This is a genomic window from Paenibacillus elgii NBRC 100335 (assembly GCF_004000865.1).
In the GTDB taxonomy this organism is placed as follows: Bacteria; Bacillota; Bacilli; order Paenibacillales; family NBRC-103111; genus Paenibacillus_G; species Paenibacillus_G elgii.
The window spans coordinates 1-55,535 of record NZ_BIMB01000049.1; the positions used below are offsets into that span (position 1 = coordinate 1).

44 protein-coding genes and 3 tRNA genes are annotated in these 55,535 nt (G+C 55.8%); 40 read left to right on the plus strand and 7 right to left on the minus strand.

Going from position 1 to position 55,535, the window contains the following annotated elements:
- The coding region (locus PEL01S_RS26865) for an FG-GAP repeat domain-containing protein (RefSeq protein WP_218032558.1) at window positions 1-452 on the plus strand (452 nt) is incomplete at its 5' end.
- Window positions 453-640: 188 nt separating this feature from the next.
- On the opposite strand, the gene PEL01S_RS26870 is transcribed toward PEL01S_RS26865, so the two are convergent.
- A complete protein-coding gene (locus PEL01S_RS26870; protein ID WP_127462442.1) occupies window positions 641-1,693 on the minus strand; it encodes a 2,3-butanediol dehydrogenase in 1,053 nt (350 codons plus the stop codon).
- Between the two features lie 266 nt (window positions 1,694-1,959).
- Between PEL01S_RS26870 and PEL01S_RS26875 the strand changes: the two genes are divergently transcribed.
- Window positions 1,960-3,003, plus strand: a complete 1,044-nt coding sequence (locus PEL01S_RS26875; RefSeq protein ID WP_063186876.1) for a LacI family DNA-binding transcriptional regulator — start codon at window positions 1,960-1,962, stop codon at window positions 3,001-3,003.
- A gap of 82 nt (window positions 3,004-3,085) precedes the next feature.
- Complete coding sequence (locus tag PEL01S_RS26880; RefSeq protein ID WP_127462443.1) at window positions 3,086-3,784, plus strand: PIG-L deacetylase family protein; 699 nt, start codon at window positions 3,086-3,088, stop codon at window positions 3,782-3,784.
- Between the two features lie 26 nt (window positions 3,785-3,810).
- Here the strand turns inward: PEL01S_RS26880 and PEL01S_RS35385 are convergent, their stop codons facing one another.
- Entirely contained in the window at window positions 3,811-4,089 is a 279-nt protein-coding gene (locus PEL01S_RS35385) for a DNA-3-methyladenine glycosylase family protein (RefSeq protein ID WP_239551567.1), read from the minus strand.
- A gap of 1 nt (window position 4,090) precedes the next feature.
- The gene (locus PEL01S_RS35390) at window positions 4,091-4,465 is read right to left on the minus strand and encodes a DNA glycosylase family protein (RefSeq protein ID WP_239551566.1); all 375 of its coding nucleotides are present in this window, start codon (window positions 4,463-4,465) and stop codon (window positions 4,091-4,093) included.
- Window positions 4,466-4,668: 203 nt separating this feature from the next.
- Between PEL01S_RS35390 and PEL01S_RS26890 the strand changes: the two genes are divergently transcribed.
- From PEL01S_RS26890 to PEL01S_RS26940, 11 genes are all read left to right on the plus strand, one after another.
- Complete coding sequence (locus PEL01S_RS26890; protein WP_127462444.1) at window positions 4,669-5,706, plus strand: ABC transporter substrate-binding protein; 1,038 nt, start codon at window positions 4,669-4,671, stop codon at window positions 5,704-5,706.
- Window positions 5,703-7,763, plus strand: coding sequence for an iron ABC transporter permease (locus PEL01S_RS26895; protein ID WP_127462445.1), 2,061 nt, complete (start codon window positions 5,703-5,705; stop codon window positions 7,761-7,763). Before PEL01S_RS26890 ends, PEL01S_RS26895 begins: the two co-directional genes overlap by 4 nt.
- 826 nt (window positions 7,764-8,589) lie before the next feature.
- Window positions 8,590-8,666, plus strand: a tRNA-Glu gene (locus PEL01S_RS26900).
- 93 nt (window positions 8,667-8,759) lie between these two features.
- Window positions 8,760-8,830 (plus strand) — tRNA-Gln (locus tag PEL01S_RS26905).
- A gap of 9 nt (window positions 8,831-8,839) precedes the next feature.
- A tRNA-Asp gene (locus tag PEL01S_RS26910) sits at window positions 8,840-8,913 on the plus strand.
- A 53-nt stretch (window positions 8,914-8,966) separates the two neighbouring features.
- Window positions 8,967-9,542, plus strand: coding sequence for a ribonuclease H-like YkuK family protein (locus PEL01S_RS26915; protein WP_127462446.1), 576 nt, complete (start codon window positions 8,967-8,969; stop codon window positions 9,540-9,542).
- 26 nt (window positions 9,543-9,568) lie between these two features.
- Window positions 9,569-10,141 carry an RNA 2'-phosphotransferase gene (locus tag PEL01S_RS26920; RefSeq protein ID WP_127462447.1) on the plus strand — a complete coding sequence of 191 codons (573 nt, stop codon included), beginning with the start codon at window positions 9,569-9,571 and terminating at the stop codon, window positions 10,139-10,141.
- Window positions 10,138-10,932 carry a TatD family hydrolase gene (locus PEL01S_RS26925; RefSeq protein WP_127462448.1) on the plus strand — a complete coding sequence of 265 codons (795 nt, stop codon included), beginning with the start codon at window positions 10,138-10,140 and terminating at the stop codon, window positions 10,930-10,932. Before PEL01S_RS26920 ends, PEL01S_RS26925 begins: the two co-directional genes overlap by 4 nt.
- Window positions 10,933-11,406: 474 nt before the next feature.
- Window positions 11,407-12,039, plus strand: coding sequence for a 3-hexulose-6-phosphate synthase (gene hxlA, locus PEL01S_RS26930; RefSeq protein ID WP_108532137.1), 633 nt, complete (start codon window positions 11,407-11,409; stop codon window positions 12,037-12,039).
- A 5-nt stretch (window positions 12,040-12,044) separates the two neighbouring features.
- Window positions 12,045-12,602: a 6-phospho-3-hexuloisomerase gene (hxlB, locus tag PEL01S_RS26935; protein WP_174807014.1), complete on the plus strand. Its 558-nt coding sequence runs from the start codon at window positions 12,045-12,047 to the stop codon at window positions 12,600-12,602.
- A gap of 232 nt (window positions 12,603-12,834) precedes the next feature.
- Window positions 12,835-13,218: a winged helix-turn-helix transcriptional regulator gene (locus tag PEL01S_RS26940; RefSeq protein ID WP_010492813.1), complete on the plus strand. Its 384-nt coding sequence runs from the start codon at window positions 12,835-12,837 to the stop codon at window positions 13,216-13,218.
- A 98-nt stretch (window positions 13,219-13,316) separates the two neighbouring features.
- Here PEL01S_RS26940 and PEL01S_RS35395 read toward each other — a convergent pair whose 3' ends face one another.
- Both PEL01S_RS35395 and PEL01S_RS26950 read right to left on the minus strand, forming a co-directional pair.
- Window positions 13,317-13,829, minus strand: coding sequence for an SEC-C metal-binding domain-containing protein (locus PEL01S_RS35395; protein ID WP_233455009.1), 513 nt, complete (start codon window positions 13,827-13,829; stop codon window positions 13,317-13,319).
- Between the two features lie 156 nt (window positions 13,830-13,985).
- Entirely contained in the window at window positions 13,986-15,650 is a 1,665-nt protein-coding gene (locus PEL01S_RS26950; protein ID WP_127462449.1) for a PhoX family protein, read from the minus strand.
- Between the two features lie 129 nt (window positions 15,651-15,779).
- Here PEL01S_RS26950 and PEL01S_RS26955 point away from each other — a divergent pair, with 129 nt between their 5' ends.
- From PEL01S_RS26955 to PEL01S_RS27060, 22 genes are all read left to right on the plus strand, one after another.
- A complete protein-coding gene (locus tag PEL01S_RS26955; protein ID WP_127462450.1) occupies window positions 15,780-16,316 on the plus strand; it encodes a GNAT family N-acetyltransferase in 537 nt (178 codons plus the stop codon).
- Between the two features lie 15 nt (window positions 16,317-16,331).
- Window positions 16,332-16,631 (plus strand): DUF6916 family protein, encoded by a 300-nt coding sequence (locus PEL01S_RS26960; protein WP_063186896.1) that lies wholly within the window; start codon window positions 16,332-16,334, stop codon window positions 16,629-16,631.
- Window positions 16,632-16,670: 39 nt separating this feature from the next.
- Window positions 16,671-17,186 (plus strand): phage tail protein, encoded by a 516-nt coding sequence (locus tag PEL01S_RS26965; protein WP_063186898.1) that lies wholly within the window; start codon window positions 16,671-16,673, stop codon window positions 17,184-17,186.
- A 30-nt stretch (window positions 17,187-17,216) separates the two neighbouring features.
- The gene (locus PEL01S_RS26970; RefSeq protein WP_127462451.1) at window positions 17,217-17,714 is read left to right on the plus strand and encodes a phage tail protein; all 498 of its coding nucleotides are present in this window, start codon (window positions 17,217-17,219) and stop codon (window positions 17,712-17,714) included.
- Between the two features lie 17 nt (window positions 17,715-17,731).
- On the plus strand, window positions 17,732-18,253 hold the full coding sequence (locus PEL01S_RS26975) for a phage tail protein (RefSeq protein ID WP_127462452.1): 522 nt from the start codon (window positions 17,732-17,734) through the stop codon (window positions 18,251-18,253).
- A gap of 71 nt (window positions 18,254-18,324) precedes the next feature.
- A complete protein-coding gene (locus tag PEL01S_RS26980; RefSeq protein WP_163768600.1) occupies window positions 18,325-24,465 on the plus strand; it encodes a putative Ig domain-containing protein in 6,141 nt (2,046 codons plus the stop codon).
- 169 nt (window positions 24,466-24,634) lie between these two features.
- Window positions 24,635-26,074 carry an SWIM zinc finger family protein gene (locus tag PEL01S_RS26985; protein ID WP_127462463.1) on the plus strand — a complete coding sequence of 480 codons (1,440 nt, stop codon included), beginning with the start codon at window positions 24,635-24,637 and terminating at the stop codon, window positions 26,072-26,074.
- Window positions 26,075-26,090: 16 nt separating this feature from the next.
- The gene (locus PEL01S_RS26990; protein WP_127462454.1) at window positions 26,091-27,890 is read left to right on the plus strand and encodes a HEAT repeat domain-containing protein; all 1,800 of its coding nucleotides are present in this window, start codon (window positions 26,091-26,093) and stop codon (window positions 27,888-27,890) included.
- Window positions 27,866-28,957: an ATP-binding protein gene (locus PEL01S_RS26995; RefSeq protein WP_063186908.1), complete on the plus strand. Its 1,092-nt coding sequence runs from the start codon at window positions 27,866-27,868 to the stop codon at window positions 28,955-28,957. Before PEL01S_RS26990 ends, PEL01S_RS26995 begins: the two co-directional genes overlap by 25 nt.
- Window positions 28,936-31,332, plus strand: coding sequence for a DUF5682 family protein (locus PEL01S_RS27000; RefSeq protein WP_127462464.1), 2,397 nt, complete (start codon window positions 28,936-28,938; stop codon window positions 31,330-31,332). Before PEL01S_RS26995 ends, PEL01S_RS27000 begins: the two co-directional genes overlap by 22 nt.
- A 3-nt stretch (window positions 31,333-31,335) precedes the next feature.
- A complete protein-coding gene (locus PEL01S_RS27005; protein ID WP_127462455.1) occupies window positions 31,336-32,541 on the plus strand; it encodes a VWA domain-containing protein in 1,206 nt (401 codons plus the stop codon).
- 806 nt (window positions 32,542-33,347) lie between these two features.
- Window positions 33,348-34,697 (plus strand): sugar ABC transporter substrate-binding protein, encoded by a 1,350-nt coding sequence (locus tag PEL01S_RS27010; protein WP_127462456.1) that lies wholly within the window; start codon window positions 33,348-33,350, stop codon window positions 34,695-34,697.
- Window positions 34,698-34,919: 222 nt separating this feature from the next.
- The gene (locus PEL01S_RS27015; RefSeq protein WP_204343788.1) at window positions 34,920-35,801 is read left to right on the plus strand and encodes a carbohydrate ABC transporter permease; all 882 of its coding nucleotides are present in this window, start codon (window positions 34,920-34,922) and stop codon (window positions 35,799-35,801) included.
- Between the two features lie 19 nt (window positions 35,802-35,820).
- Window positions 35,821-36,708, plus strand: coding sequence for a carbohydrate ABC transporter permease (locus PEL01S_RS27020; RefSeq protein WP_231884974.1), 888 nt, complete (start codon window positions 35,821-35,823; stop codon window positions 36,706-36,708).
- 95 nt (window positions 36,709-36,803) lie between these two features.
- Window positions 36,804-38,615, plus strand: a complete 1,812-nt coding sequence (locus PEL01S_RS27025) for a cache domain-containing sensor histidine kinase (RefSeq protein ID WP_174807015.1) — start codon at window positions 36,804-36,806, stop codon at window positions 38,613-38,615.
- The gene (locus tag PEL01S_RS27030) at window positions 38,612-39,796 is read left to right on the plus strand and encodes a response regulator (protein WP_127462458.1); all 1,185 of its coding nucleotides are present in this window, start codon (window positions 38,612-38,614) and stop codon (window positions 39,794-39,796) included. Before PEL01S_RS27025 ends, PEL01S_RS27030 begins: the two co-directional genes overlap by 4 nt.
- Window positions 39,797-39,902: 106 nt before the next feature.
- Entirely contained in the window at window positions 39,903-41,876 is a 1,974-nt protein-coding gene (locus PEL01S_RS27035; protein ID WP_127462459.1) for a dihydroorotate dehydrogenase, read from the plus strand.
- Between the two features lie 116 nt (window positions 41,877-41,992).
- Entirely contained in the window at window positions 41,993-43,900 is a 1,908-nt protein-coding gene (kimA, locus tag PEL01S_RS27040; RefSeq protein ID WP_127462460.1) for a potassium transporter KimA, read from the plus strand.
- Window positions 43,901-44,354: 454 nt separating this feature from the next.
- The gene (locus tag PEL01S_RS27045) at window positions 44,355-45,797 is read left to right on the plus strand and encodes an RtcB family protein (RefSeq protein ID WP_127462461.1); all 1,443 of its coding nucleotides are present in this window, start codon (window positions 44,355-44,357) and stop codon (window positions 45,795-45,797) included.
- Window positions 45,798-45,841: 44 nt separating this feature from the next.
- A complete protein-coding gene (locus PEL01S_RS27050; RefSeq protein WP_127462462.1) occupies window positions 45,842-47,161 on the plus strand; it encodes an AAA family ATPase in 1,320 nt (439 codons plus the stop codon).
- 78 nt (window positions 47,162-47,239) lie between these two features.
- On the plus strand, window positions 47,240-47,887 hold the full coding sequence (locus PEL01S_RS27055; RefSeq protein WP_063186927.1) for a pyridoxamine 5'-phosphate oxidase family protein: 648 nt from the start codon (window positions 47,240-47,242) through the stop codon (window positions 47,885-47,887).
- A gap of 30 nt (window positions 47,888-47,917) precedes the next feature.
- Complete coding sequence (locus tag PEL01S_RS27060) at window positions 47,918-48,505, plus strand: pentapeptide repeat-containing protein (RefSeq protein WP_063186929.1); 588 nt, start codon at window positions 47,918-47,920, stop codon at window positions 48,503-48,505.
- A gap of 868 nt (window positions 48,506-49,373) precedes the next feature.
- Here the strand turns inward: PEL01S_RS27060 and PEL01S_RS27070 are convergent.
- Window positions 49,374-49,601, minus strand: a complete 228-nt coding sequence (locus PEL01S_RS27070; protein WP_063186931.1) for a helix-turn-helix domain-containing protein — start codon at window positions 49,599-49,601, stop codon at window positions 49,374-49,376.
- Between the two features lie 896 nt (window positions 49,602-50,497).
- On the opposite strand from PEL01S_RS27070, the gene PEL01S_RS27080 reads away from it, so the two are divergent.
- Both PEL01S_RS27080 and PEL01S_RS27085 read left to right on the plus strand, forming a co-directional pair.
- A complete protein-coding gene (locus PEL01S_RS27080; protein ID WP_063186933.1) occupies window positions 50,498-50,920 on the plus strand; it encodes a hypothetical protein in 423 nt (140 codons plus the stop codon).
- Window positions 50,921-50,952: 32 nt separating this feature from the next.
- The gene (locus tag PEL01S_RS27085; protein ID WP_063186934.1) at window positions 50,953-51,540 is read left to right on the plus strand and encodes a DUF1349 domain-containing protein; all 588 of its coding nucleotides are present in this window, start codon (window positions 50,953-50,955) and stop codon (window positions 51,538-51,540) included.
- 347 nt (window positions 51,541-51,887) lie between these two features.
- Here PEL01S_RS27085 and PEL01S_RS27090 read toward each other — a convergent pair whose 3' ends face one another.
- Window positions 51,888-52,526 carry a TetR/AcrR family transcriptional regulator gene (locus PEL01S_RS27090; RefSeq protein WP_063186936.1) on the minus strand — a complete coding sequence of 213 codons (639 nt, stop codon included), beginning with the start codon at window positions 52,524-52,526 and terminating at the stop codon, window positions 51,888-51,890.
- A 251-nt stretch (window positions 52,527-52,777) separates the two neighbouring features.
- On the opposite strand from PEL01S_RS27090, the gene PEL01S_RS27095 reads away from it, so the two are divergent.
- Together PEL01S_RS27095 and PEL01S_RS27100 are read left to right on the plus strand one after the other, a co-directional pair.
- Window positions 52,778-54,898 (plus strand): MMPL family transporter, encoded by a 2,121-nt coding sequence (locus PEL01S_RS27095; RefSeq protein WP_239551564.1) that lies wholly within the window; start codon window positions 52,778-52,780, stop codon window positions 54,896-54,898.
- 64 nt (window positions 54,899-54,962) lie between these two features.
- Complete coding sequence (locus tag PEL01S_RS27100; RefSeq protein ID WP_231884976.1) at window positions 54,963-55,451, plus strand: class I SAM-dependent methyltransferase; 489 nt, start codon at window positions 54,963-54,965, stop codon at window positions 55,449-55,451.
- Window positions 55,452-55,535 lie beyond the last annotated feature (84 nt).

The window sequence follows — 55,535 nt, forward strand, 5'->3', positions numbered from 1 at the left end:
AGGGACATGGAGTCGGTTCGCAGATGCAAATGGTAGGAGACGTGAATGGTGACGGCAAGGCAGATGCGATTGTTTACTTCAACGGGGAATGGTGGGTGTCCCTGTCTAACGGTAATGGATTTAATGCTTATCAAAAATGGGTTGAAGGCCACGGAGTTGGTTCACAGACACAAATGGTAGGGGACGTGAACGGGGATGGCAAAGCAGATGCGATTATTTACTACAACGGAGAATGGTGGGTGTCTCTGTCTAACGGTAATGGATTTGGTGCCTATAAAAAATGGGTTGAGGGGCATGGGGTTGGCTCGCAGATGCAAATGGTAGGAGACGTGAATGGTGACGGCAAGGCAGATGCAATCATTTACTATAACGGAGAATGGTGGATAGCGTTGTCTAATGGCAACGGATTTAATGCTTACACTAAGTGGAAGGGGGATGATATTAGACTTTAAGTGGACATTGAGAATAACTAGCTACACGTCATTTTAATACTGCGATATAATTCAGTTCCACCGTCCATCTGCTTCTGCCGCTGGTAGGTAACGGCCAAACGTCAATACGCCATATGGCTCCGCCACCTATAAAGAAAAGCAATCCCGGACATCCATGCCGAGACTGCTTTTCGCTATAAATCCGTTGTTTACGGCTTGGGAGTTACGAGAATTTTAACCTGATTTTTTTCTTTCAACAAAGCTTCAAAGCCATGCTCCACCGCTTCGTCCAGCTTGATTCGCTTCGTAACCAGCTTCTCGGCAGGGAAAAAGCCTTTTTCCATCAACCGGATGACCGCCGGGAATACATTGCGGTAGCCGATGATGCCTGTCATGTTCCGCTCCTTCATGACGAGGTGGTTCGGCCGGATCGGCGCTTCTCTTTCGAAGATGCTGACAATCATGATCTGTCCGGCGACTTTGGTCGACTCGATAGCTTGGGTGAGAACAGGAGGTACCCCGGTGACCTCGAAGGCAATGTCGGCGCCGCCGCCTGTCCGTTTGTGAATCTCTTGAACCACATCGTATTCTTTCGGATCGATGACGATCGCACCCAGCTCTTCCGCTTTGCGCTTGCGTTCCGGCGAAAGCTCGACGGCGTAAATTTCCGAGGCCCCGGAAGCCTTCAGTGCCTCGATGACCAGCAGGCCGATCGGGCCGGTACCGAACACGACGGCTTTGTCCCCGACCTTCAGCTGGCTGGAACGAACGGCGTACAGCGCGACGGCGGACGGTTCGACCAAAGCGCCTTGCTCGTAAGAGACGCTGTCGGGAATTTTATGGACCATGTGTTCATCCACGGCTACATATTCAGAGAAGCCGCCGCCACCGCCGGCGAGGCCGAGAAAGCCCATTTTTTCGCAGAGGTTATATTTGCCCTGCTTGCACGACGGGCATGTCCCGCACGCGAAGATGGGCTCGACGACGACCCGGTCGCCCACCTTCACCGAGGCGACACCTTCCCCGATCTCGACGACTTGTCCGGAAAATTCATGCCCCATCACGATAGGGGCTTTTTCTTTTGTCAGCGGGTGGGCCGTGCTTTCCGGAATAAAAATCGGGCCGGCCACATATTCGTGCAGGTCGCTTCCGCAAATGCCGCACCATTCCACGCGGATTTTCACTTTTCCTTGGAGCGCTTGTGGTTCCGTAATCGTTTCCAAGCGCAGATCCTTCACACCATGCCATCGTAACGCCTTCATGCTTGCATTACATCTCCTTACTGGGTCGAGTAATAAAATCAATTTAGCGATAAAATAGGAAACGTTTCCGTCAATAAATAATGTCACAAGTTTGATACATTTGTCAAATTGATTTACGAATGAAGATGGTTTAAGCAGAGGAGACGGCTTACCGTGCTTGCCAATGGCTCGTCACAAACGGCGGCATCGTATGCTATAATAAAAAGAGACAAGCGACATCGGTTCGTATCATAGAAAACGATTCCAATCAAGAAAGGACATCGCTCTTGACCAGAAAGCAAAAAGTAACGATTGAAGATGTGGCGAAGAAAGCGGGGGTGGGGATCGCCACCGTATCGCGCGCCATTAACGATAGCGGCGGAATCAGTCCCAAAACGAAGGCGCAGATCCTGCAGGTAATTGAGGAAATGGGCTTCACTCCGAATACTTCGGCACAAAGCTTGAAGGTGCGGCAAACGTACCAGATTGCCTTGGCCGTGCCGGATATCCGCAATGCGATCATTCCCGAAATCGCCTGGTCCGTGGAACAGACGGCGAAGCAGCATGGTTACCGCGTCGTGCAGATCAACACCACCGGCAACGCCCGGACCGAGCTTGAAACGGTGCGCGAGGTAAAGAAGCTGCACGTGGATGGGCTGATTATTATGCCGCTTGCATATCCCAAAACATTGGTGGAACTGATCAATAAAGCAAGCGTACCCGTCTCGATTATCAACTATGGCAAAAAGCTCGACGATCATGTGAAAGCGGACGTTGTCGGCTTGGCCAGCCAGGAAGGCCGTCTCGTGATGGAGCATCTAATCAAAATCGGCCGGACGCGAATCGCATACGCGGGTGCCCCGAAGAACAAAATTGAGGAACGGTATTTTGCCTACGAGCAGTCGCTGCCGCAGGTAGATCCTTCCCTCGTTTTTTTCGGCGAGGATTTCTCGTTTGAAACAGGCTTGCGCGCGGCCGATTACTTTTACAGCCTAAAACATATGCCGGATGCCATCTATGCGGTCAACGACATGGTGGCTATCGGCATTGTGAATCGCTTCAAGGAGCTGGGCATCCGCGTTCCGGAAGATGTGGCGGTCGTGGGCATCGACAACAACTTATGGTCGACGGTGACAAGCCCGCAAATCAGCTCGGTCTCGATCATGGGGGATGAAGTGGCCCGCCTGGCTACCGAGCTTTTGCTGAAGCGGATTCGCGACCACGGTACCGGGGAATATGAACGGGTGCAGTTCGAGCCTCGGCTCATTGTGCGGGAATCGAGCGTGGCCGTCATTCGCCAGCCCCCTTCCATGACGAAAAGGGTCAGATGACCGATACGGAAAAAAGGGATGTCGCTTCGTTTTGATCTCCCGAAAGTAGGCTATAATGGGTCTAAAAAGGAGGCGTCTGACGATGGGAGAACCGGTCGGATTTTTATACGCGCACCCGGACGATGAGACCTTTTTGAGCGCGTGCCTGATCCGGCAGCTGGCGGATGAAGGGCATGCGCCCGTGCTGCTGCTGGCGACCAAGGGCGAAGCGGGGCAAAAGAACGGCTACGCGGCGCAAGCCACGAAAGAGGAACTTGCCGCGATCCGGGTCAAAGAAATGGAGAAGGCCGCCGCGGTGCTGGGCATTACGGAAGTGGAGCATCTCGGCTTCCCTGACGGAAAGCTGGACACGGTCGACGAGACGCTCTTTCTGGAGGCGGTCATCCGTTTCATCAACAAACACCGTTTGAAAATCGTGGTAACGTTTCCGGAGGACGGCGGCAATTTTCATCCCGACCATATGGCGATTTCGTGGTTTGCGACAGCGGCCGTACTTAGCGGGCGGTGCCCTTCGGTCCAGAAGCTGTACTACATTCGGTCGAAGACGCTGACCGAGCAAGGCTATGAACCGACGCTCGTCATCGATACGGAACAAGCATGGAGCGTCAAAGCAGAAGCGCTGCGCGCCCATACGTCTCAGCTTCTCGCGATCGAGAGGTATTTCGGGAATTTGGACGTTTTCCCGGAGAACCGGCGCTACGAGTCGTTTGTCTTGAACTGGGAACGGGGGCAGCGCTGGCCTTCCAAAACCGAGACAAACCTATTCGACGGTTTGCTCTAACCGACGGTTCGACGGTGAAAAGCAGCTCAGCCCGAGACGAGTTCCTCGACCGTTTTGCCCGAATCGACATATCCGCGGTTGACGGCTTCCCACAAGTAGAGGGAGGCGACGCTGCAATACGGCGACCATTTCTGCGCATGCTGCGCCAAAGGGTTGCCGTCTTTTTTATGTTCCGCCGAATACAGCCATCGGGCTCCTCGCACCAGTCCCACATCGCCCAGAGACAGCACGTTCATTCGCCCCAAAGAAAAGATCAGAAACATTTCCGCCGTCCATTGCCCGATCCCTTTTACCTTGGTGAGCATCTCAATGACCTCGAGGTCTTCCAGTTGGGGCAGCAGGGCCAGGTCGATTTCCTGATGAAGCAGCTTGGCGCTCAAGTCTTTGATGTAGTTGATTTTCGCGGACGACGGCGCTTCGGAGCGCTTCGGGATCGACCCGGTCGATCTCCTCGGGAGTGATGGAGGAGACGAGCGATCTTACCCGGTTGTTGATGGTGGCGGCTGCTTTCACGGAAAGCTGCTGCCCGACAATCGATAGCACCAGCGACTCAAAATGGCTGCTGCGCACGTTGAACGTCAATTCGCCGATGAGGGCGATCAGAGCGGCCAGCTTGGCATCGTTGCGGCAAAGGTAACTTATCCGCTCATCGTCCGAATTCAGCGTCATACTGTGGTTCACGAAGGTTCCCCCTTTTCCATGGCACCTGCTTTGTTGGCATCATTATCCCATAAAGTATTTCCCGGGAAAATCCTTAGCCATAGTTTTCATCTCCAAATTCATTCTGAACAACAGGGGATTGACAGATGCAGGAAACCATTCTAAACTGTCAATTGATAATGATAATTATTATCAATTAATGTACAACCTTAGGGGGCTGCATCATGTCACGATCTATGCATCATTTTCTATTGGTCTTTTGCTGCGTCATGCTATTCATCGCCGGCTGCGGAACGGCGAATACCAATACAGCTTCCGCTCCGAAAGCTGCTTCCGGCACCGACGCCAAGAAGCCGGAGCAAGCTTCGACGCAAGAGCAGGGCAAATCGCAAGATCCGGCGGCTCGGACCATCAACCATCTGCTCGGCACCACAGAGATCAAAGGCACGCCGCAACGCATCGTCGCCATCGAATGGTCCGTTGTCGAGGATGTGCTGGCGCTGGGCGTCCAGCCGGTCGGCATTGCCGACATCGAAGGCTACAAAAAATGGGTGAAGGTGAAGCACGAGCTGTCCCCGGACGTGAAGGATGTCGGCAGCCGGGTCGAGCCGAGCCTGGAGCAAATCTCCGCGCTGAAGCCGGATTTGATCATCGCGACCAACCGCGTCGAAGCCTTCTACGACAAATTAAAAGCGATCGCTCCGACCATCGTGTTCTATCCGAACACGGAAAAGGAGCCGGATGCATACGCGATGATGGAGAAAAATTTCCGTATCGCCGCAGACGCGCTGAACAAGAAAGACGAAGGGGAAAAAGTGCTGAAGGACGTCGACACGGCGATTGCCGGATTGGCCGACAAAGTGAAGAAAGCGGGCAAAGCGGACTCCGAATTTATCCTGGTGCAAGCTTTCTCGTTGAAAAAAGTGCCGACGATGCGCATCATGTCGGATAACGCGATGTCGGCCAAGGTGCTGATCAAGCTGGGGATGAAAAACGCGTTCAAGCCGAAGGGCTACGTCCCAACCTTCGAAGAAGGGGGCGTCGAGCCGCTGCTTGCCATGAAGAAAGCGAATTTCTTCTACATCGTGCAGGATGACGATAATATTTTCACCAATCAGCTGAAGGAAAATCCGGTATGGAAAAACCTTGATTTCGTCAAGGAAAACCGGATGTACGCGATGGGCGGCGATACGTGGCTGTTCGGCGGACCGCTGTCGGCACAACTGATCGCTGAAAAAGCGGCGGCGGCGATGACCCAATGAGTACGGAAAGAAGCGGCGTAAACGCTGCTTTCTTTATGCGCGGGTGGGCCCCGCCCGTTCTCGTGTTCGGCGGGGGAGCGGCGCTGCTGCTCCTGCTCATGGTCATCCATGTGATGCAGGGCGCTGCCGATTTGACTCCCCGCATGGTGCTTGAAGCGGTCTTTGTTCCGCAGGATACGGCCGAGCATCAGATCGTGCGCACGCTGCGGCTGCCGCGAGTCGTCGCCGGCATGCTGGCCGGTGGGGCGCTTGCGGTTGCGGGCGTGCTGCTGCAGACGATCACCCGCAACCCGCTGGCTTCGGCCGGTACGCTGGGCATCAATGCTGGTGCCTATTTCGCGGTCGTGGCGGCCACCGTGTTCGCCCCGTCGCTGATGGGCGTCTCGCCGATGCTGGTTGCGTTCGGCGGTGCCGTTTTTGCTGCGCTGCTGGCCTATTCGCTGGCCGGGGGACTGCGCGCGACGCCGCTGCGCATGACGCTGGCCGGGATGATCGTATCGATGGCCGTGTCCGCGATGACCGGCGCGCTGCAGCTGCTGTTCGAAGAGGAAACGAGCGGCCTGTTTCTGTGGGGCAGCGGCACGCTCGTGCAGAACGACTGGAGCGGCGTCAGCGCCGCTTGGCCATGGATTGCGGTAGCCGCTGCACTGGCCCTGTTTCTCTCCCGTTCGCTCGACCTGCTGTTGCTCAGCGAGGAGACGGCGCAGTCGCTCGGTCAGCATGTGGGGCGAATCCGGCTGGTCGGTCTTGTTCTGGCGTTGCTGCTTGCCGCCGTGATCGTCAGTATCGTCGGTCCGATCGGCTTTGTCGGGCTGCTTGCCCCGCATCTGGTCCGCTTGATCGGGGTGCGCAGCCACAAGCTGCTTCTGCCGGCCTCCTTCTTATGGGGGGCCGTCATTCTGGTGGCTGCCGACGTCGGCAGCCGGCTGGCCAACAACAGCTCGTATGGCGAGCTTCCGGTAGGCGCCGTGACGGCGCTCATCGGGGGGCCGTGTCTCGCCTACTTGTCCTACCGGGCGGCGCAAAAGCATCGTGAGGTGCCGAAGCCATCCGCCTCGTCGCTCGGCACGACGGCCCGCTTCCTTTCTTACCGGGCACTCCTCGGTATATTCGGGGCGCTGCTCGTGGCGGTCACGATCCTGGGCATGATCTTCGGCGATGTAAAAGTCCCGCTGCAGGACGTGCTGGCGGCGGTTCAAGGCGAAGGCCCCGAGCTGGCTCGCTCGATCGTGCTCGACCAGCGGCTGCCCCGGATGCTCGTCGCGGCCTGCGCCGGCGCGGCGCTTGCGGTCAGCGGCCTGCTGCTACAGGGGGTCGTGCGCAATCCGATGGCCGATCCGTCCATCGTCGGCGTCTCGGCCGGGGCCGGAGTCGGCGCGCTGCTTCTGCTGCTCGTCTGGCCGGAGCTGCCGATCGCGCTGCTGCCTTTTGCCTCCTTCGCCGGAGCGATCGCCGCGGCGCTGATCGTCTATCTCATCGCCCGCAAAACAGGCCTGCAGCCGGCCGTGCTGGCGCTCGTCGGGATCGCGGTATCCGCGTGCGGGTCGGCCGTCATTCAGCTCATCGTGGTCCAGACCAAAATGAACGTGGCCGTGGCGTTAGCCTGGATTTCCGGCAGCACATACGCGCGCGGCTGGCCGGAGCTGGCGCAGCTCGTGGTATGGCCCGTGCTGCTGCTGCCGCTCGCATGGCTGATCGGGCGGAGGGTAGACATTTTGGCCTTCGGGCAGGAGGGCGCAGTGGGCCTTGGGGTCAACGTCGAGCAGACGCGGCTGAGAGCGGCGGCGATCGGCGTGGCGCTGGCGGCCGCGGCTGTATCGATCGTAGGCACGATCGGCTTCGTCGGGCTGATCGCCCCTCATGCGGCACGCCTTCTGATCGGGCACAATCACCGCCGGCTCATGCCGCTTGCTGCGCTGCTCGGGGCTGTCCTACTTGTATTGGCCGACATCGTCGGCCGCAACCTGCTGCCGCCCAAAGAAATTCCATCGGGCCTAATCGTCTCGCTCCTCGGAGCACCTTATTTTCTATGGCTGATGCGGTCATCGCGCAGATAAATCGGATTAAGGATGCGACGATTGTCAGGATGTGAACTATGACTGTGCAGCGACCTTGACTGTAAATAGGATTTCAGCAAACTCAGGCTGCCATTCGGCAGTCTGTTTTGCGTCTCGCAATGATCCGGCCCGTCATGTTTACTTTTGCTCGGTTCTATTTGGGAGCTCTCGGTCACCAATTTTTACTGTGCTGCATCCTTACGGCGGTAAAGCGTGAAGAAAGAAATACAATTTTACAAAAATAATGGTTGACACGCTTGCGAAACGCATGATAAGATTTCACCAACTTGATGAACACAAAAGCGAAGGGAGGTTAGGAACATGAGAACGCATATCGCATTCGAACAACTGTTACATACCGAGCAAGGTTCCGCTCATGATTCCTTTCATAACCAACGCTTTTTACGTAGCTTTCGCGTACCTGTACGATGTTTGGCGCTTTTAGACGCATCGTAATCGGAATTCGGTAGGTGAGGCTGCGAATCGTCGTAGCCTTTTTCTTTTGCCTTGGTGGCGGGAAAAAGGGACGAAGCGCAGCTTTTTTGTTTGCTTAAATTCGTGTGGAAGGAGAGAGTAGCGATGACGAATCATGATAAGATTGTCCATGTTCGCGAGATCCAAATTGAATTACAAACAAAATCCAGTAGTCTTGATTTGCTCCGAACCCCTCCTTCCCTGAAGGTCGGGCGATTCTGACATACGTTTCGGCGTATGCCAAATACGGAGATACAAGGCTGCCGGATCACGGCGGCTTTTCTTATGCCATGGAACGAATCCGAGGCGGAAGAAAAGCGCGTGAGCTAGCAGTCTTTTTCGTTATTAACGCGGCGCATTAGGCAAGTGGTTAAGCCACACGACTTTCAATCGTGCACTCGGCGGGTTCGAATCCCCCATGCGTCACCATTTTATCATGGATAGGATGTAGTCATAGAGGTTGCTGCTCTATTCGGCGACTGGCAGACCTGCGGGCCTTCCCCGCACCTATCCGTCCAACTCAGGGGAATCGCCAAGGGGTAAGGCAGCGGCCTTTGAAGCCGCGAGCGGTGGTTCGAATCCATCTTCCCCTATACTCATATGGAGCTGTGGAGAAGCGGGAGTTCTCGCCGGTTCGTCAGACCGGAGGCCGCGGGTTCAAGTCCCGCCGGCTCCAACCAAATACATAACGAAAGGATGCCGTGTACGTTGTACAGGTGACACAAAACCATGAAGCGAACAAATCTTTTTTCCATGCACGATGACCTCACATTCCACAATGTTACAGAACGCCGCCTCTCCCTCGACGATATGATCGAGCGGATGCTGCGGTTCATCTCTCAAGATCCGGCATCGCCGTATCAATTAATGATCGGTACCGACAGCCAGGTTCACCGCGGTCACACCAAATTCGTGACCGGCATTATTATCCGCCGTCCGGGCAAAGGCGCTTGGGCCTGTTACCGGCAGGTGGTGCTTCCCCGGGAGCTGACCTCCGTCAAAGAGAAGCTGACGATCGAAACGTCGCTCTCGCAGGAGATAGCCTGTTATTTCGAGGGGGACGCGGTGAACCGGATGGAGGAGCTGCTGCTGCCCTATGTGTACCAAGGCGCTTCGCTCGAAGCGTTCATCGATATTGATGCGGGCACGGAACCGATCGTCAACAAGACGTCGTTGTACGTTCAGGAGATGGTGGACCGGGTCGAAGCCATGGGAAGATACGCCGCTCGGGTGAAGCCTGACTCGTACGCCGCCTCCGCCTATGCCAACCGGCATACGAAACGACCAGCCAGTCTGGTCATGTGAACTTGATAAATAAGGAAGAGATCAACATGTTAAATGAAAAAACGGAAATTCGCTTAAGCAAATTTATGACCAAACTGTTAAGACACGATCCTAAAGCATTCGGACTCGTCCTGGACCCGATGGATGGATCGTGCGAATTAAAGGACATGATGCGCGCCATCCGGTCGCAGCCCAGATGGGCGTCGATCACGCTGCAGGATGTGGAGCAAGTCGTGCGCAATTCGGATAAGCAGCGCTTCGAAATCGCGAACGGCCGCATCCGCGCCCGATACGGGCACAGCTACGAAAAGATTCGCTACGAGCCCGGCATTCCGCCCGAGACGCTCTATCATGGCACTAACCGTCATGCCGCGCCGGCGATTTTGCGGGAAGGCATCCGCCCGATGGGCCGCCAGTACGTGCATTTGTCCGAAGGGCTGCAGTTCGCCACGCTGGCGGGCAGCCGCAGAGGGGAGCTTGTCATCCTACGCGTGGACACGGCCAAAGCCCGCAGCATGGGCGTAACGTTTTATTTCGCGGGAAATGAAGTGTGGCTGGCCGACGAAGTGCCGGCGTCTTGCTGTGCCATTGACGAGGGGAAAGGGGCGACCAAACGATGAAGAAGCCGTTGCTGATCGATATCGGAGTCAACCTGATGCACCGCTCGTTTCACCCGGACCGCGACCAAGTCGTCGCCCGGGCGGAAGCGGAGGGCGTTTCTCCGCTTATTTTGACGGGGACGCATATGCGAAACAGCGAAGAAGCCGCGCGGTATGCGGCCAAGTTCCCGGGCAAGCTGTACTCCACCGCAGGCATCCATCCGCACGACGCCCGCAGCTGCGGCCCGGACACGCTGGCACAGCTGCGGAAGCTGGCCGCGCTGCCTTCCGTCGTAGCGATCGGAGAATGCGGCTTGGATTACAACCGCGATTTCTCGCCGCGCGATGTGCAGAGGAAGTGGTTCGAAGCGCAGGTCATGCTGGCGTGCGAGCTGCGGATGCCGTTGTTCCTGCACGAACGGGAGGCGCATGCGGATTTCGTCCGCATCTTGAAGACGCATCTGCACCGGATCGACCGGGCGGTCGTCCACTGCTTCACCGGCAGTGCAAGCGAGCTGAAGACGTATCTCGATATGGGACTGTATATCGGGATTACGGGCTGGATTTGCGACGAGCGGCGGGGCAAGCATCTGCGGGAGCTGGTGCGGCGCATTCCGCTCGACCGGCTGATGATCGAGACGGACGCCCCGTTCCTGACCCCGCGGGATCTGCCCGTCAAGCCGGCGGAAGGACGCAACGAGCCTGCGTTTCTGCCGCACATCTTGCAGGCTGTATCCGTATGTGTGGGCAAAAGCACGGAGGAAGTGGCCGAAGCGACGACGCAAGCAGCCAGACATGTTTTCGGGTTGTAATTGTAACGGAGCGTCTTTCGGCCGCAGCAACCGGCAACCGGCAACCAAACCGGAGCCGGATCGGCGGCATTTGTTGCGCTGCAATCCAATTTGTAAAACAGGCGAACCGGCATACCGGATTCGCTTGTTTTTTTTCTGGAGACGTCCCTTCAACGCATAACGGGTTAAATCGGCATGAGTGCAACCGTATCTTTCCGCTCCAGATTTGCAATCATTTCATTCCAGGCAATCGGCTTGTTCGACAGGACAGCGTAATATCTTTTCGGAAATTTTACAATCAGATCTGTTGGCAGTTCCTTCCCATGATTGTTCATCGGAAGGAAACAAAGGTCGAGTCCGGTCACAGCTTCTCCATTTAATAGTATCCTCCAAGTAACTACCCCACGGCAAAGTGCCTACTTCCTAAAATGAAATGAAGGCTCTACAATGGGCTGTGTCGAACAACAACAATCATTTTGAAGGAGAGATCATCCTATGGAGCTTCAATTGGCACTGGATCTTGTAGACATTCCCGGAGCAAAACAAGTGGTTGCGGAAGTGGCGGAGCATATAGATATCGTCGAAATCGGCACGCCGGTTGTCATTAACGAAGGATTGAGGGCGGTAAAGGAAATCAAAGAGGCATTTCCGGCTTTGCGCGTTTTGGCTGACCTGAAAATTATGGATGCAGGCGGGTACGAGGTCATGAAGGCATCCGAAGCGGGGGCGGATATTATTACCGTTCTGGGTGTCTCGGACGATTCGACAATTCGAGGGGCCGTCGAAGAAGCCAGAAAACAAAACAAAAAAATTATGGTCGACATGATCAACGTGAAGGACATTGAAGGCAGGGCCAAAGAAATCGACGCGCTTGGCGTGGATTACATCTGTGTTCATTCCGGTTATGACCATCAGGCGGCAGGCAAAAACTCTTTTGAAGAGCTTATGGCGATCAAGCGTGTCGTCAAGCAGGCGAAAACGGCGATTGCAGGCGGTATTAAGCTGAATACGCTGCCGGAAGTTATCAAGGCCAACCCGGACCTGGTTATTGTTGGCGGCGGCATTACCGGTCAAGAGGATAAGAAGGCAACTGCGGCTGAAATGAAACGATTGGTTCGTCAAGCCTAATCGCCATGGAAACGATAAAATATGCATCCGAAATCGTGAAGGAGCTTCATCGCTCGGTAGAACGGATTGTCGAAGAAGAAGCGGAAACATTGGCCGATATCATTTTGCAATCCAACAAGGTATTTGTGGCTGGCGCCGGAAGGTCGGGTTTAATGGGACGGGCTTTCGCCATGCGCCTGATGCATACCGGTATAAACGCCTATGTGGTCGGGGAAACGATAACTCCCGGCATCGGCAAGGACGATGTCCTGATCATCGGCACGGGCTCGGGGGAAACAAGAAGCTTGATCCCAATGGCCCAAAAAGCGAAAGGTCTGGGTGCATCCGTTGTTGCGGTTACGATTGCTCCCGAGTCGGCGATCGGAAGTTTGGCAGATGCTCTGGTGAAGCTGCCGGGATCGCCTAAAGATCAAGCAAGCGGCGGTCATACGACGATCCAGCCGATGGCTTCTTTGTTCGAACAAACATTATTGGTATTTTACGACGCTGTCATTCTTCGGATGATGGACAAAACGGGACTGGACTCTGACCGGATGTACGGCAGACATGCCAACCTGGAGTAAGTCGATCGCAAGATACTTGAAAGTCCTCGCCGCTCTTGGTGAGGACTTTCATTCATACATGAAGCCACGGGAGGTTGGAACCTGTGGATTCAGCGGACATACTGTAGAAAAAAGCAGTTGATGCATTCGAACCATGTACAAACTCATCGACTCCTTTGGTTTCCAAACAGATGGTATATCCTTTTATCTATTGTAGTTACTTATGGTATACTATCGGGAGGAGGGGATGACGATGGCGAACGAGGTAAGAGATCGAATCGATTTGATGACGATTAACTGCGAGAAGGAATTGACGCTGGCCGTGATCGGAGGCAAATGGAAATTAATCATTTTGTGGCATCTCGGGTTGAAAGGAACGAAACGGTTTAGCGAACTGAAAAAATTGATTCCCCACATTACGCAAAAAATGTTGACCAATCAGCTGCGCGAATTGGAAGAGGATCAGTTGGTTTTCCGTAAAGTATATCCCGAAGTTCCGCCCCGGGTCGAATATTCTTTGACGGAGCACGGTGAAAGCCTCGTACCTGTCTTGAAAATGATGTACAACTGGGGGAAAAATTACGGGGAACAAGTCATATGGAAAGACGGGCGGACTTGCCAGGAGACCGCATTATAGTCGACCCTTGACACGTTGGCATAGTTGCAACGACAAAAAAACCGTTTTCCCGATGAGTCGGGAGAACGGTTTTTGTTTTGTTCGGCATATGTTACGGTCTATTTGCCGTTTTTCATCTGCTCGGCGAACTCCGTAATTTTTTGCGCCCGTTGAGCGATCGAACCGGAGGATACGTTGTACTTGGCCGAAAGTGCCGATTGCGTCACTTCGCTAACGCCGTGCATGGAGCCGATGGCGTATTCCATAGCGGCGAGCATCACGTCCGCTTTGCGGATCTGCGGGCGTTCGTGGGACGCATAAGCATGCCATAAGGCAACGGCTTCCGTAATGCGCTGCCAATCAAAGGTTCCCGCCATTTGTCCGGCTAATTGTTCGGCGACCGATTGATATATTTCTTGAGGCCAGTCCAGCACCTCAATGAGTGTCTGCACGGTTTCCGCATTGAGAGACGGACCTTGATCCGCTGAAGGCCGGATGTTGGACGGCGAGCCGGTATTCGGCGCTGCCGCTTGGAGTTGAGGCGCTTCACCGGTCAGAAGGCAGCAGTGCTTGTACTTCTTGCCGCTGCCGCAAGGACACGGCTCATTTCTTCCAATTTTTCGCAATTTCATTCCACTTCCATTTCTTCTGCCAAATTCACTCTGATGACATTATAGCCTTTGAAAGGAAAAATTCCAAGGCTTCGACACGATTCGACAGCATTAGGCGTAAATCTGGTGCTTTTTATGAGGCAAAAAGCCTCCGGCAGAGGAGGCTTGTCTTCCATTTTAAGCGAAGCCGCTGATGGCGACGACGGACGGGCGAGGGCCGGAATCCCCGGAGCGGTGGGGCCATAGGCTCGTCGGTCTGCCAGCTTGCGCTGTGGTTTGACCGGGGTGCGAAACGGACAGGAACAAGGTCCGCTCGTCCGCCGTGAAGCAGGGGCCCGTCAAGGCCGCTTCCACGGGTGCGGATGCAAAAAGCTGCGCCGCCGTGGCGTCTTGGCCGGCTGTGCGGACCACGTACAGCCCGTTGTTGCGGAACGGAGCGTACGCGCCTTGATTCAGCTTGTCCGCCGGGATATCGGAGGCGACCCACAGGTTGCTCCGGTCGTCGAAGAGGAGCGTTCCCGGCGAGCTGTAGCCGCTGCTGTGTCCGCCGTTCGATACGATCTCGTAGTCGAATGCGGCGGCGCCTGCATCCCCGTTCTGTTCCGCAAGCTTCGCCAGATGCCCGTGGATATTCCCGTGGCGTACATTATTCGGATAGGCTGCGATCAGGGCGCCGCTTTTGGCATGAACAGCCAAACCGGCCGGCCTGTCGGTTGGCGTCGCACCCAAGATCAAGGCGGCGTCCTGAGCGTAGACGAGCACATCGGCTTGCTCCTTGTACCGCTCGACGAGCACTTCCTTAATTTGATTGACGCCGAACGGCACTTGGAAGTCGTTGCCGTTCAACGCTTTCTTGACGGCTTCGATCGTCAGCGGGACCCATCGCCCGTTGACGAGGTCGGCCGCGTAAAGCGTGCCCTCGGTCAGCAGGTCGGCGTTTGCTTTCCCCGCACTTGCGTTGAATTTCCCGGCGCTGACAAATTTGTAAAGACACGAATCCGGGGTCGTGTCTCCCATGTAGACGACCACGCGGCCGTCCTTGCTTAGCGTTACGGCCAGCTGGCCGTGATGGAACCGGCCGAGGGCGGTATGCTTACGCAGCTTGAAATTGCCGTCGAACGGATCGGCTTCGACCACCCAGCCGTAGTGCGACAGCTCAAGCCCCGCGCTGCCGCAGGTGCTCTCGAAGTATCCTTCACAGGAAAGCACGGTGCCCCAGGGCGTGACGCTCCCCGCACCGTTCCCGAAGGTGCCTTGCACCAGCGCGGCTCCCTTCACGGCGCGCGTTCCCCGGGCCGGACCGGCAAGCTCGACCCGGTCATAGCCCGTAATCCGTCGTCCGTACGCGGAGTCGGGGTTGATTTTCCACTTGCCTTCCCGATCGCGGTACGCTTCGACGATCGAGGCTCCTTGGTTGTACAATAGCGATTTGACCTGATCTGCGCCAAGAGGGCCGGGCTGTCGTTGATCCAGCGCGAGCAGCGGGTGGACAGAGGCGTGATTGACCCAGAGAAGTCCGTTCACCTGCTTGTCGTCGAACGGAAAGAAACAGGTAAATTCGTTGTTGTAGCCGAACGTATCGCCCTTGCCGTTAATCGGGTCTCCGAAGCTGACCAGAACGTCGTGCCTGAAGCCTTTGGGGACGACGAGCTCGTCGTCCGCCCCCGGTTCGATCGGTGCGAAAGCATCGGTTACTTTGCCGGTTTTCCGGTCAAACAGGAGATCGCTTGCGGCGGCACTGCCGGTAAAAGCGCCCAAGCCTGTCGAAGCCGCGGCAATCGTAACGGCTCCGGTGCCAAGGTAAGCCAGAAACGTGCGTCGGGAAAGCGTTTTATTGTTCATTCGAAATCTCCTCTATTAAAGCATCAATTCGTTGTAGCCGAAAGGTAGGAAACTATGTATAATTTAATTGAACAATCTAGTAATTTATACCTAAACTTTAAGATAGCATAAAATGCTGGTTTGCGGAATATGGCGGCAGACGCAGCGGACAATTTTTTTGACGGCCATCAGGCCCGGAGGCAGGTGCAGGCGGTGTTACGGTTTTCCCGCGCCCAAGCGGAGGACGAGTCCTTTCTTTATGAAGTGTATGCAAGCAGCCGGATCGAGGAAGTCGGGGCATGGGGCTGGGGACCCGGACAGATCGACCCGTTTCTCCGGATGCAGTACGGGTTCCAGCAAAAGGCGTACGCTGCGCAGTATCCGGAAGCCGGGTGGGAGATCGTTTGGCTCGGGCGGGAGCGGGTCGGCCGTTGGATGACGGCCCGGCTGGAAGACCGGATCGTGCTGGTCGATCTGGCCCTGCTTCCTTCGTATCAACGGCAGGGGATCGGCACATCGCTGCTGCAAACGCTTCAGCACGAAGCGCAAAAAGCCGCTAAGCCGCTTTGCCTGAGCGTGCAGGTTCATAATCCGGCCCGGCGTTTATACGAACGGCTCGGGTTTCGTACAGTGCAAGAAACCGAATTGTACTGCGAGATGATCTGGCATGCCGATACTCTATTCTAACTGTAGGTGATATTTTTGCGCGCGGATTCTTTTTCATCTTTTCATGGTGCGCTGCACACCGGCTTTAAAGTACTGCTGGAAGAAAGCGAAGCCGAATTGATTTTGATCGAGGCCAAGGACACTGGCACCTCACCCGATTACGAGCAGTTCTCATTACTCTTTGCAGGCCCCCCGGAACCATTTTTCCCACAGCAGATCTATCTGTTCCAGCATCCACAGTTGGGCGAACTCCACCTTTTTACGGTACCCGTAGGCAAAAATCCCGAAGGTTTTCTGTATGAAGTTATATTTAGCCGCCCGCTGGCAGCACAATAGCGTTCACTATACCGAATCAAAAAAAGGAGTTGATTGTTGATGTCAGGGTTATATCTGGGGGAAATCCGGATGTTCGCCGGGGAGTATGCGCCTGTAGGCTGGGCGTTTTGCGACGGACAGCTATTGTCCATTGCAGAGAATAATACTCTCTTCAACCTGATTGGCACGACCTACGGCGGGGACGGGCAGATGACCTTTGCTTTGCCGGACTTGAGGGGACGGGTGCCGATCCATATGGGACAGCGGCCAGGGAATAGTTCTTATGTATTGGGACAAAACGATGGCGTCGAATCCGTAATGCTGAACACGAACCAACTGCCTGCGCATACGCATAAGGCGATGGCTCAGTCGCAGCAGGGGACGACGGATTCGCCGAAAGACGGATACTGGGCGAACTCGACGCTAACGCAGTTCGGCGGCGGAACGCCGAGCGGAACAATGAACCTCGGCGCCTTAGCGCAATCCGGAGGCGGTCAGCCGCATGACAATATGATGCCTTTCACAACCATTTCGTTCATTATTTCCTTGAATGGGACTTACCCTAGCCAAAACTAATTTAGACGGATTGCAGGAGGAGGAGTTGGGGTGTCGGAACCTTATCTCGGACAAATTAAATTATTTGCTTTTGGCTTTGCGCCGAGCGGATGGGCTCAATGCAACGGACAAATATTGCCGATTAACCAGAACCAGGCTTTGTATTCCATTCTGGGCAACATCTATGGAGGGAATGGAGTAACTACCTTTGCGCTCCCGGATTTGCGCGGGCGGGTGCCGATTCACGTCTCACGTGACTTCGTTTTAGGACAAGCCGGAGGCGAGGAAGCGCATACGCTGACCTTAAACGAAATACCGGCACATACCCATCAGGCGTGGGGGAGCAATGACATAGCCTCGTCCAAAAGCCCCGCAAATAACGTCTGGGCCAAAACGGCGGTAAGCTCCTACCATACGCAAGCCGACAAACAGCTGAATGCGGGCGCTGTGGTCAATGTGGGACAAAATCAAGCTCACACGAACATGCAGCCCTATACGGTATTGAATTTTTGCATTGCCCTTCAAGGCATTTATCCAAGCAGGGAGTAGGGGGAAGGAACAGGCTCATGGATAGTTTTCTAGGGGAGATCACGATATTTGCAGGCAATTTTACTCCTAGAGGCTGGGCTGTCTGTAACGGACAGCTTATGCCGATCGTGCAAAATACGGCGTTGTTTTCGATCCTTGGCACGAAGTATGGAGGAGACGGGAAAACGACGTTTGCCCTGCCGAATTTGCAGGGAGCGGCTCCGATGCATCAGGGGGAAGGGTCGGGGTTGACGAAGCGTAATATCGGGCAGTCAGGAGGCAGCCAAACGGTAACGCTAATGGCGGCGGAGCTTCCCATACACACGCATCCGGTCAACTCCGCTGCTTCAGGTTCCGGAACGACGGTTGAAGGAATGGTATGGGCGAAAACCCCGGGGCGCGTCGGGGGAGCCGCTTACGGCGGCTTTACGAATACCGTTATGATGAATACGGGAGCGATCCAGTCGGAAGGGGGCTCCCAGCCTCATAACAATATGCAGCCCTATCTTGCCGTTAATTTTATTATTTGTATTTCTGGTGATTTTCCTCCCAGGGGCTAATGCGCCGGTATGAATAGCGCGCTATTGGTCATTAAAAGGGAGAATCGGTGGGACGAAGGAAGGATATGGGAATGAGAATGAGCGCCATGGTGGATCATGCGCAAGCAAGGCCAACCGCAAGCTTTGTACGAACGCTTGCCGTTTTCGGCGGTGCGGCGGTTTTATTGTTGCTTTTGTCCTTGTTTGCGGCCTCTTCCGCTTTCGCGGCTACGATAACCGTGGACACGACAGCCGACACACCGGGAAACTGTTCGGTAGCGGGTCAATGCTCGCTGCGGGCGGCGGTGAATCAAAGCAACGGCTCGGGCGGATCGAATACGATTCAAATTCCGGCCGGGACTTACGTGTTGGATTCGGGAGAATTGGCAGTTCGCAGCAACGTGGAGATCATCGGAGCGGGAGGAGATCCTAACGGGAACCCAGCGGGTACGGTGATCAAGCAGACGGGGGTGACAGGCAATCGGGTATTCAATCTGAATCCGGATTCGGATACCGGCTATACCATCTCGTTGAAGGCGCTAACGGTCAGCGGTGGAAAGCTTGGGGCCGGCGGCGAGCTGTACGGAGGCGGAGGAATTCTTGGCTACACAGGCAGCCAAGGCACGGTAACGATCGAGAACTGCGTCGTCACCGGGAATTCCGTATCGGCCCCCGGCCATTGGGGCGGCGGCATGAATATCGCCGGACTACCCGGAGGCAAGGTCGTTCTTCGGAACACGGTCGTTCAAGGAAACACCGCTATGGAACGGGGAGGCGGCGTGCATTTTGAGGGCGATATGAACATTGACGTATTAAGCTCCGTTATCGATGGGAATATCGCTTCGAACGGTTTGGGGGGCGGGATGACTGTTTTTCCCGCTTCGGCAGGGGGGCAGATCCGGATCGACGGCACAACGATTTCCCGTAACCAAGCCAACGGAACGATCGATCCTCAGGCAGGCGGCGGCGGGCTTTACCTCAGCGTACCGGCCACGATAACGAATACGACGATCAGCGGCAATACGGCCAAGGGGCAAGGCGGCGGCTTGTATGTCGCTTCAAAAGGAAACATTACGCTGACGCACGCCACTTTGTTCGGCAATAAGGCCGATCAGGGGGGCGGCGGGTTGTATGTGCAGGATGGCAATCCGAAGCTGCAAAACACGCTTGCCGCCGGGAACAGCAAGGCAGGGAACGCTGCCAGCGATCTTGAAGTACGGATCGGTCAAAACGTCGTTGCGGGAATCGACGCCACAAGCAGCTACAATCTGATCGGACTTGGTGGCAACGGACTAGTGCCGGTAGGAAGCGGGAATCTGGTGGATGTTGCCGACCCGGGTGTGCTTCCTTTGGGCGCCAATGGCGGTTTGGGCGAAACGAATGCTTTGAAGGGAAGCAGTCCCGCGATCGGCAAGGGAAGCAACGCTTTGGCAACGACGTTCGACCAGCGGGGCTTTCCGCGGAAAAAGAACGTCGCCGTCGATATCGGCGCTTATGAAGGACTGCCGGATGCCGCGATCGGTGCGAATGGCACCTATGCCGTGACCCTTCCGTGGGACGAAACGAAGCTTTCCGGGTTGACGGCCACCTCCTCCGATCAAACGGTGGTTCCGAACGGAAACGTCGTCATCACAGGCAGCGGGGCCACACGCACATTGACCGTTTCGCCGATGGCCGGCGGTACAGCCGACATTCAGGTAACCGCCAACAGCTCGGTTTCGGGAATGTCCCGCAGTTTAAGCACTTCGTTCAAGATGACGGTTACGGGCCCACCGGACCTTTCCATCGCCAAGACGCACACGGGCGACTTTACGCAGGGGCAAACCGGCGCTACATATACAATGACGGTCAAAAACCTCGGAGACAGTGCTACAACCGGTACGGTAACGGTAAAGGATACGCTACCCGCCGGAGTGACGGCTACCGGGCTCGTGGGAACGGGATGGACTTGTACCTTGGGTACGCTCACCTGCACGCGAACGGACACGCTCCAGACGGGGGCGAGCTACCCGGACATTACGTTGAAGGTAACCGTGGCGGCGAATGCGCCTGCAAGCGTCACGAACACCGCCGCAGTGTCGGGTGGAGGAGATGTAAATACGTCGAATAACACGGCCAGCGATCCGACGAATATTATTCAGTTGCCCGATCTGACGATTGAAAAATCCCATGCGGGGAACTTCAAGCAAGGACAAACGGGGGCCGCGTATACGATCATCGTCCGCAATGCCGGAACGGGCACGACAAGCGGTACGGTAACGGTGACGGACACACTGCCTGCGGGGATGACCGTTACGGGATTCGCGGGCACGGGCTGGACTTGTGATCCGGGAACGCTCACCTGCGGCAGATCGGATGCGCTCGCTTCCGGAGGAAGCTATCCGCCGATCACGATGACGGTGAACGTAGCGGCCAATGCGGCTGCGCAGCTCACAAATACGGCCACAGTCTCAGGCGGCGGCGATGCCAATAACGGTAATAATACGGCTAGCGATCCGACGACGATCATTCCCGTCGCCGATTTGACGATTGTGAAGTCCCATACGGGCAGCTTTACGCAGGGGCAAGCCTCGGCCGCGTATACGTTGACCGTGACCAATAGCGGACAAGGTGCAACAGACGGCTCTACTGTCATCGTAACGGACACGGTGCCTGCCGGGCTCACGTTGAAGGGACTTGCCGGTAACGGCTGGACCTGCGATATCGGAACGTCAAGCTGCACCCGATCCGATGCGCTGGCCGGGGGCGCCTCCTATCCTCCGATCACTGTAACGGTATCGGTAGATCAAGATGCGGCTGCAACCGTCACGAACACGGCGGTCGTTTCCGGCGGCGGCGAGCTCCAGACTGGCAATAATTCGGCCGGCGACGCGACTGCAATCCATCCGAAGCCGCAAATCGCCACTTCGAGCTTGCCGCAAGGGATGGTTGGCATGGCCTATTCACAAGTATTGACCGCAACGGGTGGCGTTGGGACATACGTGTGGGCTATCGCAGACGGTACGCTGCCTGCGGGTGTAACGTTCGATCCCGCGACGGCGAAGCTTAGCGGCACGCCGACGACGGCGAACAGCTACAGCTTTACCGTTCAGATTACAGACGGCAACGGCGTAGCGGCGACAAAAGAGCTCACGATTCAGGTAAATCCGATGCTTGAGGTTTCGACAACCGGCGTGCCGCATGGCGCTGTCGGCGCAGCCTATACGGCTTCGCTTGAGGCCAAAGGCGGCAACGGCGTCTACACATGGAGCATGGCTGCCGGTACGCTGCCAAGCGGGCTAACGCTTGCGGCGGACGGCACCTTGAGCGGGACGCCGACCGGCGAAGGCGCGTTCTCTTTCACGGTTCTGGTGAAGGACGGCAACGCGATGACGGCGTCCAGAGCGATGACGCTTCAGATTCACCCGCAGCTTGTCATTCAAGCGCCGGCTCTGCCGGAAGGCACCGTGGGAGTAGCCTATCCGCAGCTAAGCTTCAGCGCAACCGGCGGGAACGGGGCGTACACATGGTCGGTCGTAAGCGGCTCGCTTCCGGCAGGCATGACGTTCGATCCGGCGACTGCCGCGACAAGTGGAACGCCAGCGGCGGACGGCACGTATAGCTTCACGGTCCAGGTTGCGGATGGCAATGGCGTAAAGGCGACAAAAGCTGTCACACTGCTAGTCCGTGCGGCATTAACGGTCCAAACGCCGGAGCTGCCTGCGGGAACGGTGAGTGTGGCTTATGTTGCACAAGAGTTTTCCGCAGCCGGCGGCAGCGGGACCTACACGTGGTCAGTCGGCGGTACAGTGCCTGCGGGACTGGCGTTTGCCGTTGACCCGCTTGATCCGAAGAAAGCTTTCGTTCAAGGGAAGCCGACGACGGCAGGGAATTATGAGTTTCAGGTTCAAGTGAAGGACAGCAACGGTGTCACGGTCGTTAAGAACCTTAGCATCCAAGTGAATCCGGAGCTAACCTTCACGGCGGCACCTTTGCCGGAAGGCACTGTAGGCTTGACCTACGCAGGCAGAACCTTAAGTGCGGCGGGCGGCAGCGGCATCTACCTCTGGAGCGTCGAGGATGGCCGTCTGCCCGATGGCCTGACACTGGATGCTTCCAGGGGAACGATAGCCGGAACGCCGAAGGAATCCGGTATCTACACGGTGACGATTCAAGTGAAGGACGGCAACGGCATAGCCGTATCCAAGGTTCTGACGCTGAAAATCCATCCTCCGGTTTTGCTGGGAATCGCTTTTGAGGCATCGGAGTATGCGGTTTTGACAGGGGAAACCCGGGATACCGTTGTGAAGGCGACTTATTCGGACAGCGGGGTTGTCAGATTAACTACCGGCGTTGTGTATACGATCAAGGATACGTCGGTGGCCGTGGTTAACTCATCCGGCCAAATCACCGGGGTAAAAAGCGGAAGCACCGTGCTTGCGGCCACGTATGGCGGTATCACGGCCGAAACGTCCGTCCTCGTCAATAAAAGCATCACCGGGCTCGCCTTCGACCGGCCTTCTTACAACGTGAAGGTTGGGGAGCAGGCCAATACGGTCGTCAGCGCAACGTACGGCGGCGGACGAATCGTCCTGACGAACGGAGTGATTTACTCCGTCAAGGATGCCGCTATCGCGGAAGTGGATCTGCGCGGAGTGGTTACGGGCAAAAAGGCGGGAACAACCGTGGTGAGCGCAACGTACGGCGAGGATACGGTTCAGGCGACGATTGTCGTCAGCCTTGATGTTAACCTTACTGGCATCCGCTTTACGCCAGATACGTACGAGCTGAAAACGGGTCAATCCGTTCCGACCGTACTCATAGCGGATTTCTCGGATAAGACCACGGCGCCAATCGGCCGTGGGGCGGTCTACACATTCCAAAGCGAGGGGATCGCCCGGATCAACGAGGAAGGCGTAGTGATGGCGCTGCAGCCGGGAACGACGGTCGTGACCGCGACTTACGGCGGACGTACGGCGACCGCGGTCATCCGCGTAAGCGCTCAGAGCAATGACAGCGGTAGCGATTCGCCCTCGTCGTCTTCCGGGGGATCGTCGGGTCCGGCGCCGACGCCGAATCCCGAAGGGATTGCGGTAAACGTCCATTCGCACGACGGCTCGAAAGAAACCATTAACGTATCTCAGGACGACATCCGAAGCGGTGTGATCCGGGTTACGGCTTCCGCTTCCTCCGCTTACGTGGAGCTGCCATCGGCTACCATTGCGAAGCTGCTGGCGATGAATCCGGAGCTGTCGATCTTGTTCCAGACGGCTGGCGGGCTGATTGAACTGCCGCTGGCGCAGATCGACCCGCAGACGCTGGCGAAGCTGCTCGGACTGCCGGCCGACGATCTCCACGTTAACGTCGGAATCCGTACGCCCGATGCTCAAGAGCGCGAGCAGCTCGGCGAGTCGCTCCGTCGCATAGGCGGCAAGGAGCTCGCAGCGCCGACCGATTTCTACGTTCGTCTCATGGACAGCAAGGGCAACGAAATCAAGCAAAATGTTTTCAACAGCTACATCGTTCGCACGCTGCCGTTAAACGGACAAGCGAATGCGACGACCGCTACCGGCGTATGGTGGGACCCCGAAACGCGCGAATACCGCTTTGTCCCGACCGTATTTGAAAGCCGGGACGGCAAGCCCGTCGCGAAGCTGAAACGACAAGGCTTCAGCGTGTATACGGTACTCGATCGCTCCGTTTCGTTCGGAGATCTGCAAGGACATTGGGCGAAAGCGACAATCGAATCGCTGGCCTCCAAGCTGATCGTGCAAGGGCGCAAGGCTGACGCGTACGAGCCGGAAGGCCGCGTTACCCGGGCGGAATGGGCCGCCTTGCTGGTTCGCTCGCTGGGGCTTAACGTCTCGCAAGAGCAACCGCCGTTCGGCGATGTAAAAGCTGGCGACTGGTTCGCCGCATCGGTCGGCGCCGCGCATAAAGCGAAGCTGATCGACGGGTACGAAGACGGCACCTTCCGTCCGAATCAAACCGTCACCCGGGAAGAGCTGGCGGCCATGACGGCGCGTGCGATCAAGTACGTCGGGGCGAAGCCCGCGGACATCCGCAGCGACAGCGAATCGTTCCACGATTCCGCCAACATTTCCGGGTGGGCCGGCGACGCGGTGCGTCAGGCGGTCAAAGCCGGAATTATCGAGGGCGACGATCAAGGCCGTTTCCGGCCGTCCGATTCGGCCTCACGAGCCGAGGCGGCAACCATGCTGTACCGGCTGTTGAAAGCCATCTCGTTTATCTAGCAAACGACGAAAGACCAAGTCCGATTGGAGCGGGCTTGGTCTTTTTTTACCTGCAGGCCATTGTCATCAGAGATAGAATGCTATTTTTTTACCATTTAAAAAAGGAAAAAGGCTCCTGCACGTGGAAAAAGGCTAAGATCACCTTATTTTTACCAAGGAGCATGCGATGATAGCTACAATGACAGAAGCTTATGTGGATTCCGTTGCATTGAATGCCGCTGCGATCAAGAACGGCAGGGATCTCGTCAAGAAAAACAGCTTCCCGAAGCTGTGCCGGTCAGAGGACGAAACGCTCATTTTCGGGGAGTGCAAAGGAAGCGGCAAGGAGCCGTACCGGTGCTCCGTCGATTTCGTCAAGCCGGACAGCCCCGTATTCCGCTGCAGCTGCCCGAGCCGGCAATTTCCGTGCAAGCATATTTTAGGCTTGATGTACGCTTACGTTCTCGGTAAAGAATTTCAGATTGATGCGATTCCTCAGGACATCGCGGACAAACGGGACAAGGCGGAGAAACGGGAAGAGAAGAAGAAGGAAGCGGCGGCCGCCGGAGAAGAGACGGTCGTCAAGCGAAAACCGAACAAGTCGGCCTTGGCTAAAAAACGGGCCGCCCAGCTCGAAGGCATCGCCTTATTGGAAAAGCTGGTTCAACAGATTGTGCAGAACGGGCTGGTAGGGCTCGATGCGAAAACAGCCAAGATGATGGAAGAGCAAGCGAAGCAGCTTGGAAACTACTATATTCCCGGCGTTCAGGCGGCGTTTCGCGAATTGCTCTTTATCCTGCGTACGTCCGAAGACCGTGAGCGCGTGTACACGGAAGCGATGGACCGCTTAACGGTATTGCAGTCTTTGATTAAGAAAAGCAGGGACTATTTAACGGAAAGACAGCAAAATCCCGAGCTTCCGCCGGATACGGAAAGCGGCTTGGAAGAACGGCTCGGGCATGCTTGGCAGTTGGCCGAGCTGCGCGAGCACGGATTAGCCCGGCATGAGGCGGAATTGGCACAGCTCACTTTCCGTTCGTATACGGATGAGGCAAGAGGCGAGTACGTCGATGAGGGCTTTTGGATGGAGCTGCAGAGCGGCGACATTTTTGCGGTTCGCAGCTACAGACCGCTCCGGGCGGCGAAGCATCTGAAGGAAGAGGATTCGTTCTTCTCGGTCGTGGCCGCAAAGGAACTGCTCGTCTACCCGGGAGACTTGAATCCGCGGGCGCGCTGGGAGGATATGACTGTCCGCGATATGAAGCCGGAGGACTACGGGACGATCCGAAGCCATGCCCGGCGTTCGTATGTCGAGGCGGTCAAGACGGTCAAAAATCAATTAAAAAACCCGCTGTCCGACAAACATCCGGTGATGCTGCTTCACTACGCCAAACTAGGCCGGATCGGGGAGAACTACGTATTGGAGGACGAGCAGGGCAAACGGATCGTTCTCGGCGATATCCCGACGTTGGGCAAGCCGAGCACGCAGCTGCTGCCACTGCTGAAGCACGGCGATACGCGCGATCAGGCCATGCTGGTCATGTTCGAGCACGAGTTTGCCGATGGAAGGCTGCTGGCTCAGCCGCTCGCTCTCGTGACGTCAAGCGAAATTGTCAGATTTATTTACTAAAACAAGGAGAGAATCCATGAGCTTACAGGTGCTTACCGATCTGCATCAAGAAGTGCGCCGGTTGTTTATCGCCGGCAGTTCCGTCGCCACGGGCGACCTGCGGCTAACCCGGCTGCTGCCTCAGCTGCGCAAGCTCGGAGAGAACGCGCCGGTGTTCAACCGGCTGGCCGATGGCGTACAGCTCGTCACGGAAGCAAAGCCCGAGCAAGCCTCCGCCAAACTGCTGGAGCTTGGCACCCTGCTGCACTCCATTCTGTATACCCAAGGACGGACCGAGGCGCAGGGGACGCTGGAGGAGGTTCAAGTGACGGATACGCGCGGGGTAACAGCTATCCCGTACCGGAAAATGAGGGCTCTCATCGATGCTTTGACGGAACGCGGACCTGGCCGCTTGGAAGTGATCCGCGAAGGATACGAAGACTCGTTGTTTCAAGATTTTCGGACGCATATGCCTGCGGTCGCCGCTTTGGAAGACGGATATGCGGAAATCGCCGAGTTTATATACGATAAAGTTATTCCGTCGATCGGCCCGGCGGTCATACCAATACTACATCGGCAGTTGAACCTTCAGGGCGGCAAAGGGGACGCCCGAAAGCTGTATTTGATTCATCATCTGCAGGGTCCGGTGAATGCCGAGCTGATTCTCCAGGCGGCTGGCGAAGGCGGGGCCGAAGTCCGCATCGCGGCCGTGGATATTCTCGGGGACTACCCCGAGCAGGAGGACGTTGTGCTGGAGCAGTCGTACGAGAGGAGAAAAGAAGTACGGCGGGCCGCCTTGTCGGCTTTATCCCGGCTGGGGACCGGGCGGGCGTCCGACCGGTTGTTCGAAGCGCTGACGGGCAAGGACCGCGAGCTTGCGGTGGAACCGATTCAAGCTTCTTCTCATCCTGCGTTGACCCAGCGGATACTGGACCAGGCGGAAGCGTGGTTGAATGCTTTTGACGGCAGCTCCGCGAAGACGGAAGCGGTGGAACAGCTGTCGGCGGCGGTGCAATGCCTAAAAGGAAAGAACGACGAGGCGGTGCGCGTATTTTTGGAAAAGCTGCTGTCCTCGCCTGCTTTTATGGTCAAAGAAACGACGGCTGTTCAAGAGTATGCGGCAGGACTTCTGCTCGACATGCAGCGGCCGGAAGGCTACCGGTTTGTGGAGTCGCTGTACCGGCAGTGGGGCGGAAAGCACATTTCGTACAGCTTTCAAGCGGCGCTTCGCTGCTTGTCCCCGGAGGAGGTTTACGACCAGTTCGCTCCTCTGTTTCACCACAAACAGCAGGCGCAGGCCAAAGAGCTGCTGAATACGCTGTACGATTTGACCGAGCGGCTGGCCCTGACCGTGTATCGCGATGCGGAGGATTCGTCCGTGATTTCGTGGGACCCGCGCTGGGTGCATTTGTTCTTGGACATCAACGAAGAAGAGCTGGTGTGCCGTTTCGTTCAGGAGCCGGATACGAAAATCACCGATTACTTGCTGAAAAAGGTGCGGGTAGCGCCGCAGCAGATGAAGCCGAGAACGGTTTCGCTGTTCTTCGCCTTGTTCAAGATGGGGCATGAAGAAACCCCGGAGCTGCTGATGCAGGCGCTGGAAGGCTCGAAAGGCAGACAGTTTTATTATTTGGACCGGGACAAATTGGCATTGATGTCACTGCTTCCCGGCAGCTATGCCGAAAGGCTGGAGAAGTTCGCGGACCTGCTGTCCTACGAGAGCGTAAAGCAGCAGGTGCTGGAAGTGGCGGAGCGGCTTAAAACGAAAACGAGCGATGAAGCGGAAATGGGCAAAGGAGCGGGATGGATCGAATGGATCAAAAGCAAAATGTATTGAGGCTGCCTGCGGAGCGGCTATACGCCAAGGAACTGGAAGCGTTGAAGGAAGCGGATCAAGACCCGAAACCGGCGGGCTGGCAGCTGTCGCCGCGGTCCGTGCTTACGTTCATTACCGGGGGCCAGGCGGGAGGCGTGAATATCACGCCCAAATATATCGGCCACACGCGGCTGGTGGAGATTGCCGTCGCGACGCTGCTGACGGACCGGGCGCTGCTGCTGATCGGCGAGCCGGGCACGGCGAAATCGTGGCTGTCCGAGAACTTGACGGCCGCGATTCACGGCGACTCGTCCAAGGTCATTCAGGGAACGGCAGGAACGAGCGAGGAGCATGTCCGGTATTCGTGGAACTATGCGATGCTGCTGGCGCATGGCCCGTCGGACGAAGCGCTGATTAAGAGTCCGATTTACCGGGCGATGGAGGGCGGCGGAATTGCCCGTTTCGAGGAAATTTCCCGCTGCGCCTCCGAGGTGCAGGATGCGCTGATTTCGATTTTGTCGGAAAAAACGATCTCCATCCCTGAGCTGGGCCGTGAGGTATCAGCGGCCAGAGGCTTCTCGATTATCGCCACGGCGAACACGCGGGACCGGGGCGTCAACGAAATGTCCGCCGCGCTCAAGCGCCGGTTCAACATTCTGGTGCTGCCGTCGCCGGCCGGTCTGGAAACGGAAGTCGAGATTGTGCGCAAACGCGTCGGCGAAATTGCCGCCAACTACGAGCTGCAGGCAGCATTGCCGGAGGAAGAGGCGGTGCGCAAGATCGTTACCATTTTCCGGGAGCTGCGCGCCGGGGCAACGCTGGACAGCAAGGAGAAGCTGAAATCGCCGAGCGGCGTCATCTCGACGGCGGAAGCGATCTCGCTTTTGACGAACAGCATGGCGCTGGCCGCCAGCTTCGGTAACGGACAAATCCAAGAGGAGGATTTGGCTGCTGCCCTGCAAGGCGCGATTGTGAAGGATGAGGAGAAGGATCGTATTGCCTGGAAAGAATATTTGGAAAATGTGATGAAAAAGCGGGGATCGGAATGGCGGAGTCTGTACAACGCATGCCGGGAGATGAACGATTGAGCAGCGGTGACGGGAGAATCCATGTGTTTGGCATCCGCCATTTGTCGCCGGCGGGCGCTTATCATCTGCGGGCGTTTCTGGACGAAATCCGCCCGCAGGTCGTGCTGGTGGAAGGGCCTTCGGACGCGGGAGACTTGATCGGACAGATCGCTTCCCGCGGCGTCGTGCCGCCTATTGCGATTCTTGCTTATACCGATCAGCTTCCGGTCCGTACGCTGGTATTTCCTCTGGCTTCGTATTCCCCCGAATACCAAGCGTTTCTGTGGGCGGCGGAAAACGGGGTCCGCGCCGAGTTCATCGACCTTCCTTCCGATGCGGCGGTGACGCTGCAAGCGGCAAGACGCGCAAGCGCGGGCTTGGAGCAAACGGACAGAGAGGAGGGGCCGGCGGCGGATCGCGAGAGCGGTCAAACGGGTCGACAGGATGCGCTGGCGGAACGCAGAGCCTTTTACCGGCGGCAGAACGAGCTGTACGAGCGGGTTGCCGAGCTGGCCGGGGAGACGGATTACGATAGCTACTGGGAGCGGCATTTCGAGCATAGTCCGAGCAAGGAAGCGTATCGTCACGCCATCGAACGGTTCTCCGCGGAAATGCGCGAGCTGCTGGAGCAGGAAGAGCGGGCGTATGACCCGCGGGAAGCGTCTTACAACGCGGTGCGTGAAGCTTACATGCGGCGGCAGATTCGGCAGGCGCTCGATACCGTTGGGCCATCGGACCGCATCGTGGTCGTGACCGGGGCGCATCACGTCTCGGCGATGGACTTGGCGCTGCCTGCGATGTCGGACGAGGAGCTGCGCACGCTGCCCCGTTCGTCCACCAAGCTGACGCTGATGCCGTATTCGTACTACAAGCTGTCCGTTCAATCCGGCTACGGCGCGGGCAATCAGGCCCCGGCTTATTTCGAGCGGCTGTGGGATTGTTTGAACCGGCAGGACGCTGCGAGGCTGCCGTCGCTTTACTTGTCGCAAGTGGCCTTGTCCTTGCGGGAGAGCGGGACGCATCGTTCCACCGCTTCCGTCATCGAGGGAGTACGGCTGGCCGAATCGCTCGCCTCGCTGCGCGGGGGCAGCATGCCGACCTGGGGGGACTTGCGGGATGCGGCCGTCGTCAGTCTCGGGTTCGGGGACTTGTCTTCGGTGGCCGAGGCACTGGCCCGCGCGGACATCGGCACGGCGATCGGCGCACTGCCGGAGGGGGTCAGCCAGACGCCGATTCAAGACGATCTGAACCGGCACCTGAAGCGTCTGAAGCTGGAGAAGTACAAGTCCGCCGTCGCCGCCGATCTGGAGCTGGATTTGCGGGAGAACCGGCGGGTCAAAAGCGAAGAGGCGGCGTTTCTCGATCTGCACCGGTCCGTCTTTCTGCATCGGCTTGCGCTGCTCGATATCGATTTTGCGCGGCAGCAGAAGATTCGGCAGGACGCGGCGACTTGGGCGGAGCACTGGGTGCTCCAGTGGACCCCCGAGGCGGAGATTCAAGCGGTGGAATCGACGCTCAAAGGGGAGACGGTGGAGCTTGCCGCCGCGTTTGTGCTGCACGAGCGGCTCGAAGGGTGCGCGGACCTATCGGAAGCTTCCCGGATTATCCGCTTGGCCTGCCAGTGCGGACTCCCCAAGGCGATGGAAGAAGCGAGGCTCACCTTGCAGCGGCTGGCCGTCGATGCCGGAGACTTCGCGCAGATTGCCGCCGCGGCCAACGAATTATCCATATTGATCCGATATGGGGATATTCGCAAGGTGGATACATCGTCCTTTGTGCCGCTGCTTCAGCAGTTGTTTTTGCGGGGGACGCTGCTCCTCGTGGACGCGGCCGTATGCAGCGATGAAGCGGCGGGCGGCATGGTGACCGGCATGAACGAGATGCACCGCATCTCGCAGGAGCATCCGGAAGAGGTGGACGACGAGCGGTGGCTTGCCGAGCTGTGGGCGCTGGCTTCCCGGGACGACCGGAACGCGAAGCTGTCCGGGTTTGCTTTTGCCATATTGCTGGAGCGAAATTTGATCTCCCCCGACCAGTGCTCGCAGGAAGTATCGCGGCGGCTGTCGCCGGGAATTCCGGCGGAGCTGGGTGCGGGCTGGTTCGAAGGCGTGTCGATGCGCAACCGGTATGCGCTGCTGTCGCGCTCGGGGCTGTGGCAGCAGCTCGACGAATATATCGCGTCCTTGGAAGACGAAGCGTTCCTGCGTTCGCTGGTTTTTTTGCGCAGGGCATTCGGCTCGTTCGAGCCGAGGGAGAAAGCGTCGATTGCGGAGACGTTGGGCGTACTATGGGGCCTCGACGGACAGGGGGCCGCGGAGCAGCTGCAGGAGCCGCTAAGCGAAGACGAAAGAGGGAAGCTGGATGAACTTAACGATTTTGATTTCGGAGATTTTTAGACGATGACGGAACAAAATAAAGCGTTGCAACGATGGAGACTGATTCTCGGAGACGCGTCCGAAGAAAAGCTCGCGGAATACGCGCAAGGTGACGGGTTGTTGGACGGCGAGGCGAAAATTTTGGACGAAGCGCTGGCGGCCATCTACGACGGCACCGGGGGGATGGGGCTGGAAGCCGACGCCTCCTCGGGGCCGCGCTCTGCGGGGCGGGGGCCCTCTTCGCCCAAGGTGGCGAAATGGCTCGCGGATATTCGTACCTTTTTCCCATCGGACATCGTCTCGGTTATTCAAGCCGACGCCATCGAGCGCAAAGGGCTGACGCAGCTGCTGTTCGAACCGGAAACGCTGGCGCAGGTGAAGCCGGATATCCGTATGGTCGCGACGCTCATGGCGCTGCGCGGCAAAATTCCCGAGAAGACGAAGGACACGGCACGGCAGCTCGTGAAAGCGGTGGTGGAGGAAATCGCCAAGAGGCTGGAGCACGACATCCGTCAGGCCGTCACCGGCGCTTTGAACCGCAGGAAGCATTCGCCGCTTCCGTCCTTATCCGGGATGGATTGGAAAAAGACGATCCGCGCCAACCTGAAGCATTACGATACGGAAACGAAGCGGCTGATTCCGGAGCGGTTCTATTTCTTCGACCGTGCGCGCCGAAGCAAAGAATGGACGGTCATTTTGGATATCGACCAGAGCGGATCGATGGCCGACTCTGTCATTTACGCCTCCGTGGTCGGCTCGATCTTCGCCAGCCTGCCGTCGCTCGACACCCGGGTCGTCGTTTTCGATACAGAGGTTGTCGATTTGACGGAGCAGTGCGCGGACGACCCCGTCGATATGCTGTTCGGCATTCAGCTCGGAGGCGGGACGGACATCAACAAGTCGGTCGCCTACTGCGAGCAGTTCATCACCGAGCCGAAGAAGACGCTGTTTATTTTGATCTCCGACCTCTACGAGGGCGGAAACCGCTCTGCATTGATCCGCCGGATGGGGGAAATGCGGGCGGCAGGTGTGCAGGCGCTTTGCTTGCTGGCCCTTTCGGACGGCGGCGTTCCGTCGTATGACGAGCAGGTCGCTAAGACGCTGGCGAAGCTCGGCATCCCATGCTTCGGCTGCACGCCGGATCTGCTCCCCGAGCTGATCGAAGGCGCGCTGCAGGGACGGAATTTGCAGGAGCTCGCCGCGAGAGCGGGGAAGGATGCGAAGAAGTAGGTTGTACGACGGTTGAAGGTAGCGGTCGGGCAGAGGATGTTTCTGCCCGGCTGCTTTTTCATTTTTCGCCGGGGGGATTCTTGCAGTTACAGCAGCGAAGATTGGCATTCCACGGAAAGGTGGAGTCGAGGCGTTTAGAAACATGTTCGTTTTCGGCGGCGGCGGTACAACATAGAGGAACTCTGATGCGCTAATTCGAGGATTTGGCACGCTGTCGGCACATAGAGGAAGTAGGGTGCTCTATCCGTGTCGAAAAACTTTCGTTGACACGAATTTCGGCTCGATAGCAACACTACAGTTCCTCTAATTATCGCAGATCGGCTAAATTGAATAGCTTAGAGGAACGAATGTTCCTCTATTTGAGGAATGGTGCTCCGTCTCGCTTGCGTCCCCGCCTGGGGTCTAACCCTCTGCCTTGCAGCGCTGCATCGCGCAACGGGACATATTTCGCCTATATACCATCTGAAGTCCCCGTCATGCCCGCCTACCCGTTTTTGTTACCAGCCGCATCCCGCTTGTTAATGCCATGCCTACGGCTCACTTGTATCCAGCCCGTTCACTACGCCTCACTCATATCCCGCCCGCATCCCGCCTACTTTCACCCGTCTCCGTTCACCTGAAGTACTCGTCTATCCATCTCCCACATCCTCCCCCCCGTCCCGCCGTACCCTCGCTTCTCCCGCCTCGGCTCCGCCCCGCCCCCTGACCACCTGAAAAAATCAAACCTCATTCCTGAAGTTCATGCATTGTTCGATCAGATCGTATCCGCCATAATGAGCTTATTAAACCAGAGGGGGAAACGAACGATGGCAAAAGCGATGAAGTGGGCGCAGGTCGCCTTGGCCGGATCGCTGGCCGTAAGTCTCGCCGCATGCGGAACGGACGCAAATAAACCGGCGGCGGGCAGCAGCGGCACGGCATCAAACGGAGAGGCGGCGAAGGAGAAGGACAAGTCGGGCGCGGTGACGATCACCTTCCAGAACATTTATCCGGATCCGACCGCACCGAATCATAAAATCATGAAAAAGATCGTCGCGGATTACACCGCAGCGCATCCGAATATTAAGATCGAGCTGGATTCTCTCAATACCGACCAGCAAAAGCTGAAGCTCAAAACGCAAGCCGCAGCCAAGGAAGTGCCGGACATCACGATTGTGAACCCCGCCGCCCAGATGAAGCCGTTCGTCGATGCGGGCCTGCTCGCACCGCTGAACGATATGCTCGACCAGAACGGGCTGAAGGACACGTTCCAAAAAGGCATCCTCGACTACTATTCGTTTAACAATAACGTGTATGCGCTTCCGGACGGCAACAATATTGCGGTCGTCTTCTATAACAAAGAGCTGTTCAGTCAAGCGGGCGTCGAAGTGCCGAAGACGTTCGAAGAAATGATCGAAGTCGTCAAGAAGCTGAAAGCCAAAGGCATTACGCCGATCGCCATCGGGGAAAAGGACAGCTGGACCGGGTCGTTCCTATTCATGAACATGCTGCTTCGCACGAATAACGGTCCCGGCTTCCTGAAGGACGTGCTGGACAAGAAGAAGACGTTCGGCGATCCGGCATTTACCGATGCGGCAAGCAAATTCCAGGACCTGGTGCAAGCGGGCGCGTTCCAGGAAGGAGCGACCTCGTTCGACTACAATGCGGGAGAGAATCTGTTCAAGACGGGCAAAAGCGCGATGTATATCATGGGAACCTGGGCCACCGGCGCGATCGACGATTCGTCCGTAAAGGGCAAAATCGGCGTCTTCAAGTTCCCGACCGTGGGGGGCAAGGGCAACCCTGATCAGTACATGATCGCTCCCGGCAGCGCCTTCGCCGTATCGGCAACGAGCAAGCATTTGAAGGAGACGAAGGAATTTCTCAATTACTTCATGGTCAACTTCCCGAAGGTATCCTTCGAGATGAAGAACGCCGTCGGGATTGGGCAGAAGGTGGAAGGCGACTTCAAGGCGGCCGGCTATTCGCAGCTTGCCATGGATATCCTGGAGCTGTTCAAAAACATACAGGGCGGCGATCTCGCCTTCGATAACACGATGAATCCGGGAACGGCGCAGGCGCATCTGACCAGCATCCAGAATTTGTTCGTCCAGAAAAAAGATCCGAAGGATGTCGCCAAGGAGCATCAGACCGCCTTCGAAACGAACAACAAGTAACGACGGGTCCGACCCGCAAGTGAGGGAGATCGAAAATGTTCGACTGAGGCAGCTCATGTTAGGAGTCGGAATCCAGCAATATTGCCGCAGCGCGCGCCGGAGAGGCGCGCGTTCCCTTGCCGGGCATGAAAAACGAAACCAAAAGGTTTCACTTTGGTCATCTCATGCTCCACTCTACTAGTCACATTTTCCCAAAGGAGGTGCCCTTGAGCCGTGCATGCCATGAAGGTTTCCCGGCGGACGATCGCCGTCTTCGTACTTCCCTGCCTGCTGCTCTATATCGGTCTGGTGTTCGTGCCGATCCTTGTGTCGTTCTACAGCGCCATGCTGGATTGGAACGGCATCGGCGAAGCGCGGTTTATCGGGCTGGATAATTTCAAGGAGCTGTTTACGAAGGATGCGGTGTTTTGGCCATCCGTCGGCCGCACGCTGATGTTCGCTTTATTTTCCATGGCGGAGATTCCGATCGCGCTGTTCGTTGCCATCCTGATCAGCCGTTATGTGCGCAAGCCTAATTTTCTCGTCTCCAGCTATTTTCTGCCAGTCATTTTATCCGTTGTCGTCGTAGGCCAATTATGGAAAACGGTTTATAACCCGGCTTCGCTCGGAGGCATGCTGAATCAACTGCTGATGATGGTCGGCTTGGATTCGTGGACGAAGCCGTGGCTGACCGATCCGAATACGGCGATGATCGCGCTGTATTTCGTCGCGCTGTGGCAGTATCTCGGCTACCATGTGCTGATCCAGTTCACGGGCATCCAGAACATTCCGTCCGAAATCTACGAAGCGGCGCGGATCGACGGAGCGGAGGGCTTTACGGCGGACCGCTACATTACGTTCCCGATGGTCATCCCGATTTTCAAAATCTCGCTGGTGCTCGCCATCATCGGCTCGCTGCAGGCGTTCGACATGATCATGGTCATGACCGGGGGCGGTCCGGCCCATGCGACGGACGTGACGTCCACCCACATGTACAACATGTCGTTCCTGTCGATGCGGTACGGGTACGGCAGTGCGATGGCGGTATTTTTGGTCATCGAATGTCTGGCCGCCACGCTGCTGTTAAACGCGGTATTCCGGCGGATCGAGAGCAAGCTATCTTAAGGGCGGGAGGGACGTTCCAATGTCGATAAATTCATCTCCGAATGCGGCCGTGCAGCGAACTTCCGTACGCCCACGGAGCAAGACGTTCAAGTGGAAAAAGGTCGTAGTGCTGCCGTTCCTGTCCGTCCTGTTCGTCACGCAATTGTATCCGCTTGTCTGGCTGGTGCTGTATTCGTTCAAGACGAACGAAGAAATACTGGACGGCAGCTTCTTTTCCTTGCCCCGTGAGCTGCGGTGGCAGAACTACAAGGATGCCTACGAGGGAGGGCATTACCTGCAATATTTGTTCAACAGCCTGCTCGTTACCTCGGTAACGGTGGCGCTGGTCATCGTCTTAAGCTCGATGGTTGCTTATGCGATCACGCGGTTTCGCTGGCGCTACGGCACGCTGGTCATGACAGTGTTTCTGATCGGCATCATGATTCCGCTTCAGGCCACGCTGCTGCCGCTTATGATCATTTTCAAAAACATCGGGATTCTCAATACGCATTTGGCTTTGATCTTGCCTTACATTACGTTCTCGACTCCGATTGCGGTATTCGTCTTGAGTGGGTTCATGAAATCGATCCCGTACGAAATCGAAGAGTCCGCCATCATGGACGGGGCCAGCGTGTACCGGACGTTCCGCAGCATCATTATGCCGGTCTCGGTTCCGCCGATCATGACGGTGTGCATCCTGACGTTCATTTCGATCTGGAACGAGTACATTTTGGCGGCGACGTTCATTTCGTCGGAAAAGCTCAAGACGCTGCCGTTCGGGGTCAACAGCTTTATCGGCCAATATTCGGTCAATTACGGCGCAATCGGGGCGCTGCTCGTGCTTGGGGCGCTGCCGGTGATCATCATCTATTTTGCGCTGTCGGAACGGATTACGAAAGGCATGGTGGCCGGGGCGGTGAAGGGGTAGGGAGCGGAAGCAGGCGGAGGATAAACCCCATATTCGCCCTCCGAGCCCGCGTGATATGATAGGAACAGTGAGGATACGGAAAGGGGAGTTTCCGGTTGAAGCGAGGTCTTCATTCCATTCATACCCGTCTGTTTCTGCTGTTCCTGTTTTGCATGCTCGGGCTGCTGCTCATCGTCAGCGCGCTGTATTACAAGCGGACAACAGATCAACTGCATCAGAAGATCGGGGAGATCGCGCAAAAAAATTTTTCGCAAACGATGGACTTGTTCGACCTGCTGCTCAAAGGGTACGACAGCCTGACCAAGTCGCTGAACGGCAACCCGGATTTGCAGCGGCTGCTGCAGGCGCCGCCGACGCAGGATTCCGCGCTGCGCATGATCAACGAACGGACGATCACGAATTTGATCGGGGCGATCTATTACTCGCGGGAGGATACGATCGGCATTCATGTCGTGGCGAATTCGGGCGCGATCTACAGCTACGGCAACTCGATGAGCGTCATCGACCCCGGCTTCGCGAATTCCTCGTGGTACCGCAGCATACGCGAATCGTCCGGCGAAATGGTATGGTTCGGCGTCAAGGAGCATTCGATCATCGATCAGGCGGAAAAAAGACCCGTGTTCGCCTTCGGGCGGCCGCTCTACGATCTGCACGAGCACCGGCCGATCGGCATCGTACTCATCGAGACGGACCCGAAGCCGATTTTGTCAGGGCTTGCCAATCTGAGCTTGAGTCCGCGGAGCGAGGTCTACATCTTGTCGAAGGCGAGGCAGGTGATGGCCGTGTCCGCACAGACGCCGAAGGAGCTTTCCGTCGCGGACTATTGGAGCGACGCGCTCGGCGACGGCGAGGTCCGGGTCGATCCGCAGGCGGGGCGTCTGATCGTCGCGTCCAAGCCGTCCATGGCGGATTGGCAGGTCGTCAGCTCGACGCCGGATGCCGATCTGAACGTGGAGCAGGATCAGATGAAGCGCTTTTTGCTGCTGGTCATCTCCGTACTCGTCGTCGTCTCGACGGCGCTGGCGACATTCGTGTCGCGGACGATTTCGTCTCCGCTCAAGCGGCTCATTCAGCAGATGAGGCAGGTGGAGCGCGGCAATTTCCGCGGTCTGCTGCACGTCAAGTCGTACGAAGAAATCAACATCCTGGTAGCGTCCTTCAATCAAATGGTCAACCGGATGGACGAATTGATCGAAAGAGTCAAAGCGGTGTCCATCAGCGAAAAAAATGCCCAGCTGCTGGCGCTGCAATCGCAGGTGAACCCGCATTTTCTATATAACACGCTCGATATGATCTATTGGATGCTTGATGAAAAAGGAAACGAATGGCTCGGCAAAGTTGTGTTATCGCTTTCACATATGTTCCGCTACAGCAGCCATTGGGAAGGCTCCTCCGAGGTTCGGCTGCGCGACGAGCTGGAGCAGATCCGGGACTATCTGACGATCATCGAAGCACGGCTCGAAGGCAGGGTCTCCGTCGAAATGGACGTCGCTCCGGCGTGGGAGCACATCCGGCTGCCGAAGATGACGTTACAGCCGGTGATCGAGAACGCGGTCAAGCACGGACTTGAGCGGCTGGATCGCCCCGGCGTGTTGCGCGTCTACGCGAAGGCGGACGACCGTCAGCTCCGGTTGTATGTGGAAGACAATGGAAACGGCATGGAGCCGCGTGTGCTCGATCGGCTGCGGCGTTCGCTCGGAACGAACGTCGTGCCGATGGGAGAAGAGGCTGCGGCGGAGAAGGCCGTGGAAGCGCGGCGCGGCGGGATCGGTCTGCAGAACGTGCACCGCCGGCTGGGGCTGATGTTCGGAGAAGCGTACGGGCTGCACATCGATAGCTCGCCGGGGACCGGAACGACGGTGACGATCTCGATGCCGCTGCCCGGGGAAGGGGGGACGGAAGCATGAAGCTGCTCATTGTGGATGACGAAAAGGTGATTCGGGAAGGAATCAAACGCACGGTACGGGGCGCGTTTCCGGACGCGGAGGTGCATTTGGCCGCCTCGCCCGAGGAAGCGGTGGAGACGCTCGCCTCCTGCCGGATCGACGTCGTGCTGACGGATATTTTGATGCCGGGAATGACCGGGCTGGAATTGATGCGGCTTACTCGGCGCAGGCACCCGCAGGTGAAATGGGTCGTCATTTCCGCGCACTCGGAATTTGCGTATGCGCAGGAAGCGGTTCGGCTCGGAGCCCGGGATTACCTGCTGAAGCCGATCGGCAAGGAGCGGCTGATTGAGCTGATTCATACGCTGCGGGAAGAGCTGCACCAAGAGCATGCCGTCTCGGCGGAAAGCCAGCTTTTGAAACAAAACCTGAAATATTTGCGCGAGGCGGTATTCCAGCGTTGGGCGGCGGGACTCGATATCGGCCGCTTCGACATGTCGGCTTTCGAGCGGAGCTACCCCGAGTTTCACTTGGTCTTGGTCGCGCTGGGTAGTCCGGGAAAAGCGCATCTGGAGCATTTTATCGTTGACAACGTGCTATCCGAGCTGATCGAGATGCGGGGGGACGGATTCGCCGCCAGTCTGGACAGCCATCATCTGCTCGGGCTTGCGGCGCTGCGTCCGGGTACGGCGATCGAAGCGTTCCACGAGGAGCTTCATACCCACTTGAAGCGCTATGTGAAGGTGCCGTTCCAGATCGTTCACAGCGGTCCGGTGACGGATATCCGATCGGTGCCGGAGCAGGTCAGGCGGCTGCGCTCCCGGACGGTGGCGCCCGCGGCTGCGTCTGAACGCGAGCCCTGCGGAAACAGCCCTGTTGAGGTGGCGCTGCAATATATCCGCATGCATTTCCACAGCGACCTGTCCTTGGAGAAGGTGGCGTCCGTCGTGTACTTGAATCCGGTCTATTTCAGCCAGCTCTTCAAGCAAAAGACCGGTCAGGGGTATAAGGAATACGTCATCCACCTGCGGATGGAACGGGCCAAAGAGCTGCTGCAGGACCCGCAGCTTAGGCTCGTTGACGTAGCCGAGCGGATCGGCTATCAGGACATGCGGCATTTTACGCAGGTGTTCCGCAAAAAATTCATGCAGACGCCGACCGAGTTCCGGCAGCGTTTGCCGGTGGGAGAAGGGCGCGGTTAACGGCCATTAGGCCCGATGCTTGACGATCATGTCCCGCTATGGACAAAACAACCCCGGCGCGTGATACAATGGCAGCATATGGATGACGGAGTACGGGAGTGAGAGCATGCCGGATTGGTCGTATCAGACGTTGTTTCGCCCGTTGTTGTTTGGACTGCCCGCCGAGACGGCGAGGGAGTTCACGTTAGGCGCCATGGGCCTGCTCAGCAGACTGCCCGGGGGAACGCTGGTCATCAAGACGCTCGGGCATATGGAGTCGCATCCGATTCTGGAAAGCGAAGCGTGCGGGGGGCTGCGCCTGAAATATCCCGTCGGTCTCAGCGGCGGACTGGATGCTCACGGCACGGCGCATCGGGCGCTTGCTCAATTCGGATTCGGCTTTATCGAGATCGGCCCGGTGACGGTCGGGGAAGTAACGGACGACCGTCCCATTCGAAGAGAAGTGTCCCGCGAAGCGCTGCTGTATCCAGACGTCGGTGCAAACGAAGGGCTGGAAAAGCTCGTCCAGCGCATGAAGCACAAGCAGGGGCACCGGCTGCCGCTGATGTTCCGGCTGCGACCGATGCCCGATGCTTCGCCGGAACAGGCGCAGGCGGAGCTGCGGCAGATGATGGAGCGGCTCGCCCCTTGGGCCGCCGCGTTCTACATCGACAGCGTCGATACGGGCTGGCCGTCGGAAGAGACGGCAGCGTATCTTAGCGCGGTCCGGCAGGCGTCCCGGGAGGCGGCGCCGGGGAAGCCGCTGCTGCTGTACGTGGCGCCGGATGACCCGGCGGACCGGCTGCAAGCGCTCTTCAGCCGAGTGGATGCGGCGGCATGGGAAGGCATCGTTGTGGGCGATGCCGTACGGACACCCGAGGACTTCGTCATCGGGCGGGAGGTCCTTGCGCCGGGCGTGGAACGGGTGAAGCAGCTTCGTCAGCTTGCCGGGCCGGAGCCGACAATCGTTTTGGCCGGGGGCATTCACGAGCCTCGGGACGCGCTGTTGGCAGTCGAAGCGGGAGCGGATTGCGTGCAGCTTCACAGCGGGCTCGTCTACTCCGGGCCGGGACTGCCGAAGCGGATCAACGAGGCGCTGATCTACGAGAAGGTGCGGGAAGCGGAGAGTCCGCCGGAAGCGTCCTTTTGGCGGGATTGGGGCTGGATGTGCCTGCTCGGCATCGGCATGGTCATCGGCGGCATTTTGGCCTGGATGATCGCGGCGACGTCGGTCATGCTGCCGTACGATGTGCTGTATCTCGGCATGGATCAAACGATGCTCGGACAGGCGAACCGCTGGCTGCTCGGCTTTATGTCGCACGACCGGGTCACGCTGGCGGGAACGATGATCTCCATCGGCATCTTGTATTACCAATTGGCCCGGCACGGGCTGAGAAAAGGGCTGCATTGGACGAAAACGGCCTTGATGACCTCCGGTCTGGTCGGCTTCAGCAGCTTTTTCCTGTATCTCGGGTACGGGTATTTCGACCCGCTGCATGCGCTGGCGGCGGCGGTACTGCTGCCGATGTTCATTCTGTCCATGCGGGCGCGGACGGATCGGCCTTCGTACGATCCGCCGAATGTGGCGAACGACCGGATCTGGCGGCGCGCCCAATGGGGTCAACTGCTGTTCGTCACGCTCGGCTTCGCGCTAGCCGTCGGTGGCGTCGTGATCGCAGGCGTCGGAATCACCTTCGTCTTCGTCCCGACGGACCTAGCTTATTTATGCGCTTCGGCGGAGATGCTCGCGGACATCAACGAGCGCTTGATCCCGCTGATCGCGCACGATCGGGCAGGCTTCGGCGGCGCTTTGTTCTCGAACGCCCTCGCCGTGCTGATCATCGCTTTATGGGGCATCGGCCAAGGCCAGCGTTGGGTCTGGTGGACGCTGCTGCTGGGCGGCTTGCCCGGCTTTTTGGCGGGTCTCAGCGTGCATTTTCAAATCGGCTACACCGATTTCGTGCATTTGCTTCCCGCGTACTTCGCCTTCCTGCTGTATGCAGGCGGCTTGATTTTGCTGTACCCGTATCTGATGCGGCGGCCCGAGCGAAGCATACCGTCGGCAGAAGCCATGCTTACCCGAGACATCGTTCCTGAATGAGGACGATGTCTTTTTGCTGCTGTACGGCAGGAAAAATAGGTTTGTGTAGTAAAAAAATGGAGAACGGGGAAAATAGACGGGACAGTGGAAATCATTCGTACAAAAGGTGGGGCAGCATGATTCATCATTCTCTGGCCATCGAAGCGGTCATTATCGCCATTGTGATCGTAACCATGTGGTCTTCCGTCTCGAATTTCATCAGCATTAAACGGATCATTATCGGCCGCCCGATGCGCCTGAAGGAGCTGCATGCCCAGCACAACAAGCTGTTCTGGATCCTGGCGCTGCCGATCCTGTCGGCAGATTTATATTCGTCCGTTTCGTACGGCCCGGAATCCGGAATTACGGAGCTTGCCGGACTCGGACCGGATGCCAGATGGATTATTCTCCCGATTACGGTCTCGACGGTCATTCTGCTCGCTATTTTGATCGTCTCGTATATTATGGGAGTTCTCGCTTATCCGAACGGAGGCGGCGCTTACGCGATCGCGAAGGATAATTTTAAACGACCGCTGCCTTCCCTCGTCGCCTCCGCCTCCTTGCTGGTCGATTATATTTTGACCGTCGCCGTATCCGTCTCTGCGGCCGTTCAAGCCGTAGCCTCGGCGTATCCCGCCATCGGGCCCTACAAGACGGCGCTTGCCGTTTTATGCGTGGTTGTGCTTCTGTTGGTGAATTTGCGGGGCGTGGCGGAATCCGCGACGATTTTCGCTTGGCCGACGTTCTTTTTTATGGGATGCATGCTTTGGCTGATTGCCGCCGGGTTCCTCGACGAATTCCGCCACGGCTTCGTCCAGCCCCAGACGCCGAGCTTCGGCACCGTTCCCGAAGGGCTGACGCTGCTGCTGGTGCTCAAAGCTTTCAGCTCCGCCTGCTCTGCTTTGACGGGGATCGAAACGATTTCCAATGCGGTTCCCATCTTCCGGGACCCGAAACAAAGAAGCGCCGTCAAAACGTATCTGGCCTTGGGGGCGATAACGGCCGTTACGCTGCTGGGCTTTGCGTACCATCTGTATGTTAAGGGGATTGCGGTTAACCCTGCCAATACGATGCTGTCGCAGCTTGCCCAAAGCTATTTTGGAAAAGGACCGCTGTACCAAATCATCATTTGGTCGACGTTTGTCGTCTTGATTCTGGCCGCGAATTCCACGTTTACGGGATTTCCGCAGCTATCGGCGCTTGTGGCGAGCGACGGCTTTTTGCCTCGGGCGCTGACAAACCGTGGAGACCGGCTGGGCTACTCGAACGGCATTATTTTGCTGGCCGGGGTCGCCATTATTTTGATCGAAATTTTCCACGCGCAGACCAACGCCTTGATTCCTCTGTATGCCATCGGGGTATTTCTATCGTTTACGATTGCGCAATTCGGCCTATGTATGCGCTGGATGAAGGTCAAAGGGCGGCTGTGGAAAACAAAGCTTGCGATCAACGGGGTCGGGACGGTCGTTACCGCGATTGTCGCCATAATTTTCGCCGTTACGAAATTTGTGGACGGGGCCTGGATCGTGTTGATCGTGCTCCCCGTCATTATTTTGTTTTCGGTCGCCGTTCGCCGTCATTACAACCAAGTCGCAGAGGAGCTGAGAATCGATCCTTCCCGGATGAAGCCGCAGGCTCACCGCGTGCGGACGATCGTTCTGGTTTCCGGCGTGCACCGTGTCGTGTACCATACTATTTCTTTTGCCAAAAGCTTGAATACCGATGTCACGGCGCTGTTCGTCGGATTTGACGAGGAATCGATTGAGAGGATGAAGAAAAAATGGGAGGAGTGGGGCAATCCCTTTCCTTTGGTTACGCTCCGGGGAGAGTTTCGTTCCCTGCTCTCGCCGATTTCCCAATATATCGGCCAACTGGAGGACAAGGAGGGCCATCCGGACCATATTCATTTGATCCTTCCCCAGTTTATTCCGAGACGGTGGTGGCATCATATTTTGCACAATCAAAGCGCGCTGCTTCTCCGATCTTGGTTCTTTAGGAACAAAGACGTCGTTATCACGACGGTGCCTTATCATTTGCGAAAGTAGCTTCGCGGCGATGGGACGATGGCGGCATGCAATAGAAAAAACAAATATAAACGAAAAAATAGTTTTTGTTTTATGATTGACAAAGTTTACCTTCCGCGTTTATGATAACCGTATCTTAAATGGAGAAAGGAGGCCGATCCACATGATCCGCCAAGATGTTTTGTTGTCCGACCGTTTGAGCGACAATCGCATACCGGAATTCGTTCCATCGGCCTCTACGGGCCCGACGTAAGCGAGAGCAACCCCCGGCACGTTCGTTCCATGTACGTTCCGGCAGGGTCCTTCGTTTGCATCGATACAAACGGCATGAAGTGCAGCGCAGTGAGCTGTGAGCTGCTCCATGCCATCGTACGCATAGAAGCGTGACATGACGACCGTAGGCTTATGGCTTACGGTCTTTTTGCATTCATTTTTACCGGAATCGGAGAAACAGGAAGGAAGTTTGACATCATTTATGTTTACTTACAACGATCAACAACCAAACGAAAAATATTACCGCAAGGTGCAGCTGCCGGCGGGCGACCTGCACGTTTTTGCCGGAGACGGGCTATTCGAAGCGCTGGATTACAAAGTGTTCGACATGGCCAACAACAATCTGCAAATTCCGAATCGGCTCTACATGAGCTATACGCCGGACGTGCACGTGGGCGTCGGCACGTGTATCGGCACGACGGCGGTGTGGGAAGCCGAGAACGGCTACGTCTCCCCGTCGATTGTCGGCAGCGATATCGGCTGCGGGATGCGCGTTCACCTGACGAATCTGCATCGGGACGATCTGCAGGAGGTGAAGCTGCGGCGCAAGCTGGTCAAGGCGATTGAAAAGCTGCTTCCTGCCGAAGAGCATGCCCGCGGGCACTTCTCGGACATTCGGCTGGAGCACGTGCTGCGCAAAGGGCTTCACGGTCTCCCCAAAAAGTACATTCCAGACGGCTACACGCCGAAAAAAGCGACGTCACTCACGCATGTCGAGCACAGCAAGTTCGCTTTTGACGAGTCGCACTTGGATCGTTTGCCGGAAATGTACTGGCACCGGTCCCATCGGCAGCTTGGGACGCTGGGGAGCGGGAACCATTTTGCCGAAATTCAGGCGATTGAGATTCACGAGGACAACCGCGCCATCGCCGAAAAATGGGGACTGCGCGACGGCCAGATCGTCGTCATGATCCACTCCGGCTCGCGGGCTTGGGGCGGCGCGGTCAGCCAGTACGGCGGCTCCGAGATCGGCAAATGGATGCGCCGCACAGGGACGGGAACGGCCGATCCGCGGCTGATCTTTGCCCCGCTGGACAGCGAAGCCGCTGAGGCTTACGTTCATCTGATGTATTCCGCGCTGAATTATGCCGTGACGAACCGGCACCTGATCGCATACGCCATCCGGGAAGCGTTCCGGGACGTCTGCGGCTCGAAGTTCGAAATGACGACGCTGTACGATCTGATGCACAATTACGCCTGGGAAGAAACGCATGGCGGCACGCCTTTATTCGTACACCGCAAAGGGGCGACGCGGGCGCTGCCGGCGCAGCATCCGGACAATCCGGAGCCGTATCTGGCGACCGGTCATCCGGCCTTGATTCCCGGGTCCATGGGCACCTCGTCGTATTTGATGGTCGGTCAGCCGGGCGGGGAGCGCAACTATTACTCGATCTGCCACGGCGCCGGCCGGATTCGCTCGCGCAGCGCGACGAAGCGGCTCGTGACCGTCGATCAGTTCGAATCGTCGCTGCGCGTCGGGACGGCGGACGAAATCGTCGTCAACCAGCGCGTGCTGGAGTCGATCATCGACGAATCGCCGCAGGCGTACAAAGACGTCGATCAGATCATCGAGAGCGTGGTCGGAGCCGGACTCGCGTCCGTCGTTGCCAAATGCAAGCCGCTGGCGAGCATTAAGGGCGTTTAAAATCGAATTAGTCAAAAAAAATGAAACGAGGAAATAGTTCTACTATGAGTTCTGTTATTAAAATAAATGAAAAAGCAAATCATCCGCAGCCGATCATTACCGCTTCCGGCGACGGACTGCCGGGCCTCGATATCGTCGAATACGGCGATTACGCCTTCGTCATTCAGTCGATTCAAGCCCGGCTGGAGGGTCAATACCGGGCCCGTTTTCAGCTATATGTCCAAGAAGATTACGGGCAAGATCTTTGGGATCAATTGGAGCGCGACATCCAGGCGGCCAATCCCGAGGTCGAGCGGCTTTGCGCCGTCTTCGATACGGTAGAGGCGCGCACGTTCACGTTCGGAGACGCGATGGAAGGGGAAGGCCCGCGCATGTTCCCGTCGCTGCGCAACAACGTGTTCGTCTACCCGCGATTCCGGGTGGCCATGGCGCGGGTACCGATGTTCCGGGAGCATGGCATTTCCTGCGAGGATTTCATATGGGCCGAATCCGACGCGGGCTTGGCCGAGTTCTTGACCGACATGTCCCGTCGGCAGCGGCAGTACGACCGGGAGCAGGTGACCGTATTCAAGGATACCCGCGACGGGCTGGACCGCGAGCGCGAATCATTGACACGCGGTGTAAGGCGCGACGAAGTGGTGATGAACGAAGGCGTGAAAACGGAAATTTACCGCTCCATCGACGAGTTTTTTGCGCAGGATCGGCACTTTTTCCAAACGTACGGCCTCCCCTACAAACGGGGCATTCTGCTGTATGGCAAGCCGGGTAACGGCAAAACGACCTTGGTCAAATCGATCGCGGGCAGTGTGGACGCGCCGGTCGCTTATTGGCACATTACCGAGTACACGACCAGCGACTCGATCCAGGAGGTGTTCGAGGCGGCCGTCCGCATGGCCCCGATGGTGCTCGTGATCGAAGATATCGATTCCATGCCGGAGTCGGCGCGGTCGTATTTTCTGAATACGCTCGACGGGGCGACCTCGAAGGAAGGCATTTTCCTGATCGGCACGACGAACTATCCGGAGAAAATCGACCCGGCGCTGATGAACCGTGCGGGCCGTTTCGACCGGGCCTACGAAATCAAGCTGCCGGACGAAGAGCAGCGGCGCAGCTATCTGCTGCTGAAGCGGCTGCACGAGCTTCTCGACGACGAAGCGGTGGCGGTGGCGGCGAGAGCGACGGAAGGATTCACCTTCGCGCAGCTCGGCGAGCTGTATGTGTCGGCGGCGCTGCGCAAGCATTACGAGCATACCGTTGATGTGGAGCAGCTTGTGCGCGAGATGAATACGGAGCTTGGCAAAGGCCGCACCCAGCTGTGGCATTCCGATCAAAAATCGTCCAGGGTCGGGTTTACGACCGGCTGAGTGTCATCGGAGGGGTCGCCCTCGTTTGCCGGAACATGTTACAATGAGCTTACATTTCTGGAAACGAGGGTGATCGGTATGGAGCAAGTATTTCGGGAGCGGATCACGACGGAAGAGCAGCTGGAAGTCTTGCTTCCGGTCTTGGGAGGAGCACCGAGCAAGCTGGTGAAGGACAAAGTCATCCACGCGCTTGATGCTCACGCCAAAGCGTTTATTGCCAAAGCGCCGTTTGTCGCCGTCGCGACGGCTGACGCCGAGGGACATTGCGACGTCTCGCCGCGCGGCGATGCTCCGGGGTTCGTGCATGTGCTGGACGACCGGCATTTGTTCATCCCGGAGCGCCCCGGCAATCGCCGGATGGACACGATTCATAACATTATCGCCAATCCGCATATCGGTCTAATTTTCATCATCCCCGGTTTGGAAGAAACGTTCCGGGTGAACGGGAAAGCCTGTATCACCCGCGACCCGGAGCTGCTCAAGCTGACCGCCGTCAACGGACGGGAGCCGCTGGTCGGCATCGGCGTCGAGGTGGAGGAGTGCTACATGCACTGTGCCAAAGCGTTCAAGCGGTCGGGGCTGTGGAAGCCGGACTCCTGGCTGCCGGAGGGCGACCGTCCGTCCCCTGCGCAGATCCTCGCCGCCCATGTCAAGGGCAGAATGGAGATTACGGCGGATGAGGTAGATCAAATGCTGCAGGAGAGCTACACGAAGCGGTTGTATTAATTTAGAGGTAATGGGGGCAAAGGTGAGAAAATGAAGAATCAAGTGCTTTCAAGCCAAACGATTGAGCTTGAGCGAAATCAGGTAAGTTTTTTGGGTCCGAACCTGGAGATGCACGATTGCACCGTAATTTCGGAGGCTGATACGAAAGGCTTGACTATTGTCGGACTGAGGATGCACGGAGGGATTTTCCATCAGAAGCGAGCTTTGAAGGACTTTCACTTTCGGGGCGCACATTTCTCGCATGTCAGGTTTACGGGCAATTATTTGGGCTGCGATTTTGGCGACTGGGATGACATAAACAGATCATCCGTATCCGAGTGTGATTTTTCATCTGCGCGAATGCACGGGTGCCGTTTGTTAAATTGTGACATGAAGGGGATTCATATTCCCAAATGGCCATGCTTTTGCTTATCTAATCCGGCGGAAGCACGGGATTTTGTGAACTCACGATCATGGCCGAAAAAGATCGGCCTGAATTTGGATATTTTTACGGATGAGGATCGGGAATGTGTCGCTACGTTTGGTGATGCCAGTGTGCTGGCCAAGGAAAGCGGCTTGCCTTTGAGTGAAGTGCGTTCGCTATTAATGGTAATACCGGGAATTCATATTATTGACTGATTTTTAGCCGTTTTCTGAGATGACCCTTGCATTTAATCCAAGCGCTCCCCAGATTTCCCCAACGGCTTACGGCAATTTTATTGGTGGGGTTACGCGTTAACTTTGACCGATCAGGAATCGTAACAACTCGCTTTTAACTTGAGGAATGCCGGTACTACGATAGCTGCCGCTGCTGCAATTTCTGGACTCATCCCAACCCCGCCGACGCAGCTTGTACGGGCCATCTCAATTGTAATTTCAACTGGTGCTCACATTGTTGCCAATGACATAAGCTTGAAAAATAATGGGAATGGTGTTACGATAAACATACACTATGCAGCATACTTTGTAATTTCGTCCAATTAATCCCTTTTAAATGGGGGTGACAAGGTGATATTCTCGGTCACAGTGATCATGTTATGCATGATGCTGGGGTATGCGATTTTGGGGCTTCTGTTCCTAAGATTCTTGCTCAAAAGGTTTTCGGTAAACGTCCCTTACATTGTTGCTTCTTTCATTCTCATGGGAATTTTGCTCTTTCAACAGGTTTATCAAGGAAGAGTGATAATGGGCAGCATATTCATTATGGTTTTAATTGCTGCATTTGTATTGGACATGGTTTCGAAGCAATCTAAAAAATCGGGCTAAGAACTTGCTTTCCCCCGTCGCTATGTGACGGGGGTTTTTACTATTGCTCCAGTTGCCCGGACACCTTCCTTAGCTCATTCGCCAACCAATGAATATAATCGGCCTGCTGCAGTGCCGTCTCCGGCCTGTTCTGCCTCCTGCCGTTTTGCGTCCAGCTCCTTCCAACCAAAAGAGAAGGGGCCGCCGATGGTCTTTGGTTGGAGTGGGGAAGTGTTATGTATGAGAAAGAGTCCCTGCCCGCTTAATCCGCTGGCAAGGACTTTTTTCTTTCGCCTTCATGCTCAAATATCTCGCCGACACTAACATTCAAATATAAGCAGAGCTTGTCTAATGTCTCAAGGTCAATTCTTTTTGCGCGGCCGTGATAAAGTTCGGTCACCGTATTACGGGCAAGGCCCGTACCATCCACTACGTCGGATATTTTCAGACGTTTACGCCCCATGATTTCGCTTAATTTATTGATGATCAAGCCTTTTTCCCTCCCTTTGTCTTCATGATAGCAAAGTTAACGAAAATGATCAAAAAGTTGACTATTATAATTGACTAAGGATACGGAACAAAAGAAAATCATCAAGGCTTGCGTTGACATTTATGAGGAGCATCGACGGTTGCATGCCATGCGAAGGATGTATGAGGCTCTATCCGAGACCGATCAAGCGAGAAGATATTTTTACGAGGCAACGGGGTTGGATAAAGCCGCTCATATTTTAATGCAGACTGCGGGGATCGGATTCATGGATATTGTTAACGCCAATACTGATGATCGAATGACAAGGGCCGACTAATGGAGGAAATTATCATTCTTGCTTGCAGGAAGCGGGGAGGGGTTCTCCCTGCTTCCGCTGTGTTCATGCAAGACTAAGAGATCTGATAAAGAATTTGCGATATTTGCTTCTCTACGTAAGCATCGTCGACGGTTTCCAGCTTGCTTGGAAACAAGGCTGCCGCGTTGAACGCAGCTTTGTTGCGCTAACGAGCAGCTATATACCGTGGTTTATGATATATTTTACGTAAGAAATTACTTAGTTTCGAGGGGGTATGTTTTATGGAGAACTGATCAACTTAAACTGGCTGTGGATAGTGATTCTTCTGTCAGGATGAGGATTGCATTGAACAAAAAAGCAACTCATTCAGTTTTACAATTGCGGAAGATAGAGATGAAGAAGTTCGTGAAAAGGCTAAGGGGAGACTTGCCATCTTTAGGTAATAGGTTCAAATCTCAGGGTATATCAACTAACAACGAATCCTCCTAAAGGTGAAGATGAAGTTTTTGTTTTAGATTTTTATCAATGGGGATAGTGTAGAGATAAGTTTTGATTTTGACGAATATTAACTAACAAATACACGTAAAGCGGAGTGAGATTTATGCAAAGTAGTTTAGAACAAGATATTATTTTAACGGCGGAAAGCTTCACAAAGAACTTTTCTGATAAAGGGAATTTTGATTTTAGTGTAGATAGCCTACGAAACGTAGACGATATTCTTGAAGAATTAGGTGGCTTTGAATTAGATGATAATATTTTGGATTCTGTCTCCTCTATGGCTGGATGTTATATTTTCGAAGTAGCAAGAAGGAATTATGGCGGAAAGTATTACTGGTTACAAGAAAGAGAACAACCTGTTTTAGTTACCGGCGAGCCGGAATTTTCAATTTCAATAATGGCATTCGAAAAAGTTAGAAGCAGAATTCAAAATGGAAAAGAAGATGAGATACCCTATTACTTTGATGGGTATATCCAGGCAATTGAAAAAGGAAAAGAAACGGGCTACTGTGCAACAATTGTTTAAATAGCTGGGAAAAAGTTCTGGAGGGACGTTTAATGAGATACGATGCGAACAAATTATATTGGTTAAATGAACCCGTGAGTTATTCTGTTCGGGAAGATGAGGTTATTATTACAACTGACCCTGGCACGGACTTCTGGCAGCGTACATACTACGGTTTTAGAAACGATAACGCTCCAGCTTTGTTATTCAAGATCAATGAACCATACTTTTCTTTCGTAGTCAGAACAGAGTTTGATAGCAAACATCGTTTTGATCAGTGTGGCGTCATTATTTACCAGAACAGTGATAATTGGTTCAAGGCTTCAATTGAGTATGAAAATGAAGAGTATCAACGATTAGGAAGCGTTGTTACGAACCATGGATTTTCAGATTGGGCGACTACAGATATTGATTCTAATATTAAAAGTATGTTTTACAGAGTTAGCCGTCGTGAGAGTGATTTCAGCATCGAGAATTCGTATGATGGCATCGAATATAAACAAATGCGTATTTTTCATTTGTTTGAAGGAAAAGGAGAAATCCAACTGGGGATTTATGCATGTAGTCCTGAAAATTCTTCATTTAAATCTGTTTTTAGCGAGATGAAGATAACGGAATGCCAATGGAAAGTACATGAATAATCCACACATGTATTGGAGGCACATTAACTATCATTTTGGGTTTTGCCCCCGATATGACAAGAAAGCTCGTTCGATAAGATGCGGTCTTAAACGAATGGTTTAGTCGATTTTTATGAAAAAGAACAACTTGACATATTAGTGTATTCAAGGAGATTACGGACTCGTAATATACCTAATCCTAAGAAATGTTGTTACGCTCATAAGTGGATCGGATTGTTGGATATTGTATACGCCAATGCTGATGATTCAAGGACAGGAGCCGAATAACTGAGGAAATTATCATTCTTGTTTGCAGGAAGCGGGGAGGAGTTCTCCCTGCTTCCACCGCGTCATGTCTACATACAACACTAAGAGATCTGATAAAGAATTTGCGATATTTGCTTTTCGACGTAAGCATCGTTGACGGTTTCCAGCTTGCTTGGAACAATCAATTGATGCTTTTTCATCTGATAAAAATCCATGAGCGCATTCTTTAAGGTGAGGTCGAATTGGATGGTAAACGACGGCTCCATAATACGCCGAAGCACGGCATCGTCCTGCACTAAAAATAGCTTGGCATTGATCGGCAGAAATACGCCGTCGGCTGCTCCACTTTTGAAAAATTGCTCCAGGCTGTTAATCCGCTCCTGCTGCGCAAAATAAAGGCTGTCCACTAAATTCGGGTACGCTTCCTTCAAATCCTCCAGCAAAATGTCGGGCATATAGACGACCGATTTCAAGGAATGCTCATAGGTTCGTTGAAATCGCTCGACGTAAGACAGGCTTTCGTCTGCCATCACGGTTTCGGCATAGGTAAAATAGCCGACGCAATGCTCGACGAACATGGTAATAATCTCGTCTTTGGACGAAAAATACTTATACAGTGTCGCCTTGCTTATATCCATATGCCTGGCCATATCGTCCATATTGATCTGGCTGAATCTGTTTTTTCTCAGCACAGGCTTGATTTTATCGAAATACTTGTTTTTGATATCCGCTTTGTCCATCTAAGGGAACCTCCTATTCGCATCACTATCCCAGTATACCACATTCAAAATCCAAGCAAACCATTTTAACTAAAAATACTAAGTTAAACTAAATTAATTCAAATAGTTTACTTCGTCTATTTTTTGTTGTATATTTTGGTTAACCTTATTCAGTCATGGAAGAGAGTGTGGTCGTAACGATGGAAAAAAGAAGCATACTTGCCCAATACGGCAGATTCGCTGCAAAAAAACGGGGATGGGTTCTCCTTGTCATGATCGTATTTGTCGTATGCTCGGCGGTGTGGGGAGTCGGGGCTTTTAGCCGGCTTACGGGAGGAGCAGGCTTTGACGATCCCTACAGCGAGTCGACTAAGGCCGACGAGCTTCTTGCGGGTCCCCTTGGGCGTTACGTTGCTGACGTCGTCGTGCTTTACGAGCATCCGAGCTTGTCTATAGACGATCCTTCGTTTGCGGGGCCGATTCAGCGGGCGCTGGCTTCCGTACCCGCAGAAGCCGTGATGCGGCTGCAGTCCTATTGGTCGACCGGTGATGAGGCGTTCATCTCCAAAGACCGGCACGCCGCCTACGTCACCTTTCAGCTTCCGTCCAACGATGAGCAGGTCCGCGTCCAGCAGTTCAAAACAATCAAGGACTTGTTCAAAGCCGACGGGCTGGATGTCAAGTTCGGCGGACTGACGCCGATGACCGAACAGGTGAACGCGCAGACGGGGAGAGATATTGCGCTTGCCGAATCGTTATCGATCCCGTTATTGCTGCTTCTGCTTGTGATTATTTTTCGCAGCGCCGTTGCTGCGGCCTTACCGCTTGTGATCGGTATAGCGACGGCTGTCGGGTCGTTTGCCGTATTGCGGTCGTTAACCGCGTTTGTCGATGTCTCCACGTTTTCGATTAACGTCATTACCATGTTGGGATTGGGTCTTGCCATTGATTACGCGCTTTTTTGTGTGAGCCGGTTCCGCGAGGAGCTTGCTCTTGGCCATTCGGTGGATGAATCTATCGAACGAACGATGGCTACCGCAGGACGAACCGTCGCCTTCTCCGGTTTGACGGTGGCGGTATCGCTGGCATGCTTGATCGTGTTTCCTTCGCGTTTTTTAAGCTCCATGGGCTACAGCGGCATGGCGGCTGTGTTGTTTTCCGTGCTCGGCACGCTGCTGCTGCTTCCCGCCTTGCTGCGCTTCGCCGGCTACCGGATCAATTCTTTGCGCCTCCCTTGGCCGAGGCTTCGAAAGTCCGGTACAGTCACGCCTGCGGGCAGATGGTACCGCGTAGCTCACGCGGTGATGCGCAGACCGTTCCTCGGCACCTTGGCGATCGTTTGCCTCCTTCTTGCTCTAGGCTCTCCTTTCCTGGGAGTGAACTGGGCCCGGCCGGGCGACTGGGTTCTGCCAGTCGGCGCGGATGCCCGAACGGTGACGGAGAAATTGGAGACCAATTTCCGCAAAGATCCGGCCAAAATCATGAGCGTCGTAGTCGCCATGCCACAATCCCCGGATTCACCGGACGCTAAGTCTGCCTTGCAGGACTATGCCCGCCGGTTGGATGCCGTCCGCGGCGTTGACAGTGCTGCCGTGACAGGGGCACAAGGAAAGCTGGTGCGGCTCACGCTCGGTTATTCGATGAACCCTCAATCCCGCGAGGCCATGGGGATGGTAGAGGAGCTGCGCGCACAGACACCTCCTCCCGGGGCGGAAGCATACTTTACAGGGATGCCCGCCTCGCGTGTGGACATTGTCAACATGATCGGCAGCAGGCTGCCGTGGATGGCCCTTTTCGTGGCGGTCGTTTCCTTCATCGTACTGTTCATGGCCTTCGGCTCGGTCGTCTTGCCGCTGAAATCCGTTGTCATGAATCTGCTTTCGCTTTCGGCCTCGTTCGGTGCGATCAAGCTTATTTTTCAGGACGGCTATCTCGCGGGGCTGCTGCATTTCGTCCCGGTCGGCGCGGTAGACGTCAATTTCCCGGTGCTGATCGTGGCCGTGGCTTTTGGCCTGTCGATGGATTACGAGGTGTTCCTGCTTTCCCGGATTCGCGAGGAATGGATGAAATCGAAGGATTCCGTAGAGTCCGTCGCTCTAGGCGTCCAGCGAACGGCGAACATTATTACCAGCGCTGCGCTATTGCTGATCATCGTCGTCGGAGGATTTATTTTGTCGGGAATTACATTTATGAAAATGATCGGAGTGGGATTGGTCATCGCTATTGTCGTGGATGCAACGATTGTACGGGGGCTTCTGGTTCCAGCTACCATGCGGCTTCTCGGAAAATGGGCCTGGTGGTCGCCGGCGCCGTTATCCGGGTGGTGGGAGCGATACGGCATAAAAGAAAGCGTAGACCTCGCTCCGGCTACGAGCCGTCAGGCCAATCCTTAGGGAGACTTATGCGGAACGTCGAGGCCGGTACGGCCCATATCACGAGATGGGGGAAAGTGAATTTATGGTTGAACAAGTATTGATGGACAAATGGCTGTTTTTCTACAAATATATGCGTTCTCCAAAACAAATCGGAAGCGTTACGCCCAGCTCCCGGTTTCTTGCTTCCAAGCTCGTATCCCCGATTGCATGGGACGAAGTCAAGGCCGTGGCTGAATTAGGAGCGGGAACGGGAGCGGTCACAAGGTTCATTCGGCAAGCGAACCGCGGGCGGGCGGTTACGTTATTGTTCGAACAAGACCCGCTGCTGCGCAGCAAGCTCGGGCAGCATTACCCGGAAGCGATATGCTGTCCCGACGCTGCGCACATGCGGCAGGAGCTGGAGAGGAACGGAATCCCCCAGCTTGACGCCGTCATCAGCGGCTTGCCATTTTATAACTTTACGGAGCAATGGAGAGAACGGCTGCTTGAAGAAATTCACTCCGTCTTAAAGCCGGGCGGCCAGTTTATCGTTAAGGCTGAGAAGACTCCCTCTTCAATAAGGGGGAGATGAATCAGCATCACTTGTGTACAAACGAGAACATATGTACTATAATTGTGATAAAATCACCAAAAGAGGTAAGTGCTAACATGTTGC

Coding starts and splice junctions, on each gene's coding strand:
- PEL01S_RS27045 (WP_127462461.1), top strand. CDS start 44,355: ATGTTTACTTACAACGATCAACAACCAAACGAAAAATATTACCGCAAG.
- PEL01S_RS26950 (WP_127462449.1), bottom strand. CDS start 15,650: ATGAACAATAAAACGCTTTCCCGACGCACGTTTCTGGCTTACCTTGGC.
- PEL01S_RS35395 (WP_233455009.1), bottom strand. CDS start 13,829: ATGAAATTGCGAAAAATTGGAAGAAATGAGCCGTGTCCTTGCGGCAGC.
- PEL01S_RS27085 (WP_063186934.1), top strand. CDS start 50,953: ATGAGATACGATGCGAACAAATTATATTGGTTAAATGAACCCGTGAGT.
- PEL01S_RS27060 (WP_063186929.1), top strand. CDS start 47,918: ATGAAGAATCAAGTGCTTTCAAGCCAAACGATTGAGCTTGAGCGAAAT.
- kimA (WP_127462460.1), top strand. CDS start 41,993: ATGATTCATCATTCTCTGGCCATCGAAGCGGTCATTATCGCCATTGTG.
- PEL01S_RS27035 (WP_127462459.1), top strand. CDS start 39,903: ATGCCGGATTGGTCGTATCAGACGTTGTTTCGCCCGTTGTTGTTTGGA.
- PEL01S_RS26925 (WP_127462448.1), top strand. CDS start 10,138: ATGAAGAAGCCGTTGCTGATCGATATCGGAGTCAACCTGATGCACCGC.
- PEL01S_RS27055 (WP_063186927.1), top strand. CDS start 47,240: ATGGAGCAAGTATTTCGGGAGCGGATCACGACGGAAGAGCAGCTGGAA.
- PEL01S_RS26940 (WP_010492813.1), top strand. CDS start 12,835: ATGGCGAACGAGGTAAGAGATCGAATCGATTTGATGACGATTAACTGC.
- PEL01S_RS27010 (WP_127462456.1), top strand. CDS start 33,348: ATGGCAAAAGCGATGAAGTGGGCGCAGGTCGCCTTGGCCGGATCGCTG.
- PEL01S_RS26890 (WP_127462444.1), top strand. CDS start 4,669: ATGTCACGATCTATGCATCATTTTCTATTGGTCTTTTGCTGCGTCATG.
- PEL01S_RS26965 (WP_063186898.1), top strand. CDS start 16,671: ATGTCAGGGTTATATCTGGGGGAAATCCGGATGTTCGCCGGGGAGTAT.
- PEL01S_RS27080 (WP_063186933.1), top strand. CDS start 50,498: ATGCAAAGTAGTTTAGAACAAGATATTATTTTAACGGCGGAAAGCTTC.
- PEL01S_RS35385 (WP_239551567.1), bottom strand. CDS start 4,089: ATGCTCACCAAGGTAAAAGGGATCGGGCAATGGACGGCGGAAATGTTT.
- PEL01S_RS26975 (WP_127462452.1), top strand. CDS start 17,732: ATGGATAGTTTTCTAGGGGAGATCACGATATTTGCAGGCAATTTTACT.
- PEL01S_RS26980 (WP_163768600.1), top strand. CDS start 18,325: ATGAGAATGAGCGCCATGGTGGATCATGCGCAAGCAAGGCCAACCGCA.
- PEL01S_RS26870 (WP_127462442.1), bottom strand. CDS start 1,693: ATGAAGGCGTTACGATGGCATGGTGTGAAGGATCTGCGCTTGGAAACG.
- hxlB (WP_174807014.1), top strand. CDS start 12,045: ATGGAAACGATAAAATATGCATCCGAAATCGTGAAGGAGCTTCATCGC.
- PEL01S_RS26995 (WP_063186908.1), top strand. CDS start 27,866: ATGGATCAAAAGCAAAATGTATTGAGGCTGCCTGCGGAGCGGCTATAC.
- hxlA (WP_108532137.1), top strand. CDS start 11,407: ATGGAGCTTCAATTGGCACTGGATCTTGTAGACATTCCCGGAGCAAAA.
- PEL01S_RS27100 (WP_231884976.1), top strand. CDS start 54,963: ATGGTTGAACAAGTATTGATGGACAAATGGCTGTTTTTCTACAAATAT.
- PEL01S_RS26915 (WP_127462446.1), top strand. CDS start 8,967: ATGAAGCGAACAAATCTTTTTTCCATGCACGATGACCTCACATTCCAC.
- PEL01S_RS26955 (WP_127462450.1), top strand. CDS start 15,780: ATGGCGGCAGACGCAGCGGACAATTTTTTTGACGGCCATCAGGCCCGG.
- PEL01S_RS27015 (WP_204343788.1), top strand. CDS start 34,920: ATGAAGGTTTCCCGGCGGACGATCGCCGTCTTCGTACTTCCCTGCCTG.
- PEL01S_RS26990 (WP_127462454.1), top strand. CDS start 26,091: ATGAGCTTACAGGTGCTTACCGATCTGCATCAAGAAGTGCGCCGGTTG.
- PEL01S_RS26920 (WP_127462447.1), top strand. CDS start 9,569: ATGTTAAATGAAAAAACGGAAATTCGCTTAAGCAAATTTATGACCAAA.
- PEL01S_RS27030 (WP_127462458.1), top strand. CDS start 38,612: ATGAAGCTGCTCATTGTGGATGACGAAAAGGTGATTCGGGAAGGAATC.
- PEL01S_RS27050 (WP_127462462.1), top strand. CDS start 45,842: ATGAGTTCTGTTATTAAAATAAATGAAAAAGCAAATCATCCGCAGCCG.
- PEL01S_RS27095 (WP_239551564.1), top strand. CDS start 52,778: ATGATCGTATTTGTCGTATGCTCGGCGGTGTGGGGAGTCGGGGCTTTT.
- PEL01S_RS27000 (WP_127462464.1), top strand. CDS start 28,936: ATGCCGGGAGATGAACGATTGAGCAGCGGTGACGGGAGAATCCATGTG.
- PEL01S_RS26880 (WP_127462443.1), top strand. CDS start 3,086: ATGGGAGAACCGGTCGGATTTTTATACGCGCACCCGGACGATGAGACC.
- PEL01S_RS26895 (WP_127462445.1), top strand. CDS start 5,703: ATGAGTACGGAAAGAAGCGGCGTAAACGCTGCTTTCTTTATGCGCGGG.
- PEL01S_RS27020 (WP_231884974.1), top strand. CDS start 35,821: ATGTCGATAAATTCATCTCCGAATGCGGCCGTGCAGCGAACTTCCGTA.
- PEL01S_RS27005 (WP_127462455.1), top strand. CDS start 31,336: ATGACGGAACAAAATAAAGCGTTGCAACGATGGAGACTGATTCTCGGA.
- PEL01S_RS27090 (WP_063186936.1), bottom strand. CDS start 52,526: ATGGACAAAGCGGATATCAAAAACAAGTATTTCGATAAAATCAAGCCT.